Annotated in this window: 47 protein-coding genes and 2 pseudogenes; 24 read left to right on the top strand and 25 right to left on the bottom strand. The window is 73.7% G+C overall.

Annotated features, from left to right (window positions below):
- Positions 1-39 precede the first annotated feature (39 nt).
- Positions 40-870, top strand: a complete 831-nt coding sequence (locus ACZ6JS_RS07470) for an SAM-dependent methyltransferase (protein ID WP_469297151.1) — start codon at positions 40-42, stop codon at positions 868-870.
- A complete protein-coding gene (locus ACZ6JS_RS07465; protein WP_469296538.1) occupies positions 867-3,110 on the top strand; it encodes a putative bifunctional diguanylate cyclase/phosphodiesterase in 2,244 nt (747 codons plus the stop codon). The genes ACZ6JS_RS07470 and ACZ6JS_RS07465 overlap by 4 nt, the downstream gene beginning before the upstream one ends.
- A 74-nt stretch (positions 3,111-3,184) precedes the next feature.
- Here the strand turns inward: ACZ6JS_RS07465 and ACZ6JS_RS07460 are convergent, their stop codons facing one another.
- Positions 3,185-4,270: an FAD-dependent monooxygenase gene (locus ACZ6JS_RS07460; protein ID WP_469296536.1), complete on the bottom strand. Its 1,086-nt coding sequence runs from the start codon at positions 4,268-4,270 to the stop codon at positions 3,185-3,187.
- A gap of 105 nt (positions 4,271-4,375) precedes the next feature.
- Here ACZ6JS_RS07460 and ACZ6JS_RS07455 point away from each other — a divergent pair, with 105 nt between their 5' ends.
- Complete coding sequence (locus ACZ6JS_RS07455; protein WP_469296535.1) at positions 4,376-5,029, top strand: TetR/AcrR family transcriptional regulator; 654 nt, start codon at positions 4,376-4,378, stop codon at positions 5,027-5,029.
- Positions 5,030-5,227: 198 nt separating this feature from the next.
- On the opposite strand, the gene ACZ6JS_RS07450 is transcribed toward ACZ6JS_RS07455, so the two are convergent.
- Positions 5,228-6,106 carry a LysR family transcriptional regulator gene (locus ACZ6JS_RS07450; RefSeq protein WP_469296533.1) on the bottom strand — a complete coding sequence of 293 codons (879 nt, stop codon included), beginning with the start codon at positions 6,104-6,106 and terminating at the stop codon, positions 5,228-5,230.
- A gap of 72 nt (positions 6,107-6,178) precedes the next feature.
- On the opposite strand from ACZ6JS_RS07450, the gene ACZ6JS_RS07445 reads away from it, so the two are divergent.
- The 4 genes from ACZ6JS_RS07445 (at position 6,179) to ACZ6JS_RS07430 (ending at position 10,347) form a co-directional block, all read left to right on the top strand.
- Positions 6,179-6,874: a succinate dehydrogenase gene (locus tag ACZ6JS_RS07445; protein WP_469296531.1), complete on the top strand. Its 696-nt coding sequence runs from the start codon at positions 6,179-6,181 to the stop codon at positions 6,872-6,874.
- Positions 6,875-6,876: 2 nt separating this feature from the next.
- Entirely contained in the window at positions 6,877-8,826 is a 1,950-nt protein-coding gene (locus tag ACZ6JS_RS07440; RefSeq protein WP_469296529.1) for a fumarate reductase/succinate dehydrogenase flavoprotein subunit, read from the top strand.
- Complete coding sequence (locus ACZ6JS_RS07435; RefSeq protein WP_469296528.1) at positions 8,823-9,569, top strand: succinate dehydrogenase/fumarate reductase iron-sulfur subunit; 747 nt, start codon at positions 8,823-8,825, stop codon at positions 9,567-9,569. Before ACZ6JS_RS07440 ends, ACZ6JS_RS07435 begins: the two co-directional genes overlap by 4 nt.
- A 127-nt stretch (positions 9,570-9,696) precedes the next feature.
- The gene (locus tag ACZ6JS_RS07430) at positions 9,697-10,347 is read left to right on the top strand and encodes a hypothetical protein (protein ID WP_469296527.1); all 651 of its coding nucleotides are present in this window, start codon (positions 9,697-9,699) and stop codon (positions 10,345-10,347) included.
- 356 nt (positions 10,348-10,703) lie between these two features.
- On the opposite strand, the gene ACZ6JS_RS07425 is transcribed toward ACZ6JS_RS07430, so the two are convergent.
- Together ACZ6JS_RS07425 and ACZ6JS_RS07420 are read right to left on the bottom strand one after the other, a co-directional pair.
- Positions 10,704-13,121, bottom strand: a complete 2,418-nt coding sequence (locus ACZ6JS_RS07425; protein WP_469296525.1) for an excinuclease ABC subunit UvrA — start codon at positions 13,119-13,121, stop codon at positions 10,704-10,706.
- 32 nt (positions 13,122-13,153) lie between these two features.
- A complete protein-coding gene (locus tag ACZ6JS_RS07420) occupies positions 13,154-14,149 on the bottom strand; it encodes an MsnO8 family LLM class oxidoreductase (protein ID WP_469296523.1) in 996 nt (331 codons plus the stop codon).
- A 106-nt stretch (positions 14,150-14,255) separates the two neighbouring features.
- On the opposite strand from ACZ6JS_RS07420, the gene ACZ6JS_RS07415 reads away from it, so the two are divergent.
- Entirely contained in the window at positions 14,256-14,753 is a 498-nt protein-coding gene (locus ACZ6JS_RS07415; RefSeq protein WP_469296521.1) for a phosphatase domain-containing protein, read from the top strand.
- Between the two features lie 43 nt (positions 14,754-14,796).
- On the opposite strand, the gene ACZ6JS_RS07410 is transcribed toward ACZ6JS_RS07415, so the two are convergent.
- On the bottom strand, positions 14,797-15,012 hold the full coding sequence (locus ACZ6JS_RS07410) for a dodecin (RefSeq protein ID WP_469296519.1): 216 nt from the start codon (positions 15,010-15,012) through the stop codon (positions 14,797-14,799).
- A 164-nt stretch (positions 15,013-15,176) separates the two neighbouring features.
- Here ACZ6JS_RS07410 and ACZ6JS_RS07405 point away from each other — a divergent pair, with 164 nt between their 5' ends.
- The 3 genes and pseudogenes from ACZ6JS_RS07405 to ACZ6JS_RS07395 all read left to right on the top strand — a co-directional run.
- Positions 15,177-16,439 (top strand): extracellular solute-binding protein, encoded by a 1,263-nt coding sequence (locus tag ACZ6JS_RS07405; protein ID WP_469296517.1) that lies wholly within the window; start codon positions 15,177-15,179, stop codon positions 16,437-16,439.
- Positions 16,440-16,596: 157 nt separating this feature from the next.
- Positions 16,597-17,427: a GNAT family N-acetyltransferase gene (locus ACZ6JS_RS07400; protein ID WP_469296515.1), complete on the top strand. Its 831-nt coding sequence runs from the start codon at positions 16,597-16,599 to the stop codon at positions 17,425-17,427.
- Positions 17,424-17,999 (top strand): annotated as a pseudogene (locus tag ACZ6JS_RS07395) (lysophospholipid acyltransferase family protein); the annotation flags it as partial. The gene ACZ6JS_RS07400 and the pseudogene ACZ6JS_RS07395, both read left to right, overlap by 4 nt.
- Before the next feature lie 209 nt (positions 18,000-18,208).
- Here the strand turns inward: ACZ6JS_RS07395 and egtD are convergent.
- The 4 genes from egtD to egtA are packed head-to-tail and all read right to left on the bottom strand — an operon-like array spanning position 18,209 to position 22,558.
- A complete protein-coding gene (gene egtD / locus ACZ6JS_RS07390; RefSeq protein WP_469296514.1) occupies positions 18,209-19,189 on the bottom strand; it encodes an L-histidine N(alpha)-methyltransferase in 981 nt (326 codons plus the stop codon).
- The gene (egtC, locus tag ACZ6JS_RS07385; RefSeq protein WP_469296512.1) at positions 19,186-19,944 is read right to left on the bottom strand and encodes an ergothioneine biosynthesis protein EgtC; all 759 of its coding nucleotides are present in this window, start codon (positions 19,942-19,944) and stop codon (positions 19,186-19,188) included. Before egtC ends, egtD begins: the two co-directional genes overlap by 4 nt.
- A complete protein-coding gene (gene egtB / locus ACZ6JS_RS07380; RefSeq protein WP_469296510.1) occupies positions 19,944-21,248 on the bottom strand; it encodes an ergothioneine biosynthesis protein EgtB in 1,305 nt (434 codons plus the stop codon). The genes egtC and egtB overlap by 1 nt, the downstream gene beginning before the upstream one ends.
- Positions 21,245-22,558: an ergothioneine biosynthesis glutamate--cysteine ligase EgtA gene (egtA, locus tag ACZ6JS_RS07375; RefSeq protein WP_469296509.1), complete on the bottom strand. Its 1,314-nt coding sequence runs from the start codon at positions 22,556-22,558 to the stop codon at positions 21,245-21,247. The genes egtB and egtA overlap by 4 nt, the downstream gene beginning before the upstream one ends.
- A 107-nt stretch (positions 22,559-22,665) precedes the next feature.
- Between egtA and ACZ6JS_RS07370 the strand changes: the two genes are divergently transcribed.
- Positions 22,666-23,520, top strand: coding sequence for a TIGR02452 family protein (locus ACZ6JS_RS07370; protein WP_469296507.1), 855 nt, complete (start codon positions 22,666-22,668; stop codon positions 23,518-23,520).
- Between the two features lie 342 nt (positions 23,521-23,862).
- On the opposite strand, the gene ACZ6JS_RS07365 is transcribed toward ACZ6JS_RS07370, so the two are convergent.
- The 4 genes from ACZ6JS_RS07365 to ACZ6JS_RS07350 all read right to left on the bottom strand — a co-directional run bounded on the left by ACZ6JS_RS07365 (position 23,863) and on the right by ACZ6JS_RS07350 (position 27,110).
- Positions 23,863-24,327, bottom strand: coding sequence for a type II toxin-antitoxin system PemK/MazF family toxin (locus ACZ6JS_RS07365; RefSeq protein WP_469296505.1), 465 nt, complete (start codon positions 24,325-24,327; stop codon positions 23,863-23,865).
- Positions 24,328-24,407: 80 nt separating this feature from the next.
- Entirely contained in the window at positions 24,408-25,070 is a 663-nt protein-coding gene (locus ACZ6JS_RS07360) for an O-methyltransferase (protein WP_469296503.1), read from the bottom strand.
- A gap of 94 nt (positions 25,071-25,164) precedes the next feature.
- The gene (locus ACZ6JS_RS07355; RefSeq protein WP_469296501.1) at positions 25,165-25,605 is read right to left on the bottom strand and encodes a DUF7144 family membrane protein; all 441 of its coding nucleotides are present in this window, start codon (positions 25,603-25,605) and stop codon (positions 25,165-25,167) included.
- Between the two features lie 143 nt (positions 25,606-25,748).
- Positions 25,749-27,110 (bottom strand): amidase, encoded by a 1,362-nt coding sequence (locus ACZ6JS_RS07350; RefSeq protein ID WP_469296499.1) that lies wholly within the window; start codon positions 27,108-27,110, stop codon positions 25,749-25,751.
- A gap of 435 nt (positions 27,111-27,545) precedes the next feature.
- Here ACZ6JS_RS07350 and ACZ6JS_RS07345 point away from each other — a divergent pair, with 435 nt between their 5' ends.
- The 3 genes from ACZ6JS_RS07345 to ACZ6JS_RS07335 are packed head-to-tail and all read left to right on the top strand — an operon-like array spanning position 27,546 to position 30,104.
- Entirely contained in the window at positions 27,546-28,205 is a 660-nt protein-coding gene (locus ACZ6JS_RS07345; RefSeq protein WP_469296497.1) for a DUF998 domain-containing protein, read from the top strand.
- Between the two features lie 7 nt (positions 28,206-28,212).
- Entirely contained in the window at positions 28,213-29,400 is a 1,188-nt protein-coding gene (locus tag ACZ6JS_RS07340) for a sensor histidine kinase (RefSeq protein WP_469296495.1), read from the top strand.
- Complete coding sequence (locus tag ACZ6JS_RS07335; RefSeq protein ID WP_469296493.1) at positions 29,397-30,104, top strand: response regulator transcription factor; 708 nt, start codon at positions 29,397-29,399, stop codon at positions 30,102-30,104. Before ACZ6JS_RS07340 ends, ACZ6JS_RS07335 begins: the two co-directional genes overlap by 4 nt.
- A gap of 39 nt (positions 30,105-30,143) precedes the next feature.
- Here the strand turns inward: ACZ6JS_RS07335 and ACZ6JS_RS07330 are convergent, their stop codons facing one another.
- Positions 30,144-30,926 (bottom strand): DUF4190 domain-containing protein, encoded by a 783-nt coding sequence (locus tag ACZ6JS_RS07330; RefSeq protein WP_469296492.1) that lies wholly within the window; start codon positions 30,924-30,926, stop codon positions 30,144-30,146.
- Positions 30,927-31,560: 634 nt separating this feature from the next.
- Between ACZ6JS_RS07330 and ACZ6JS_RS07325 the strand changes: the two genes are divergently transcribed.
- From ACZ6JS_RS07325 to ACZ6JS_RS07305, 5 genes are all read left to right on the top strand, one after another.
- The gene (locus tag ACZ6JS_RS07325) at positions 31,561-32,595 is read left to right on the top strand and encodes a LacI family DNA-binding transcriptional regulator (protein WP_469296490.1); all 1,035 of its coding nucleotides are present in this window, start codon (positions 31,561-31,563) and stop codon (positions 32,593-32,595) included.
- Between the two features lie 173 nt (positions 32,596-32,768).
- The gene (locus ACZ6JS_RS07320; RefSeq protein ID WP_469296489.1) at positions 32,769-33,968 is read left to right on the top strand and encodes a thiolase family protein; all 1,200 of its coding nucleotides are present in this window, start codon (positions 32,769-32,771) and stop codon (positions 33,966-33,968) included.
- A gap of 158 nt (positions 33,969-34,126) precedes the next feature.
- Positions 34,127-35,566 (top strand): aldehyde dehydrogenase family protein, encoded by a 1,440-nt coding sequence (locus tag ACZ6JS_RS07315; protein WP_469296487.1) that lies wholly within the window; start codon positions 34,127-34,129, stop codon positions 35,564-35,566.
- Positions 35,567-35,774: 208 nt separating this feature from the next.
- Complete coding sequence (locus ACZ6JS_RS07310; protein ID WP_469296486.1) at positions 35,775-36,182, top strand: thioredoxin family protein; 408 nt, start codon at positions 35,775-35,777, stop codon at positions 36,180-36,182.
- A gap of 41 nt (positions 36,183-36,223) precedes the next feature.
- Entirely contained in the window at positions 36,224-37,651 is a 1,428-nt protein-coding gene (locus ACZ6JS_RS07305) for a dihydrolipoyl dehydrogenase family protein (RefSeq protein ID WP_469296484.1), read from the top strand.
- Positions 37,652-37,755: 104 nt separating this feature from the next.
- Here the strand turns inward: ACZ6JS_RS07305 and ACZ6JS_RS07300 are convergent, their stop codons facing one another.
- Entirely contained in the window at positions 37,756-37,956 is a 201-nt protein-coding gene (locus tag ACZ6JS_RS07300; protein ID WP_469296482.1) for a DUF5988 family protein, read from the bottom strand.
- Between the two features lie 204 nt (positions 37,957-38,160).
- Between ACZ6JS_RS07300 and ACZ6JS_RS07295 the strand changes: the two genes are divergently transcribed.
- The 3 genes from ACZ6JS_RS07295 (at position 38,161) to ACZ6JS_RS07285 (ending at position 41,380) form a co-directional block, all read left to right on the top strand.
- On the top strand, positions 38,161-38,709 hold the full coding sequence (locus ACZ6JS_RS07295) for a hypothetical protein (RefSeq protein ID WP_469296480.1): 549 nt from the start codon (positions 38,161-38,163) through the stop codon (positions 38,707-38,709).
- A 72-nt stretch (positions 38,710-38,781) separates the two neighbouring features.
- On the top strand, positions 38,782-40,521 hold the full coding sequence (locus tag ACZ6JS_RS07290; RefSeq protein WP_469296478.1) for a hypothetical protein: 1,740 nt from the start codon (positions 38,782-38,784) through the stop codon (positions 40,519-40,521).
- Positions 40,522-40,615: 94 nt separating this feature from the next.
- On the top strand, positions 40,616-41,380 hold the full coding sequence (locus tag ACZ6JS_RS07285) for a metallophosphoesterase (protein ID WP_469296476.1): 765 nt from the start codon (positions 40,616-40,618) through the stop codon (positions 41,378-41,380).
- Here ACZ6JS_RS07285 and ACZ6JS_RS07280 read toward each other — a convergent pair.
- The 7 genes from ACZ6JS_RS07280 to ACZ6JS_RS07250 form a co-directional block, all read right to left on the bottom strand.
- Positions 41,353-41,658, bottom strand: coding sequence for a DUF2087 domain-containing protein (locus ACZ6JS_RS07280; RefSeq protein WP_469296474.1), 306 nt, complete (start codon positions 41,656-41,658; stop codon positions 41,353-41,355). The genes ACZ6JS_RS07285 and ACZ6JS_RS07280 overlap by 28 nt on opposite strands.
- Positions 41,659-41,796: 138 nt before the next feature.
- On the bottom strand, positions 41,797-42,447 hold the full coding sequence (locus ACZ6JS_RS07275; RefSeq protein ID WP_469296472.1) for a hypothetical protein: 651 nt from the start codon (positions 42,445-42,447) through the stop codon (positions 41,797-41,799).
- Positions 42,444-42,995 (bottom strand): DUF6114 domain-containing protein, encoded by a 552-nt coding sequence (locus ACZ6JS_RS07270; protein WP_469296470.1) that lies wholly within the window; start codon positions 42,993-42,995, stop codon positions 42,444-42,446. Before ACZ6JS_RS07270 ends, ACZ6JS_RS07275 begins: the two co-directional genes overlap by 4 nt.
- Positions 42,986-43,615, bottom strand: a complete 630-nt coding sequence (locus ACZ6JS_RS07265; RefSeq protein WP_469296469.1) for a DUF6230 family protein — start codon at positions 43,613-43,615, stop codon at positions 42,986-42,988. The genes ACZ6JS_RS07270 and ACZ6JS_RS07265 overlap by 10 nt, the downstream gene beginning before the upstream one ends.
- A gap of 107 nt (positions 43,616-43,722) precedes the next feature.
- Entirely contained in the window at positions 43,723-44,496 is a 774-nt protein-coding gene (locus ACZ6JS_RS07260; RefSeq protein ID WP_469296467.1) for a MerR family transcriptional regulator, read from the bottom strand.
- A gap of 28 nt (positions 44,497-44,524) precedes the next feature.
- Positions 44,525-45,727: a methyltransferase gene (locus tag ACZ6JS_RS07255; protein ID WP_469296466.1), complete on the bottom strand. Its 1,203-nt coding sequence runs from the start codon at positions 45,725-45,727 to the stop codon at positions 44,525-44,527.
- A 71-nt stretch (positions 45,728-45,798) separates the two neighbouring features.
- The gene (locus tag ACZ6JS_RS07250) at positions 45,799-46,149 is read right to left on the bottom strand and encodes a tetratricopeptide repeat protein (protein ID WP_469296465.1); all 351 of its coding nucleotides are present in this window, start codon (positions 46,147-46,149) and stop codon (positions 45,799-45,801) included.
- 105 nt (positions 46,150-46,254) lie between these two features.
- Here ACZ6JS_RS07250 and ACZ6JS_RS07245 point away from each other — a divergent pair, with 105 nt between their 5' ends.
- A complete protein-coding gene (locus ACZ6JS_RS07245; RefSeq protein ID WP_469296464.1) occupies positions 46,255-47,220 on the top strand; it encodes a pirin family protein in 966 nt (321 codons plus the stop codon).
- Between the two features lie 766 nt (positions 47,221-47,986).
- On the opposite strand, the gene ACZ6JS_RS07240 is transcribed toward ACZ6JS_RS07245, so the two are convergent.
- From ACZ6JS_RS07240 to ACZ6JS_RS07230, 3 genes and pseudogenes are all read right to left on the bottom strand, one after another.
- Positions 47,987-49,453 (bottom strand): carbohydrate-binding protein, encoded by a 1,467-nt coding sequence (locus ACZ6JS_RS07240; protein ID WP_469296462.1) that lies wholly within the window; start codon positions 49,451-49,453, stop codon positions 47,987-47,989.
- 49 nt (positions 49,454-49,502) lie between these two features.
- A complete protein-coding gene (locus ACZ6JS_RS07235; RefSeq protein ID WP_469296461.1) occupies positions 49,503-52,343 on the bottom strand; it encodes a hypothetical protein in 2,841 nt (946 codons plus the stop codon).
- Positions 52,344-52,423: 80 nt separating this feature from the next.
- Positions 52,424-56,233, bottom strand: a pseudogene (locus ACZ6JS_RS07230) (hypothetical protein); the annotation flags it as partial.

Raw genomic sequence — 56,233 nt, 5'->3', positions numbered from 1 at the left:
CCGCACGGACCGCCGCAGGAACAACGCTTGGAGATCCCGATGGAGCGCCCCGCCTGGGCCCCGCCAGGCATCGACATATCGGTGCCGAGCGTGTCCCGCATCTACGATTACTACCTTGGCGGGTCCCACAATTTCGAGGTCGACCGCCAGGCCGCCCGACGCGCCATGGAATTCATGCCGGGACTGCCCAAGATCATGCAGGCGAACCGGGCGTTCATGCGCCGCGCCGTCCGGCACGCCGTCGCCGAGGGCGTCACGCAGTTCCTCGACATCGGCTCCGGCATCCCGACCTTCGGCAACGTCCACGAGATCGCCCAGGCCGCCAGCCCCCGGGCCCGCGTGGTCTACGTCGACCACGACCCGGTGGCCGTGGCGCACAGCCATGCCGTCCTCCTGGACGAGGAGCACACCGACGTCGTCGCCGCGGACCTGCGCAGGCCCAAGGAGATCCTGACGGCACCCGAGGTCGGGCGGCTCCTCGACTTCGACCGCCCGGTCGCCCTCCTGCTCGTCGCCGTCCTGCACTTCCTCGAGGACACCGACCGACCGTACGAGGCCGTGGCCGAACTGCGCGACGCGCTGGCCCCCGGCAGCCTGCTGATCCTCACGCACGCCTCGTACGAGGGCATCCCGCTCACGGAGGAGGTCGCGGGCGGCGCCGTCGGCGTCTACCGCGACATCCGCAACCCCCTCGTCATGCGCAGCGGGGAGCAGATCAGGGGCTTCTTCGAAGGGTTCGAGATGGTGGAGCCCGGGCTGGTCGCCATGCCCGACTGGCGCCCGGACCGCACCGAGGGCGGCGAGGACGGCGAGGCGCCGGAGGACCCCTACGCCTTCTCGGGCTATGCAGGCGTGGGACGCAAGGCGTGAGACTTCCGGCACAGACGGCGGGCGCGCCGAACACCGTCGCGGCGCCCGCAGCCGCGCCCGCACCCGCCGCGCAATCCGCGGCGGCGCCCGACGGCGGCATCGAGGACCGGATCTCCCGCTTCGCGACGATCTGGGGACGGGCCATCTTCCCCGTCACCGCGACCTCGCTGACCCGGCCCGAGTTCGAACGGCACCTCGTGCCGCTCACCCGGACCCTCACCGAGGCCCTGCACGCCAGGCCCTTCGACGCCGCCGTCGCCCAGCGGGTGGGGGCGGATCTCGTCGCCGTGCACTGCACCGACCCCGAGGCCCTGGCCGGCACCCTCGGGGTGATCGAGTCCTATCTGGTCCTCTACTGCGGCCCGGACGGGCTCGACGGATCCGGCGTGGAGGCCACCGCCGAATACCACTCGCGCTGCGCCCGGCTCCAGCACGCCATCGCGGCCGGATACGCCCGGGCGCTGCGCGAGCGCACCCTCAGCGAGCAGGAGGCCATCGCCCGCTCCGCGCTGACCGCCCGCACCGACGCCCAGCAGGCGCTGCACGCCAGCGAGGAACGCTTCCGGGCGGTCTTCGAGGGAGCGGCCGTCGGCATCGGGATCGCCGATCTCGACGGGAACGTCCTGGAGGTCAACGACACGCTGCTGCAGATGTTCGGCGGCCTGGAAGGGCACGTCCGCAGCCGCAACGTCAGCGAATGGGGCCACCCCGACGACACCCCGCACGTCTGGCGGATGTACGGAGAGCTGGTGCGGGGCGAGCGCGAGAGCTACCGCGTGGAGAAGCCGTACTACCGCCACGACGGGACCGTGCTCTGGACCAACCTCACGGTGTCGCTGCTGCGCGACGCCGAGGGAAAGCCGCAATACCAGCTGGCGCTGATGGAGGACACCACCGAACGCCGGCTGCTGAACCTGCGCCTGCGCTACGAGGCCACCCACGACGCCCTGACCGGACTGCCCAACCGGACGCTGTTCTTCGAGCGCCTGGAGAAGGCCCTCAGCGGGTCCGGCGGCGACCGCTACGGCCTGTGCTACCTGGACCTCGACGGCTTCAAGGCGGTCAACGACAGCCTCGGGCACTCGGCGGGCGACCGGCTGCTGGTCGAGGTCGCCGACCGGCTGCAGAGCTGCGCGACCGGTCCCGGTGAGGTCGTCGCCCGGCTCGGCGGCGACGAGTTCGTCGCGCTGACCACCGGCCCGGACACCGAGCAGCAGGTGACCGACCTCGCGGTCCGCATCCTGACGGCCCTTTCGACGCCGATCCGGCTGGAGGGCCGCGAGCTGACCGTCCGGGGCAGCATCGGCATCGTCGAGGGACGGGCCAAGGAGCGCACCCCGGCCGAGGTGCTGCGCAGCGCCGACATCACCATGTACCGGGCCAAGGCGGCCGGCGGCAACCGCTTCGAATTCGCCGACGCCGAGGCCGACGCCCGTGCGATCACCCGGCACGGCCTGACCAACGCCCTGCCCGCGGCTCTGGAGCGCGGTGAGTTCTTCATCGAGTACCAGCCGCTGGTCCACATGCGCGACGGCACCGTGCACGGCGCCGAGGCGCTGGTGCGCTGGTCCCACCCGCAGTACGGGGTGCTCGGCCCAGACCGCTTCATCCCGCTCGCCGAACGGACCGGGCTGATCGTCCCCCTCGGCCGGTGGGTCCTCGAGGAGGCCGTCCGCCAGGCCCGCGTCTGGCAGCGCGAGCACGGGGGATCCGCTCTGCGGATCAACGTCAACCTCTCGCCGACCCAGCTGCACCACCCCGGCCTGGTCGCCGACACCGTGGCGGTGCTGGAGAAGTCCGGTCTCGCCCCGGGCGCGCTGTGCCTGGAGGTCACCGAATCGGCCCTGATAGGCGCGGACGACGAACTGCTGGAGCCGCTGCGCCGCCTGGCCGAACTCGGCGTGGACATCGCCCTCGACGACTTCGGCACCGGCTACTCCAACCTGGCCAATCTGCGGCGTCTGCCCGTCAGCGTCCTCAAGCTCGACCGCTCCTTCACACGGGGGATGCAGCAGCAGCCCGCCGACCCGGTCGACGTCAAGATCGTGGAGGGGATCGTCGCCCTGGCCCACAGCCTCGAACTCGCCGTCACCGTCGAGGGTGTGGAGACCGGCGCCCAGGCCGCCCAGCTGCGCGCGCTCGGCTGCGACACCGCCCAGGGCTGGTACTACGCCCGTCCCGGGGCGCCCGATCGCATCCACACCCTGTCCCTCTCGGACGCGGTGCCCACGCCCTCCTGAACTCCGCCGCCCGGGCCCGTTCCGGCCCGGGCGGGGCGATCCCGCGGCGCCCGACTCCGGCGCGCGGCGCCACGTCAGTCCAGTCCGACCTCCGTCCCGCGGCCGGGGGTCCGGACGGCTTCCATGACCCGCTCGTACCGTTCGGCGGTGTCGGCCAGGACCCCCGCAGCCACCGACAGCCGCTCCGTCTCGTACGCCTCGAGCGCCGCGTCCGCGTCCGCGTCCGGCCCGGCAAGGGCGGCGGACAGCGCCCGGCCGAGAGCCGCCGCGTCCTCGATGCCGGTGTTCATACCGAGCCCGCCGGCTATCGGGTGGACGTGGGCGGCGTCCCCGGCGAGCAGGACCCGGCTCTCCCGGATGCGGGTGGCCATGCGGACGTTGACCCGCCAGGAGGAGAGCCAGGTGGCATCCTCCAGCCGGATGCCCGGCACCCGTGCGCACCGGTCGAAGATCCGCTGGAAGCTCTCGAGGGAGGGCGGCAGCGGTTCCCCGTGCTCGTCCCGCTCGGGTGAGGCCTGCAGCTGGAAGGAGTCCGTCCCCGGCATCGGACACAGCAGCATCCCGCCGCCCTCGGAGGTGAACCACTGGTGCCAGACGCCCCGGTCGAGCCCCGGCGCCCTGACGTCGCCGATGACCATCGCGGGCTCCGTCTCCCCGCTGCCCTCGAAGGGGATGCCGAGAAGCCTGCGGGTGGTACTGCGCCCGCCGTCGCACCCGGCGAGATAGCGGGCCGCGATGGTGCTCCCGTCCGCCAGTTCGGCGCGCACCCCCTCGTCGTCCTGGGTGATGCCGACGAGCTCCGCCCCGTACTCGACGCGCACACCCAATCCGGCGAGTCGCTCGCGCAGCGCCTCCTCGACCTGCCACTGCCCGATCAGTACCCCGGCGTCCGCGGGGGTGGGGGTGTCGTTGATGTGCTCGCCGTCGAAGTACTTGCGCAGGACCACCCCCGCCGTGCCGGCGGCGATCAGGGGCTCGGCCATGCCGAGCTTCCGGAAGATCGCGAGACTGCCGGCCCGCAGACCCTTGCCCCGGGATTCGCGGTGCGGTTCCGTGCGCCGCTCGATGACGCGGACGGAGACGCCGCGCAGGGCGAGGTCACAGGTGAGCGTCAGCCCGGTGGGGCCGGAGCCGGCGATCAGTACATCGGTGCGGTTCATCGGGAGTCCTCTCCTCGTCGATGTCTCCAGGAAAGCCGCTCCCCACCCAAAAAGCAACCCGGTTAAAAAATTTACTCGGTCTCTTGTTCCTGTTAGGCTGGCTGCATGGAGAACACGACGGGTCTGCGCGAGAGCAAGAAGCTCCGTACGCGCCGCCAGTTGGCGGCCACGGCGCTGGAACTCTTCCTGGAGCGGGGCTTCGACGCCGTGTCGGTGGCCGATGTCGCCGCGGCGGCCCAGGTGTCCAAGCCCACCCTGTTCCGGTACTTCCCGACCAAGGAGGACCTGCTCCTCGACCGGTTCGCCGACCACCAGGACGAGCTGGCGCGCATCGTCCGAGACCGCCCTGCGGGCCGGTCCCCGGTGGGAGCCGTGCACGCCCACTTCCTGACGGCCCTCGACGAGCGGGACCCGATCACCGGGCTCTGCGACCACCCGGGGGTCCTCGCCTTCCAGCGGCTGCTCTACTCCACCGCCAGCCTGGAGTCCCGCCTGTCCCACTACACCGACCGCGAGGTCGCGTTGCTCGCCGCCGCCCTGGAGGCGGAGTCGATACCGCCGCTCGCCGCCCGGCTGGGGGCCGTCCACCTCGTGGCGGTCCGCCACGAGCTGGGGCGGGGGAACTGGCAGCGGCTCGACGCCGGGCAGAGCGCCGACGAGGCCCATCCGGCCGCCGTGGCCGATGCCGACCTGGCCTTCGGCATGCTCGCCGACGGCCTCGACCGGGCTCTGCCCGCGTCCCCGCCCACCCCGGCCTGAGGGCGCCCGCCTGCACCACCGCCTGCGACCACCGCCTGGGACCACCGCCTGCGACCACCGCCTGCGACCACCGCCTGGGACCGCCGCCTGGGGCGACCGCCCGAGATCACCGGCCCGGGCCTCCCGGCCGGGCCACCCCCGCGCCTGGCCCCCGGGCTCGAGGGCCGGGCCGGGGCTGGCGCCCGGGTCCTGCCCGGGTCACGCCATCAGCATCCGTTTCAGCTCGCGCGCCGCGCGCGGGGGAGCCACATCGGTGCGGTGGGCCAGTGCGATCGTCCGCCGCAGCGGTGAGCCCGCCAGCGGCGTGGTCCGCAGGCCCGGCCCCGCGTTGGCCACCACCATCGCCGGGACCACCGCGAGGCCCAACCCCGCCCGCGCGAAGCCCAGCACGGCGTCCATCTCGCCGCCCTCCACGGTGAACACCGGCTCGAAGCCCTCCGCCCGGCAGGCCGCCACGGTCAGCTCCCGCAGGTCGTAGCCGTGCCGGAACATCACCATCGGCTCGTCGCGCAGCGCCGCGATGGTCAGTTCCCTGCCCCCGCCGGGCGCCGGGAGCCTCGTCGAGGACACCACCACCAGGTCCTCCGTCAGCAGCTCCACCGTCGTCAGGGCCGGCGCCGAGGGCGGCAGCGGCAGAGCGATCAGCGCCAGGTCCAGCGCCCCGCGCGCCAGCTCCCGTACGAGGTCGAGCGAACCGCTCTCCTCGATCAGCAGCTCGATCCCCGGATGTGCCGCGTGGAAGGCCCGCAGCACGCCGGGCAGCAGGCCCGTGCACACGCTCGGTGTGGCCCCCAGCCGGATCCGCCCGCGCCGCAGCTGCGCCAGCTCCTGCACCTCCAGCCGCGCCGTGTCCGCGTCCGCCAGGATCCGCCGGGCCAGGGGCAGCAGCGCCTCGCCCGCGTCCGTCAGCGCGATGTTGCCCCTGGCGCGGCTGAACAGTTCGGCCCCCAGCTCCCGCTCCAGCGCCTTGATCTGCTGGGACAGCGACGGCTGGGCCACGTGCACCCGCTCCGCGGCCCGGGTGAAGTGCCGGGTCTCGGCCACGGCCACGAAGTAGAGGAGCTGCTGGAATTGCATAGGTCATGTCTATCAAGATGACCGACATCATGTCTTGGACCTTTCGGGTCCTCCGTCCCTACCGTCGATGGCATGGCTCTGGCAACGCGCACCCGGACGAGCGCCCCCTCGTTCTGGGGCTCCACCATCGGTAAGAAGGCCGTCATGGCGGTCTCCGGGCTGATCATGCTCGGCTACCTCGTCGTGCACATGCTCGGCAACCTCAAGATCTTCTTCGGGGCGGACGAGTTCAACGGCTACGCCCACTGGCTGCGGACCCTCGGCTCACCCTTCCTCCACCACGAGTGGGCCCTGTGGATCGTCCGCGTGGTGCTCCTCGCCGCCGTCGTCGCGCACGCCGTCTCCGCCTACCGGCTCAGCCGGCTCGACATCAAGGCCCGCCCGGTCAAGTACGTCCACAAGCGCCGCCGCGCGAGCTACGCCACCCGCACCATGCGCTGGGGCGGCATCATCCTCGGCCTGTTCATCGTCTGGCACCTGCTCGACCTCACCACGCTCACCGTCAACGAGCGGGCCTGGGCCGGACATCCGTACGAGAACGTCCTCGCCACCTTCTCCACCTGGTACGGGAACACCATCTACATCGTGGCGATGGCTGCGCTCGGCCTGCACATCCGCCACGGCTTCTGGAGCGCGGCCCAGACCCTCGGCGCGGGCCGCGCCGGGCGTGACCGGACGCTGAAGGCCCTCGCCAACGGCCTGGCCGCCGTCCTCTTCGCGGGCTTCGTGTCCGTCCCCGTCGCCGTCATGACCGGAATGGTGAACTGACCGTGAGCAGCTACGCACACCACACCACCGGCGAGCCCATCGCCGACACCAAGGCCCCCGAAGGCCCCATCGCGGACCGCTGGGACCGGCGCCGCTTCGAGGCCAAGCTGGTCAACCCCGCCAACCGCCGCAAGCACACCGTCATCGTCGTGGGCACCGGCCTGGCGGGCGGATCGGCCGGTGCGACCCTCGCCGAACAGGGCTACCACGTCGTCCAGTTCTGCTTCTCCGACTCCCCGCGCCGGGCCCACTCCATCGCCGCGCAGGGCGGCATCAACGCCGCCAAGAACTACCGCAACGACGGCGACTCGGTGCACCGCCTCTTCTACGACACCGTCAAGGGCGGCGACTTCCGCGCCCGCGAATCGAACGTGCACCGCCTCGCCCAGATCTCCGTCGAGATCATCGACCAGTGCGTGGCCCAAGGCGTCCCCTTCGCCCGCGAATACGGCGGCCTCCTCGACACCCGCTCCTTCGGCGGAGTCCAGGTCTCCCGCACCTTCTACGCCCGCGGCCAGACGGGACAGCAGCTCCTCCTCGGCGCCTACCAGGCCCTCTCCCGGCAGATCGCCGCGGGCAACGTCGAGATGCACGCCCGCACCGAGATGCTCGATTTGATCGTCGTCGACGGCGTGGCCCGCGGCATCGTCGCCCGCGACCTGATCACCGGCGAGATCTCCACGCACTACGCGGACGCCGTGGTCCTGGCGAGCGGCGGCTACGGCAACGTCTTCTACCTCTCCACCAACGCCATGAACTCCAACGCGACCGCCGTCTGGCGGGCGCACCGGCGCGGCGCGTACTTCGCCAACCCCTGCTTCACCCAGATCCACCCCACCTGCATCCCGCGCACCGGCGACCACCAGTCCAAGCTCACCCTCATGAGCGAGTCCCTGCGCAACGACGGCCGCATCTGGGTACCCAAGGCCAAGGGCGACACCCGTCCCGCCGCCGACATCCCCGAGGCGGAGCGCGACTACTACCTGGAGCGGATCTATCCCTCCTTCGGCAACCTCGTGCCCCGGGACATCGCCTCCCGCGCCGCCAAGAACGTCTGCGACGAGGGCCGCGGCGTCGGCCCCGGCGGGCAGGGCGTCTACCTCGACTTCGCCGACGCCATCCGCCGCATGGGCCGCGACAAGGTCGCCGAGAAGTACGGCAACCTCTTCGAGATGTACGAGCGGATCACCGCGGAGAACCCGTACGAGGTCCCCATGCGGATCTACCCCGCCGTGCACTACACGATGGGCGGCCTGTGGGTCGACTACGACCTCCAGACCACCGTCCCCGGCCTGTTCGCTGTCGGCGAGGCCAACTTCTCCGACCACGGCGCCAACCGCCTCGGGGCATCCGCGCTGATGCAGGGCCTCGCCGACGGCTACTTCGTGCTCCCCTCCACCATCAACGACTACCTCGCCCGCCACCCGCGCCGCGACGCCGTCGACGACACCCACCCCGAGGCGGTGGCCGTCGTACGCGAGACGAGGGAGCGGCTGGAGAAGCTGCTCGCCGTGGACGGCGACCGCACCCCCGACTCCTTCCACCGCGAGATCGGCGAACTCATGTGGGAGTACTGCGGGATGGCCCGCAGCGAACAGGGCCTGCGCAAAGCCCTGGACCGCATCCCGCAGATCCGCGAGGAGTTCTGGCGCCGCATCAAGGTCCCGGGGACCGGCGAGGAGTTCAACCAGTCGCTGGAGAAGGCCAACCGCATCGTCGACTACCTCGAACTCGCCGAGCTGATGTGCCTCGACGCGCTCCACCGCGCCGAGTCCTGCGGCGGCCACTTCCGCGAGGAGTCCCAGACACCGGACGGCGAGGCGGCCCGCCGGGACGAGGCCTTCGCCTACGCCGCCGCCTGGGAGTTCACCGCCACCGGCACCGCCCCCGTCCTGCACAAGGAAGACCTCGTCTTCGAGTACGTCCACCCCACCCAGCGGAGCTACGCATGAAGCTCACCCTGCGCGTCTGGCGCCAGCGCGGCGCCGACGCCCCCGGCCACATGGCCTCGTACCAAGTCGACGGCATCTCCGAGGACATGTCCTTCCTGGAGATGCTCGACACCCTCAACGAGGACCTCATCCTGCGCGGTGAGGACCCGGTCGCCTTCGACCACGACTGCCGCGAGGGCATCTGCGGCGCCTGCAGCCTCGTCATCAACGGCGACGCCCACGGTCCCGAGCGCACCACCACCTGCCAGCTCCACATGCGTTCCTTCGCCGACGGCGACACCATCCACGTCGAGCCCTGGCGGGCCGCGGCCTTCCCCGTGGTCAAGGACCTGGTCGTCGACCGGGGCGCCTTCGACCGGATCATCCAGGCCGGCGGCTACATCACCGCTCCCACCGGCTCGGCCCCCGAGGCGCACGCCACCGCCGTACCCAAGGCCGACGCCGACTTCGCCTTCGAGCACGCCGAGTGCATCGGCTGCGGCGCGTGCGTGGCGGCCTGCCCCAACGGTTCGGCGATGCTGTTCACCTCCGCCAAGGTCAACCACCTGAACGTCCTCCCGCAGGGCTCGCCGGAACGGGAGACCCGTGTCCTGGACATGGTGGCCCGCATGGACGAGGAGGGCTTCGGCGGCTGCACCCTCACCGGCGAGTGCGCCACGGCCTGCCCGAAGGGCATCCCGCTCCCGTCGATCGCCGCGATGAACAAGGAATGGCTTCGGGCGGTCCGCAAGGGCCCCCGCTGACCCCGGCCGGACGCGGAGGCCGGCGCAGGACCCCGCCGTCCCGGGGCCCTGCGCCGATCGGCTGACCGGGCGGGCGGCCGTCGTGCCGTGCCCCGGCGGCGCGCGCGGCATGGGAGACAGTGGGCCCATGCCAGAAGCCCCCGCCGGGACCGGACCACGCCGCAGAGCCGTACTGGCCGCCGCCCTCGTGCCACTGGCCGCGGCCGGCTGCTCCGGCGAGGAAGCGCCCCGCACCCCGGCATCCGGGCAGCAGCCCGCCCCCAAGGACGCCCTGGTCATGGTGATCCGGCACGGCGAGAAACCGTACGCCGGGGACTCCGGCTGGGACGAGGACGGCGAGGACGACCCCGGCTCGCTGGCCGGGCGCGGCTGGCGCCGGGCCGAGGAGCTGCCGCGGCTCTTCCCGCCGGCCAAGGGGGCCACGCTGCCCCGCCCCGCCGCGGTCTTCGCCGCCGGAGGCAAGGGCCGCGCCCCCGCGCGGTGCCGGCAGACCGTGACCGCCCTGGCCACCGCACTGCGCACCCCGGTACGCAGTGAGTTCGCCGTCGGCGCCGAAGCCGCCCTGGCACACGCCGTGCTGGCCGGGCCCATGCCCGCACTCGTCTGCTGGGAGCACACCGGGATCCCCCGCCTGGTGCGGGCACTCGGTGCCCACCAGGTCCTCGGACTGCCCGCGTCCTGGCCCGACCGCTACGACCTGGTCTGGCAGTTCACCCGCCGCAGCGGGCAGTGGAGCTTCCGCGAACTGCCCCAACAGCTCCTGTCCGGCGACGCCTGAGCCTCACGGGTACGGGTACATCCCGTTCCCGGCGGCATCCAGGTCCAGGACCAGGTCACCGTACGGCCGGACCACGAGCATGTCCGCGAGGTACTGCGGCTCGAACGGCCCAGCGGGCACGCTCGTCCGCGTCCAGGGCCGGTCCGCGTCCGCCCGGCCCCAGCCACTCGCTCCAGCGGGCGCAGGCCCGCCGTTCCTGATCGGCAGCCGGGCGGCGGGCGCCGCCGGATCCCACGGCTCCGGCGGCCGGGTCCAGCGTCCTCCACCGGCACGGCGACCGGCGCGGCCTCCGCCGCCGCATCCGCCTCCGCATACGCCTCCGGTGTCCCCAGTCCTCTCCGGAACCCGCACGGACCCTATCCGACCGCTTCCCGGCCGCTCGCGAGAGCCCGGGCCAGGTACGGCGCCGTGCGGCTGCCCTGCGCCCGGGCCACCTCCTGCGGCGTGCCCGCCGCGACGACCCGGCCGCCCTCCGCGCCGCCGCCCGGTCCCAGGTCGATCACCCAGTCCGCGCCCGCCACCACGTCCATGTCGTGCTCCACGACCACGACGGAGTGCCCGGCGTCCACCAGCCCGTGCAACTGCCGCAGCAGCACCCGCACATCGGCCGGGTGCAGACCCGTCGTCGGCTCGTCCAGCAGGTACAGCGTGTGCTCGCGTCGCAGCCGCTGGAGCTCCGTCGCCAGCTTGATCCGCTGCGCCTCGCCGCCCGACAGCTCGGTGGCCGGCTGCCCCAGCCGCAGGTAGCCCAGCCCGATCTCCTCCAGCGCCCGCAGGCTGCGCGCTGCCGCCGGGACGTCCGCGAAGAACCGGGCCGCGGACTCCACCGTCAGCGCCAGCACTTCCGCGATGTCCAGGCCCTCGTACCGGACCTCCAGCGTCTCGGTGCCGTACCGCGCCCCGCCGCAGTCCGGGCACGGGGCGTACGTGCTGGGCAGGAACAGCAGCTCCACCGAGACGAAGCCCTCGCCCTGGCAGGTCTCGCACCGGCCGCCCGCCACGTTGAAGGAGAACCGCCCCGCCTTCCAGCCGCGCGCCCTCGCCTCCGGCGCCGCCGTGAACAGCCTGCGCACCACGTCGAACAGCCCCGTGTACGTGGCCAGGTTGGACCGCGGGGTCCGGCCGATCGGCTTCTGGTCCACCTCGACCAGCCGCCGAACGGCGAAGCCAGGCTCGCTGATCCGCCCGCCCACCTCCCGGGCCAGCACCTGGCCGACCAGCGTGGACTTCCCCGAGCCCGACACCCCCGTCACGGCGGTGAACACCCCGAGCGGGAACCGCGCGTCGAGATCCCGCAGGTTGTGCCGGTCCACACCGCGCAGGAGCACCTCGCCGGTCGGCCTGCGCGCCGCCCGGACCGGCCGCGCCGGCTCCCGAGCCGCGAACAGGTACCGGGCCGTCGCCGACTCCGCGACACCGGCCAGCTTTGCGGGCGGCCCGCTGTGCAGCACCTGCCCGCCCCGCTCCCCGGCGAGCGGCCCCACGTCCACCAGCCAGTCCGCGTGCCGCACCACGTCCAGATGGTGCTCGACGACGAAGACGGTGTTCCCGGCCTCCTTCAGCCGGTCCAGCACGCCGAGCAGCGCCTCGGTGTCGGCCGGGTGCAGCCCCGCCGACGGCTCGTCCAGCACGTACACCACCCCGAACAGCCCCGACCGCAGCTGCGTCGCCAGCCGCAGCCGCTGCAGCTCGCCCGCGGACAGGGTCGGCGCGGCCCGGTCCGGACTCAGGTAGCCGAGCCCCAGCTCCCTGACGGGCCCGATCCGCGCACGCAGGTCGTCGGCGAGGACCCGCGCCGCCTCCCCGTGCAGCGGCGCGGAGGCGAGTACGGCGTCCAGGTCCGCCAGTGCCAGCGCCGCGAGCTCCGCGATGGTCCGCCCGGCGAAAGTGACGGCGAGGGCCTCGGGCCGCAGCCGGCGCCCCTCGCACACCGGACACGGCGAATCGGCCAGGAACCTCTCGGCGCGCGCCCGCAGGGTGGCGCTCTTGCTGTCGGAGAAGGTCCGCATGACGTACCGGTGTGCGCTCATGTACGTGCCCTGGTAGGGCCGTTGGATCCGGTCCGCGTCGCGCACCGGGTGCACGGTCACCACGGGCTGCTCGTCGGTGAACAGGATCCACTCGCGGTCCTTCGCGGGCAGCTCCCGCCACGGCCGGTCCACGTCGTGGCCGAGCGTCTCCAGGATGTCCCGCAGGTTCTTGCCCTGCCAGGCGCCGGGCCAGGCGGCGACGGCACCCTCGCGGATCGACAGGCCGGGGTCGGGGACGAGGAGTTCCTCGCTGGTGCGGTGGATCCGGCCGAGCCCATGACAGGAAGGGCAGGCGCCGGCCGCGGTGTTGGGCGAGAACGCGTCCGAGTCCAGCCGCGGCGCGCCCGGCGGATACGTTCCCGCCCGCGAGAAGAGCATCCGCAGGGAGTTGGACAGCAGCGTCACCGTGCCGACCGAGGAGCGCGAGCCGGGGGAGGAGCGGCGCTGCTCCAGCGACACCGCGGGCGGCAGGCCGGTGACGGAGTCCACCTTCGGAGCGCCGATCTGGTGGATGAGGCGGCGGGCGTAGGGGGTCACCGACTCGAAGTACCGGCGCTGGGCCTCGGCGTACAGCGTGCCGAAGGCCAGCGAGCTCTTCCCGGAACCGGACACCCCGGTGAACACGGTCAGCGCGTCGCGTGGGATGTCCACGTCGACGTCGCGCAGGTTGTGCTCCCGGGCGCCCCGCACCCGTATGCAGGGGTCGTGGCCGCGGCCGGTGGGGACTTCGCTGGACTGGTGCATTCGTCCCAGTTTACGGTTCGATCCGGGGGCCCTCACGGCCGCAGGTCCGCGATCCGGGCCAGCCGTGCGTAGGAGTCCAGCAGGGCGGTGCGGTCGTACGTCGAGGTGGTGACCAGCAGTTCGTCCGCACCCGTCGCGTCCGCGACCTCGCACAGCTGCGCCGCGACCTGCTGCTCCGTCCCGTGGATGTGCCCGGTGAGGGCGCCCTCGTACAGCTCCCGTTCCTTCGGGGCCATCTCCAGGGCCTCGACCTCCTCGGCCGGGCGCAGCGGCGGGAAGCTGCCGCGGGTGCGGGAGTACGCGACGGACCAGGCCTCCGGGAGCAGGATGCGCCGGGCCTCCTCGGGCGTCGCCGCGACCGCCACCGTGCCCGAGACCACGACGTACGGCTCCGTACCCCGCGCGGAGGGACGGAACTGCTTGCGGTACCCCTCCACGATCTCGGCGACCCTGCCGCGGTGGCGCAGGTCCCCCACCACCAGCGGCAGTCCCGCCCGGGCGGCGATCCCGGCGCCCGCGCCGGTGGCCAGCACGTACGCCGGTATCCGCAGGCCTTCGGCCGGGAGGGCGTGCACCTCGGGGTGGGCCCGCTGGGTGCCGTCGATCCAGCCGAGGACCTCGGTGAGCTGTTCCTCGAAGCGGTCGGCGTCCCCGGCGCCGAGGCCCAGAGCGCGCCGGATGCCGTTCGTGAAACCGACCGAGCGGCCGAGTCCCATGTCGATCCGGCCGGGGAAGAGCGATTCCAGCACCCCGAACTGCTCCGCGACCACGAGGGGCCGGTGGTTGGGCAGCATGACCCCGCCCGTGCCGACCCGGATCCGGTCCGTCGCCCCGGCGACGGCCGCGGCCAGCACGGTCGGTGCCGAACCGGCGACGCCGGGCACGCTGTGGTGCTCCGACACCCAGAAGCGGTGGTAGCCGAGTTCCTCGGACGCCCGGGCCAGCGCCACGGTGTCGCGCAGGGCCTGCGGGGCGGGACGGCCGCGGCGGGTGCGCGACCGGTCCAGTATCGAGAGTTTTCGGATCACACAGGAGTCAACGCCCGCGCCCCGCGGGGATTCCCGCGGGGCGAGCCCGGATCCCGACCGCCCCGCGGGACGAGTCCGTGTCGGTGGGCGGCCATAGGCTGGCCGGATGAGTGACAAGAGCCCCTCGCGGCCGCCGCTGGCCGTCTTCGACATCGACAACACCCTGGCCGACACCGCCCACCGCCAGCACTTCCTGGAGCGGCGCCCCAGGGACTGGGCCGGCTTCTTCGGCGCGGCCCCGGCGGATCCGCCGCTGACGCGCGGGATCGCGCTGGCGGTGGAGAGCTCGGCCGACTGCGAGGTGGTGTACCTGACCGGGCGGCCCGAGCGGTGCCGGGCGGACACCGTGGAGTGGCTCACCCGGCACGGCCTGCCCGAGGGGCGGCTGTGGATGCGCGGAAACCAGGACCGGCGGCCGGCCCGGACGACCAAGCTGGAGGTGCTGGGCCGGATCGCGCGGGGCCGCCAGGTGCGCATGCTCGTCGACGACGACGAACTGGTCTGCCAGGCCGCGCGCGCGGCCGGTTTCCGGGTCGTCGTCGCCGACTGGGCGGCGGACGCCCCCGAGCTCAAGTCCGCCCAGGAGGTCGAGGGGCGGACCTGAGCGGTCCGGGGGCGGCCCGAGGGCGGCCCGAGGGCGCGACGCCTCAGTCGTCGCCCTCGAGCCGGAAGCCGACCTTCAGCCCCACCTGGTAGTGGGCGATCTCCCCGTTCTCGATGTGGCCGCGGATCTGGACCACCTCGAACCAGTCCAGGTTCCGCACGGTCTGGCCCGCCCGTGCGATCCCGTTGCGAATGGCCTGATCGATGCCCTCTTGAGAGGTGCCGACGATCTCGGTCACCCGGTACGTGTGGTTGGACATGGGGTCTCCCGACGGTGGGTCGCTTTTGCCTGGTTCTACGGTGCCCCAGTAAGTCCTCCTCCGCGAACTTTGCGCCAAGAATCCCGAGCGAAAGACCCTTGACCGGCCTATTGGTCTATGCCAATTTCGAGCCATCTGAGACCGAGCCCCAGAAGGTGACCCTCTTGAAGATGCGCTTCCTCGCCGTGTGCACGGCCCTCGCGGCAGCGACCGCCCTGACGGGCTGCGGCCAGTCGGCCGATCAGGCCGCAGGGCGGCAGAAGGTGACGCTCTGGCTGATGAAGGGCAGCGCCTCGGAGGACTTCGTCGACCGGTTCACCGCGTCCTTCGAGCAGGAGCACCCCGACCTCGACCTGGACGTCAGGATCCAGGAGTGGACGGGCATCGGAGACAAGGTCAATGCGGTCCTGGACGGTACGAGCAAGGACCCCGCCGACGTCATCGAGGTCGGTAACACCCAGGTCGCGCAGTACATCGAGACCGGAGGACTCTCCGAACTCACCCTCGAAGGCCTGCGCGAGTGGGGCAGCAAGGACTGGCTCAAGGGCCTCGCCGAGCCGGGAAGCATCAACGGCGCCCAGTACGGCATCCCCTGGTACGCCGCCAACCGCGTGGTCGTCTACAACAAGGACCTCTTCGCGAACGCCGGCATAAAGACCCTGCCCAAGAACCGCCAGGACTGGATCCAGGCCACCCAGAAACTCGACAAGGGCGACCAGCAGGGCATCTACCTCGCGGGCCAGAACTGGTACGTCCTCGCCGGCTTCATATGGGACGAAGGCGGGGAGCTCGCCGTCGAGACGGGCGGCAAGTGGGTCGGCACCCTCGACGACGACAAGGCCCTGGCCGGCATGGAGTTCTACAAGCAGCTCCAGGCCCTCGGCGACGGCCCCAAGGCCGCGGACGAGGAGACGCCCCCGCAGTCGCAGGTCTTCGCCCGCGGCCAGGTCGCCCAGATCATCGCCACGCCCGGCCAGGCCGCCGAGATCGAAGCGGCCAACCCCGCGCTGAAGGGCAAACTCGGCTTCTTCCCGATCCCCGGCAAGACGTCCGACAGGGCGGGCTCCGTCTTCACCGGCGGCTCCGACCTGATCATCCCTGAGCGGACCGGGCACCGGAAGGGCGCCGTCGACGTGATCACGGCCCTCGTCAGCGAGAAGTGGCAGACCGAGCTCGCCCGCACGATGAGCTACGTACCGAACAAGACCACCCTCGCGCACGTCGTCGAGGGCAACGAGGGCGCCGCCAACATGGCCCCCGGCGCCGCCCAGGGCCGGGCCACCCCGACCTCCGCCCGCTGGGCCGAGGTCGAGGCGAAGAACCCGATCAAGCCCTTCATGACAGCCGTGCTCACCGGACAGGACCCCAAGCAGGCCGCCCGGACGGCCTCCGCGGAGATCGGCCGGGTCCTCAGCTCCGACCGCTGACCCCGGCTTCCGCCGCGCCGCGGCACCGGCGAGTTCGCCGTCCGCACACCCGCGGGCCGCAGAGCGGTCATGTCGAATCCAGCCGGTCACGGAAGAAGTAAAGGAGCCAGGCCACCACCCTGCCGCCTGGCCATCCGTGTCCGGTTCAGGAGCCGCCATGACCATCGCACCCCTGTCCCCGTCCCTCTCCACTGCCTCCGCCCCCACCTCCCCCCTCCTCACCCCCGCGCCCGCCCCGGCCGACACCGCCCCCACCGCCGGCCCCCGCTACACCGTGCGCCTGGCCCGCGACGAGCACGAGGTAAGGGCCGCCCAACGCCTGCGCCACCAGGTCTTCGCCGGCGAGCTCGGCGCCCGCCTCGACGGCCCCGAGCCGGGCCTCGACGCCGACGCCTTCGACGCGTACTGCGACCACCTCCTCGTCGTCGACGACGAGGCCGAGCAGGTCGTCGGCACCTACCGGCTGCTGCCCCCGGAGCGCGCCGCCGTGGCGGGCCGCCTCTACTCCGAGGGCGAGTTCGACCTCTCCGCACTCGCGCCCATCCGGCCCGACCTCGTCGAGGTCGGCCGCTCCTGCGTCCACCCCGACCACCGCAACGGCGCCGTCATCGCCCTGATCTGGGCTGGCCTGGCCCACTACATGGACCGCACCGGCCACAACTGGCTCGCCGGCTGCTGCTCGATACCGCTCGCCGACGGAGGCGTCCTCGCCGCGGCCACCCGCGAGCGCGCCCTGACCCGCAGCCCCGCACCCCAGGAGTACCGGGTCACCCCCCACATCCCCTGGAACCCGGAGGGCATCGCCTTCCCCGACCGCATGGAACTGCCGCCGCTGCTGCGCGGCTACCTGCGCCTGGGCGCCTGGGTCTGCGGCGAACCCGCCCTCGACGCCGAGTTCGGCTGCGCCGACCTGTACGTGCTGCTCTCCCTGCGCCGGACCAACCCGCGCTACCTCAAGCACTTCCGCTCGCTCATCCCGGGCGCATGAGCGTCTGGCTGCCCACCTCGCCCTGCACCCCCGAGGCCTGCGCCGGCCACGAGGGGCCCACCGCGAGCATCCCGCACGCGGTGCTGCGGCTCGCCGGCGCCACGGCGCTGATCCTGCTGGGCATCCTCGGCGCCCCACCGGTCCGGCTGCTGCCGGCCGGCCCCCGGCACGCGGTGGTGCGGGCCTGGTCGGCGGCACTGGTGCGGGCCTTCGGCATACGGATCACCGTGCACGGCAGCCCCGGCCCACGCGGCGGCCGCCTGCTCGTCGCCAACCACATCTCCTGGCTCGACATACCGCTCGTCGCCGCCGTCCTGCCCAGCCGGATGCTGGCCAAGAGCGACATCCGGGCCTGGCCCCTCCTCGGCCGCCTCGCCGGGCAGGCCGGGACCCTGTTCATCGAGCGCGACCGGATCCGGGCGCTGCCCGCCACCGTGACCACGATGACCCGCGCGCTGCTCGCCGGGGACCGCGTCGCCGTCTTCCCCGAGGGCTCCACCTGGTGCGGGCGCGCCCGGGGCGCCTTCCGCAGGGCCGCCTTCCAGTCCGCCGTGGACGCCGGGGTCCCCGTACAGCCCGTGCACCTCGCGTACCTGACGGCCGACGGGAGCCCGGCCGGGGCGCCCGCCTTCGTCGGGAACGACCCGCTCACCGCCTCGCTGTGGCGGATCGCCCGGGCCCGCGGGATCCGGGCCGAGATCACGCTGCTGCCCCGGATCCCGCCGGGCCGGTACACCGGCCGGCGGGACCTCGCGGCCGCGGCCCAGCGGGCCGTGGCCCGTCAGGACCGGCCCACCGGGCCGTCCGCGACCGACAGGGACAGCGCGAAGCGGCCCGCCGCGTCCGTCCACCACCGGGTCAGCTCAAGCCCGGCCGCGGCCAGCTCCTTGCGCACACCCTCCTGACGGAACTTCGCGGACACCTCCGTCAGGATCTCCTCACCCTCCGCGAACGGCACCACCAAATCCAGCGCGCGGACCTTCACCGTCACCTCGGACCGGGCTCGCAGCCGCATCTCGATCCACTCCTGCTCCCTGTTCCACACCGCCACGTGCTCGAAGTCGGCGGTGTGGAAGTCGGCGTCCAGCTCCCGGCTGATGACGGCCAGCACGTTCTTGTTGAACTCGGCCGTCACCCCGCGCGCGTCGTCGTACGCGGTCACCAGCACGGCCTCGTCCTTCACCAGATCCGTGCCCATCAGCAGCGCGTCCCCGGGCGACAGCATCGCCCGGACGGACGCCAGGAACACCGCCCGCTCCGGCGGCAGCAGGTTTCCGATGGTGCCGCCCAGGAACACCACCAGCCGTGGGCCGGGGGAGTCCGGCAGGTGCAGCGCACTGGTGAAGTCGGCCAGCAGGGCGTGCACCCGCAGCCCCGGATGGTCGGCGAGCAGCGCGGTGGCCGCCCCCCGCAGGGCGCTCTCGCTCACGTCCACCGGTACGTAGGTGTCCAGCGCGGGCATCGCCTCGATCAGGTGCCGGGTCTTCTCCGAAGAACCCGAACCCAGTTCCACCAGGGTTCGGGCGCCGCTCTCCGCGGCGATCTCCCCCGCCCGCTCCAGCAGGATCTCCCGCTCCGCGCGGGTCGGGTAGTACTCGGGCAGCCGGGTGATCTCCTCGAAGAGCTCACTGCCCCGAGCGTCGTAGAACCACTTGGGCGGCAGCACCTTGGGGGTGTGCGTCAGCCCGTGCAGCACGTCCGCGCGCAGTGCGGTCTCCGCCGCGTCCTCGTCGAGGGTCCGGGTCAACTGAAAGCTGTTCACGTGCGGTTCTCCTTGAGCGGGGTCAGACGGACCCGCGAACGGGTGGCGGTCAGCAGGGTCCGGTCGGGCACTTCGCACCACCGGGTGTCGTCGTCGTACGGCTCGGACGCCACCACGGTGCGCCCTGCCCCCGGATCGGCCAGGTACCAGAGCGAGTCGCCCCAGGCCGTCGCGGCGATCGCCGCGCCGTCCGTGAGCAGCAGGTTCAGCCGGGAGCCGGGCGCGGCCGAGGACAGCTCCCGCACGGGCTCGGCGAGCGCAGTGCCCAGGTCGTCCCCCGCCCGCAGTCGGCGCCGCACCAGGGCCCAGACCAGTGCCGAATCCGTGCTGGCCGCCAACTGCAGCAGTTCCTCGGGCGGCAGGGCCGCCGCGAGGGGGGCCGCAGCCGCGGGCCAGTCGCGCACCGCGCCGTTGTGGCTGAACAGCCACGGCCCGTCCGTGAACGGCGCCGTCGCGGCCTCCGCGTCGGCCCCGGCCAGTGTGGCGTCCCGCACGGCGGCCAGTACGGCTCCGCTGTGCACCACCCGGGCGAGGTCCGTGAAGGTCAGGTCGCCCCAGATCGGCCCGGCGCGGCGGTAGCGGGCGGGGACGGGGTCGCCCTCCGCGTACCAGCCGACGCCGAAGCCGTCGGCGTTGACCGTGCCGTGTCGCTGGCGGCGCGGCTCCCAGGACTGGCGCACCAGCGAGTGCTCGGGCTCGTTCAGCAGCCTCCCGAGCGCCACCGGCGGCCCCACGTAGGCGATGTGGCGGCACATCAGGCGTCCCTCGCCGTGCGGAAGCCGGAGAAGATCTGCCGCCGCACCGGGAGGTCCCAGTTGCGGAAGGTGCCCCGGCAGGCCACCGGGTCCACGGCGAAGGAGCCGCCCCGCAGCACCTTGTGCTCCGGGCCGAAGAACACCTCCGAGTACTCCCGGTAGGGGAAGGCGCGGAAGCCCGGGTAGGGCAGGAAGTCGGACGCCGTCCACTCCCATACGTCGCCGATCAGCTGGCGTACCCCCAGGGGGGACGCCCCGGCCGGGTAACTGCCCGCTCGGGACGGGCGCAGATGCCGCTGCCCCAGATTGGCGTGCGCGGGGGTCGGGTCCGCGTCGCCCCACGGGTAGCGGGCCGAGCGGCCGGTCGCGGGATCGAAACGGGCCGCCTTCTCCCACTCGGTTTCCGTGGGCAGCCGCCGCCCCGCCCAGCGGGCGTAGGCGTCCGCCTCGTACCAGCTGACGTGCAGAACCGGTTCTTCATCGGGGACGGGCTCGGTCACCCCGAAACGCCGGCGCAGCCATTCGCCGCCCTCCCGGTGCCAGAACAGCGGCGCCTCGATGGAGTGCCGGCGGATCTGGTCCCACCCGGCCGCGGCCCACCAGCGGGGTTCGCGGTATCCGCCGTCCGCGATGAAGGCGCGGTACGCGGCGTTCGTCACCGGCAGCGTGTCCATCCAGAACGCCGCTGTCTCCCGCTCGTGCGCCGGCCGTTCGTTGTCCAGCGACCACGGTTCGGCGGAGGTGCCCATCGTGAACGGGCCGGCGGGTATGAGGACCTCGCAGGCGCCGGGAGGATCGTAGGGGGCGTCCGGGTCCGGTGCGGTCAGCACGGGCGTGCCCCGCCGGAGCTGATGGGTGATCAGCATGGTCTCGTCGTGCTGCTGCTCGTGCTGGGCGATCATCCCGAAGGCGAAGCCGTCGTCGAGGAGCGGGCTGCCCTCCAGCGGGGTGCTCTCCAGCAGGTCGAAGACCCGGCCGCGGACCTCGGCGGCGTACCGGCGGGCCTGGGCGGGTCCCAGCAGCGGAAGCTTCGGACGCTCTGCGCGCGGATGCTCGAAGGCGTCGTAGAGGGGGTCGATCTCCGGGTGCATCGACTCGCGGCCGGCGACCCGGCGCAGCAGCCACAGCTCCTCCTGGTTCCCGATGTGCGCCAGGTCCCAGACCAGCGGCGACATCAGGGGCGAGTGCTGGGCGGTGAGGTCGGCGTCGGTGACCGCGTCGGTGAGCGCCGCCGTCCGGGCCCGCGCGGCCGTCAGCGAGGCGACCGCCCGTTCCCTCGGCCCGGGGTGGGATTCGGTGGTCATCGCAGGGCCTCCTTCCCTTCGGGCCGCAGCTGCGGCGGTTCGTCACCCGGACATCGGCCGCGCAGCACGAAGCGCTCGTTGAACGCCCCGACGGTGTCGCGGACGCGGGTGTTCGCGCCGAGCCGGGGCAACGCCTCCGCGGCCGCGCGGAAACAGGTCTTGGCGGCCGCCCGCAGCTCGGGATCGGCCAGACCGTGGCGGGCGGCCGACCGCCAGAGCGGATTGCGCGGAGCGGGCTGCGAGCCGTAGGAGTCGGCCAGCGCCTTCGTCACCCGGTAGGCGGTCTCGGCGGCCTCCGGGTCGTCGAACAGAGCGTGCACGACGGCCACCGGCACCAGCCAGCCGTCGTCGCCGGGCTGCGCGTCGATCATGCGCAGCTCCATGTGGCCGCGCGGCCGCACGGGCGGGAACAGCGTGGTGAGGTGGTAGTCCAGGTCCTCGGCGGTGGGCGCCCGCAGGGCCCGGCCGGCGTCGCCCGCACGCAGCCAGTCGCGGAAGGTCGTGCCGCGCGGGACGTCCCACGCCTCGCCCTCGTAGGACCGTACGCACATCACCTCGGTGTCCAGCGCCTGGCGCACCCAGCCGTCCCGCGGTCGCGCCTCCAGCGGCGGGGCGAGGGTGCGCCGGGAGTCCAGGTCGTTCCAGATTCCCTGGCGGGAGCAGCGCCATCCGGCGTACGGCCCTTCGTGCGCGGGGGAGTTGGCGAAGGCGGCCACCAGGACCGCGCCCAGCAGGTGCGCGAGGCGCCAGCGCCGGCCGTGGCCGAGCACGCCCGGCTCCTCGTACCCGGCGTCCACACAGACCTGCACGGAGGCCGAGGCGCACATCATGGCGCGGCCGGCGGGGCCGGTGCGGTCGAAGTAGGCCTCCATCGCGTCGTAGCGCGGGCTGTTGAGCAGGCGGTGGTACGGGAGGCGGGGATCGCGGCCGAGGCCGTGCAGGGCGAGTCCCTGCCCCCGCAGGGCGGCGCGGACGGCGGTCAGGTCGTCCTGGAGCCGGTCCACGCAGCCGGTGAGGGAGGTGGCGGGGGCCGAGCTGAGCTCGAGCTGGCCGCCCGGTTCGACCGTCACCCGGGAGTTCAGGGGCAGTGCGCGGGCCGCGGCATGGGCCGTTCGGAGCCGCTCGGGGGTCACGCGCAGTCCGGGCCGCTCGGCGTCCACGACCAGCCATTCGAGTTCGGCACCGATCAGGCGGGGCGGGCCCGTCTTGAAACAGATCCCGTGGATCAGGTGCTCCGCCTGCGTCTCGCTGATCGCGGGGGGCGGGGGAGCGTCCGGCGTGGGTGGGGGAACGGGTGGGTCGAAGGGCATGACCGGGTCCTCTTCTCCTGTCGTCGGCCGTGACATCACCCGTGCCTACCCCTCCCTCGGGAACAAAATCCTTTGCCGCCGGGAAAGGAGGAGCACAGGATGGCGGCGTGAGCAGCAGACTGCGCGAGATCGCGCGCGAGAACGCGGAGATCCTTGCGGCCGGTGGGTACCGGACGCGGTCGGGGCGGCACGTACCGCTCGCCGCCGCCCTGGCGGATGCCAAGGCGGGAACCAGAATATATGGACCGAACCAGGTCATTCCAGGCGACAAGCCTGTCGGTGGGGGTCGGGAGACGGCCGTCGAGGTGACGGGGGAGAGCAGCACGGTCGCCGCCCGCAGGCTCGCCGAGGGTGCTCCGGCAGGTGCGGGGGCCGGTCCGGCGGGGGCCTCGGTGGCGGTCCTGAACTTCGCCTCGGCCCGAAATCCCGGGGGCGGCTACGTCCGAGGGGCCAAGGCGCAGGAGGAGGCCCTGTGCCGCGCCTCCGCGCTGTACGAGACGCTGCTGGAGGCCCCGGACTACTACGCGGTGCACCGCGCGGAAGTCAGCACCTTCTACACCGACCGGGTGATTCACTCGCCCGGGGTGCCGGTCTTCCGGGACGACCGGGGCGAACTGATGGAGTCGCCGTTCCTGGCCGGCTTCCTGACCTCGCCAGCTCCGAACGCGGGCACGATCCTGCGGCAGGAGCCGGAGCGGGCCGCCGAGATCCCCGCGGCGCTGGTCCGGCGGGCGCGGCTCGTCCTGGAGGTGGCGGCGTCGCACGGTTACCGGCGGCTGGTCCTGGGGGCCTGGGGCTGCGGGGTGTTCCGCAATGACCCGGTGGACGTGGCCGAGGCCTTCCGCGGGCTGCTGGCGGGGCGGTTCGCGGGGACCTTCGAGCGGGTGGTGTTCGCGGTGCTGGACCGCAAACCGGACACCCGGCAGGCCTTCGAGCGGGCGTTCGCGGACTTCGCGACCTGACGCCGGTGCGGCGGGCAGCACCGGCAGCCGCGTCGCCTGCGGCGCCCCGCCGGACGCGCCGCGGGTGTGACGCGCCGACGTGGCGCCGTGCTGGGACTCGCGGCCGGGAGCACCTCCGCTCCGGACGTGGCGTCGGCGGCGAGTGCCGAGCATCCGGGAACGCCCGGCTCCGCAGGGAGTGCCGCGCCGCGGGCCCGCCGGGCGGGGCCGGGTGTGCCGCTCGGGCGGACGTGCCGCAGACGGCGAGTGCCGCGCAGCCGTCGGCGCTGCGGGGCGGGATTGGCGCACCGGGAGCCAGCAGGGCCGGGACGGCCCGCCGTCCCGGCTTCGCTCGGCCCGCCGCTACCGCCAGCCGTAGCGCTCGCGCAGCCGGTCGACCACCAGCCCGAAGCGTCCCCGGTCCAGTGCGCAGGCCTCCCGCCGCATCCCCGACTCGTGCACCCGCAGCACCCGGTCGACGTCCACCCACGACTCCCGCCCCGCGCCGTCCCACGGGCCCGTCCCGATCGGCACCCACTCGTGGTCGTGGTCGTGCCGCTTGCTGGACAGCTGTACGGCGAGCAGCGTCGGGCTGCCCGGCTCGCGGGCCACGACCAGCACGGGCCGGTCCTTGCCCCGGCCGTCGTTCTCCTCGAAGGGGACCCAGGTCCACACGATCTCGCCGGGGTCGGGGTCGCCGTCGGGGTCCGGGGCGTACTCGGTCCGCACCGGCCCGATGGCGTGCGGATCTGCCTCGACAGTGGCCGTGGCGCCGTCGCGGCCCGGTTGGTCGGCGCGGCCGTTGCCGTGGTGTGAAAGTGCCGTCATCCGGGCGAGGGTACCGCCTGCCCGCCCTGCGGCGGTCGTACTCCGCCGCGGGGCGGGCGGTGCACGGCGCCGCGACGGCCTCAGTCCGTGACCAGGGCCATCACGAAGCCGTCGTACCCCTTGCAGCCGACGGTCTGCAGGGCGGTGGCGCTGAGCCGGGGGTGCTCGGCGATGAGCTCGGCGAAGCGGCGCACGCCCTGCACCCGGGGGTCGGTGCCGGCCGGGTCGACCACGGCGCCGTCGCGGACGACGTTGTCGCCGATGATGACGCTGCCGGGCCGGGTGAGCCGGAGGGCCCACTCCAGGTACGCGGGGTTGGACGGCTTGTCCGCGTCGATGAACACCAGGTCGAAGGGGGCCAGGGCGGTCAGCCCCGGCAGGAGGTCGACGGCCCTGCCGCGTCGGATCTCGACCCGGTCCTCCAGTCCGGCGCGGGCGATGTTGGCGGCGGCGGTGTCGGCGCACCGCTCGTCCACCTCCAGCGTGACCAGCCGTCCGCCCTCGGGGAGCGCCCTGGCGAGCCAGATGGTGCTGTAGCCGCCCAGAGTGCCGATCTCCAGGATGGTGCGGGCGCCCCGGATGCGGGCCAGGAGGTTCAGGAACTTGCCCTGGTTCGGCGCGACCTGATGGGCGGGCAGACCCGCGGCTTCGCTGTCCGCGGCGGCGGCCGTCAGCGCCTCGTCCTCTGCGACCAGCAGTCGGTCGAAGTACGCGTCGACCGCCGTCCAGGTCTCCTGCGTCATGGGATCCCCTCTCGTCATGTGCGTTCCCAAAAGAAACGTACATGAGGGGACCTCCAGCGGGCGTGTGTGGGACAACCGCCGTTCCGCGGCCGGGTCAGGCCGCGTGCGCCTCATGGTGCGCACCCGTGCACAGAGCCCAGACGACCAGGATGTTGACGGCGATGAGCACCAGAGCCCACAACGGGTAGTACGGCAGCCACAGGAAGTTGGCGAACGCCCCCAGGCCGGCGACCGCGATGCCGAAGTAGCGCGCCCACAGGGCGCCGCTGAAGAGGACGGCGCAGCCTGCCGCGACGAGGGCGAGGCCCAGGATGAGGTGGACCCAGCCCCAGCCGGTCAGGCTGAACTCGAACAGGTAGTGGCGCGTCACGACGAACAGGTCGTCACTGGCGACGGCGGCGATCCCCTCGAAGAACGCCATCGCCCCACCGAAGATCATCAGGACCGCCGCCATGACGGTTCTGCCCGACGTGGCCGCGTTCCACGGATCCGGCTGCGTGCGGGCCGCCTGCGGCCCGCCGGCGTCAGTGGCCATTTTCGAACTCCTCGGGTGGCAGGGCCGGCCGGGCGGGGCCGGGACCGGCGGGATCCCCCCTTCAGCGTGTCATGGGGGCTCACCCTCGGCATTCCGGCCTGCCCCGCCCCGCGTCCGCGGCCTCTGCGGCCTCCACGGTCCCCTCAGCCCGGTCGCCGGGCCGCCCAGTCCTCCGCCGCCTCCACCTGCGCCGCCAGCGCCAGCAGCAGGGGCTCCGAGTCCGCCGGACCCAGCAACTGGGCGCCCATCGGCAGCCCGTCGTCCGTCAGACCGGCCGGGATGTTCACCCCGGGCCAGCCCAGGACGTTCCACGTCCAGGCGTACGGGCAGGCGGCGATCATCGCCCGGTCCGTGGCCATGGCACCCATCTCGGCCAGCGCCCCGATCCGCAGCGGCCCGGTGGCCGTCGTCGGGGTCAGGACGACGTCGAATCGCCCGAATATCTCGCCGACCCGCCTGCGCAGCAGGGCCTCCGCCCGGCGGGAGACCCGCAGCGGCAGACCGCCCAGCAGCCGGCCCGTCCGTACGGCCTCGCGGGTACGCGGGTCCAGCAGGGCCGGATCCGGCATCCGCGCCGCCCAGTCCCGTACGCCGCTGGTCGCGCGGGGCACGAAGGTCAGGCCGATAGGGCCGTAGCGCGGGTCCTCCGGGATCACCTCGTGGCCCAGTGACTCCAGCCGCCCGGCCAGCCGCTCCACCGCGGAACGCACCTCCGGATCCAGCGACTTGGGCGTCGCCGTGAAGGCCATTCCGAAGGACAGGGCGATCCGCAGCCGGCGCGGGGTGCGCCGGGCCGCCTCGACCGCGCAGATGCGTGCCGGGCGGTGCAGGTCCTCGGGATGCGGTCCGCTCGCCGCGTCCAGCAGCAGTGCCGCGTCCGCCACCGTACGGGCCAGCACCCCGTTCACCGTGAGCCCGTTGAAGGACTCCGGCTCCGGCCAGGTGGAGATGCGCCCGCGCTGCGGTTTCACGCCGACCAGATGGGTCCAGGCGGCGGGGATCCGCACCGACCCGGCCCCGTCCGAGCCGAGCGCGGCCGGGACCAGGCCCGCCGCCACGGCGGCCGCCGAGCCGCCCGAGGAACCGCCCGGCGTGTAGGACCGGTTCCACGGATTGCGCGTCGCCCCGAAGGCCCCGCCCTCGGTGAAGGGCCACTGGCCCAGCTCCGGCGTCTGCGTCTTGCCGACGATCACCGCACCGGCCGCCCGCAGCCTGCGGACAGCCTCGCTGTCGACGCTCTTCCTGGCGAAGGATCCGGCGCAGCCGAAGGCCGTCGGCTCGCCGGCCACGTCCATGTCGTCCTTCACGGCGAGCGGCACGCCCAGCAGCGGCAGCCGCTCGCCCGCGGCGAGCCTGCGGTCCGCGGCGTCCGCCTCGGCGAGCGCGGCTTCGGCGCGCACGGTCCGGAAGGCGTTCAGCTCGGGCTGCGCGGCCGCGATCCGGCGCAGCGACTGCTCGGTCAACTGCCGTGCCGAAACGCTGCCTTCGGCGAGCGCGGCGGCCATTGCGACCAGCCCACAGGCCGATGCGGGCTCCGCTGCGGACCGGGCCGCGGACCGGGTCGAGGCCGCTGCCGTGGCAGGACCCGAGGACTCCGACATCGTGAACCACTCCCCCCATTACCGATCGGTAGGAAGAAGGTAGCGGGGAGGCACAGCCACGTCACCCGTCGAAGCAGGTGCGCTACCTCCTCGCCCCAGGACGACAGCGTGTCGACGGAGGACCCGGCCGACGAGCGTTCGCGTGGCGGGAGGGCCGCACTGCCCCTCCCCGCGCCCGGACAGCGCCCGACCGCCCCGCCATGTACACCCGATGGTGCAGCCGGCCCGGACGACGACACCATCGGGTGCAGAGGCGGATGCCCGCATCGGGAGGTCGTGGGCGCCCCCGTTCCCCTCGTAGGTTGCGGATCACCGGAAACGACAACCGAGGAGGACCGCATGGCAACGACGGACACGCCAACCGCAGCCGCAGCACGGGCTCCGCTCACCCTGATCGGCACCGGAGCCCTCGCAATGGCCGCGGTGGAACTGCTCAACCCCGAGTACCACCTGGTCAGCGAGACCCTCAGCCGGTACGTGCACGGCACGGCCGGCTGGCTGCTCCCGGCCGCGCTGCTGGCCGTCGGAGCCGCCTCCGCCGTCCTGGCGGTGCGGCTGGGTGCCGGGACCCGGCGGGCGGGCGTGGCCGCGCTGGCGGTGTGGACGGCCGGCGTCCTGGTCGCGGCACTCTTCCCGGCCGATCCGCCCGGCCACTGGAGCCGCCCGTCGCCTTCCGAACTCGTCCACGGCAACGCCGCTTTCCTCGCCTTCGCGGCTCTGCCGACGGCCGCCGTGCTGCTCCGGGGAACGCTCGCCACCCGGCGGCCCGGCCTGCGTACGGCCCTGAACGCCCTCACAGCGGCCTCGGTCACGGCCACGGCGGCGCTCGCGGTCTTCCTGGTCGACGTCATGCAGGGCGGCCCGTCGCTGGGACTGGGTGGCGCCCCGACACTCGTCGGGCTCGCCGAACGGCTCGTCCTCGCGGCCGACTTCGCATGGATCGCGCTCGCCCTCACGGCGGCGGACCGCGACGGACAGGGGCGGCGCCGTCGTGCATGATCGGCCCATGGACCGACTCGCCGTGCCTGCACCCGCCGACCACCGCCCGGTCCGTCCCGTCGACCGGCTCCTGGCAGCCGCCACCGCCGTCGCCGTCCTGGCGGGCACCGCTCGGCTCGGTGCCCGGCTGGACGCTGCGGGAGCCCTGCCGCTCGCCCTGTGGCTGGGATGCCTCCTCCTGGCGCGCCCGCGGTGGCCGCTCGCCGTGCTGCTGTTGAGCGTGCAGGCCGTCGTCGTCTTCCGCACCTGCGGACTCACCGACGCCGGCTGGGTGTGGCCGGTCTCCGCCGCGTACGCCGCCCTGGCCGCCGACGACCGGCCCGGCCGCCCCGGCCTGCCGTGGGCGGTCGGGGTGGGCCTGGCAGAACTGGGCTTCGCCGCGGCCTGGGAGAGCACGGCCGGCGGCGCCACCCCGCGCGAGGCCCTCGGCTCCCTGGGGGCCGAAGCCCTGTGGCTGGCGGTGCTCCTCGCCGCCGCGACCGCCTACCGCAACCGGCTGCGCTGGCGCGCCGAACTCGACCGCCGCCTGCTGCGAGCCGCGCACGAACGCGACCTCGAGGCCGGCCGGCGGATCGCGGAGGCCCGCCTGGACATCGCCCGCGAGCTGCACGACGTCGTCGGACACACCCTCACAGTCGTCGGACTCCACCTCCGGGTCGCGGCCGAGGCCATCGACGACTCACCGCAGGAGGCGCGGGCCGCGCTCGACACCGCCCAGCAGGTCCGCACCGAGGCCGTCCGGGACCTGCGTGCGCTGATGCACGTGCTGCGCGCACCGGGGGAGGCCCCGGAAGGCCCCGCCGCCGGAGTCCACGAGGTCGCCGCGCTCGTCGACCGGATGCGATCGGCGGAGCTGGACATCCGGCTGGACGCCTCCGGCGACTTGGCCGCCGTTCCCGCACCGGTCTCCCTCGCCGTGCACCGGATCGTTCAGGAAGCGCTGACCAACACCGTCCGCCACGCGGGCGCGTCACGGGCCGACGTGATCGTCCGGTGCGGCGGCGGGCTGGTGGAGGTGAGCCTCACCGACGACGGCCGAAGCCCGGCGGAGGCATCCGGGACGAGCGGGCACGGGGTGCGCGGGATGGGTGAGCGGGTCCGGGCGCTGGGCGGCGAGTTCTTTGCCGGACCGCGCGGTGCGGGCGAGGGGTGGGTGGTGCGGGCAGCCATCCCCGTGCCAGGCTTCCCACCATGACGATCAAGGTGCTCCTCGCGGACGACCAGGCCCTGGTGCGGGCCGGATTCGGCAGCCTCCTCGTCCGCGCCGACGACGTCGAGGTCGTCGGTGAGGCGGGCACGGGCGACGAGGCGGTCCGCGCGGCCCGTTCCGTCCGCCCCGACGTCGTCCTCATGGACATCCGGATGCCCGGCACGGACGGGCTCACCGCCACCCGGACGATCACCGAGGACCCCGAACTGGCGGACTGCCGGGTCATCGTCCTCACCACGTTCGAAACCGACGAGTACATCTTCGAGGCCCTGCGTGCCGGAGCGAGCGGCTTCCTCACCAAGGAGATCGAACCGGCCGACCTGCGTCAGGCCGTCCGGTCGGTGGCCGCCGGCGACGCGCTGCTCTCACCCGGCGCGACCCGGCGGGTGATCGAGCAGTTCGCGCACCGCCCGGCGGCTCCCACGGACACCGCCGAACGGCTCAGCGTCCTCACCGCCCGGGAGCTCGAGGTGACGCGTCTGATCGCCACCGGCCTGTCCAACGACCAGATCGCGGCTCGGCTCTTCATCAGCCCGCACACCGCCAAGACCCACGTCACCCGCGCGATCGCCAAGCTGGGCGTCCGCGACCGTGCCCAACTGGTCATCCTCGCCTACGAGACGGGCCTCGTCCGAGCCGGCGGCCAGGCAGTGTCCGCGACGGCGCGGGGCCGCCACCGGAATCGGTGACGGCCCCGCGGACGTACGGTGCTGCGAGGCGACGGCGGCTCAGGAGCCGGCGGCGCGTGCCGAGCCGGTGCTCGCTCCGCTGGTGTCGCCCAGGAAGCACGTGACCTCTCGGTCGCCGAGGGCCCAGGTGGCGGCCTGCGGGAAGTAGTAGTAGACCTCCAGCTTCTCCGCGAGCTTGGGGTCCTTGCCCACGTAGTCGGTCAGCAGCGTGCCGGCGCACTTCTCCTCGGCCGTCGCGGTGACCTTCTCCGTACCCGGGTACGTCCCGTTGTCCAGGTTGAAGACGGCGTACGCCTCGCCTTCGTGCGGCTGGTCGCAGGGCACCACGCGCACAGAGAAGGAGGCCTCGCCGCCGTCCTCGTCCTGGTATTCCGCCAGATCGCCGTTCGTGTTGAAGCAGTCCCCCTTGCGGATGTCGCTCACCTTGACGGAGCCCGAGCCGGTGACCTGGCCACCGGTGTCCCGCTTCGGCGAGGCGCCGTCGTCCAGCGCTCCGGAGAGGCCGAGGACCAGCAGGATCCCGTAGAAGGCGATGGTCGCGCCGTGGATGACGATCGCCGCCACGGCGAAGCCCTTGCCCTTCTCACCGCGCTTGCGGATCTGGGACAGGGCCACGATGCCGAGAATCAGGGGGACCAGCGGGATGGCGCACACGAGCGACATGACGAACGCGACGATGGCCAGCGCGTTGTTCTTCTGAGGTGCCTGCGGCGCATACCAGCCCTGAGGGCCGCCGTACGGCGCGGGCTGTCCCGGCTGTCCGTACGGTCCCTGCTGCGGGTACGGCTCGTGCGACGGCGGGGGACCCGGAGGTATGGACATGCGCGTGGAGCTCCTTGCTCTGAGGGTGGGGCCGACGGTGCGGCGGCGGGGCAGCCGCTCCGTGAAGGCAGGCTCGATGGTCGCATGCGGCGCGGACATCACCGCTCCCGGTACCCCCGGCGTCCGACGGGCCCGGCGCTGCGGCGCCTCCCAGGGGGTGTTCTGTCGTCCGGCCGGGCCCGGGAGGTCTGACCGCCGAGCACCCCTGGACCCGCCGGGGTGCGTCGGTGTTGCGGCCGGTGGCGGCGTCGGAGCCGGGGACGGAGCGGGGGACAGAGCCTCGGTGCCCTCTCGGGCAGGGCCCAACGGATCGGGGGAGGAAGGGGGATGAGGTTGCGAGGGATGAACCGGGGGAGGGAGGGGTGCAGCGGCGCCCGAGCGCGGCGGCGGTCAGCGGTGCAGGCGGGGTGCAGGGTGCGTGCCGCCCTGTCGCGACGGCGGGGGTGGCGGCGGAGCACGGCAGGGACGGCGGCGCGACGGGGCGCGCGCCACGTGCGGTGACACCTGGTCGAGTGGTGCGGCGAGGACGCGAGGCGATCGCACGTGTCGATGACTCGCGCAACCGCTGTGCGGCGTTCCTTTCCGGCCATCCATCGGACGTCGGGCCGGGCCGTTCTGGAAAGATGCCACGGCAATGTCTCAGTCATCGAAGCCGCCGGAGCCGCCGGAGCCGCCGGAGCCGTCGGCCGCCGCTCCCACCAGCGCCGACGTGGCCCGACGCGCGGGCGTGTCGCGCGCGACGGTCTCGTACGTGCTGAACAACGCCGAGGCCGTCCGGATCAGCGAGCCCACCCGCCGCAGGGTCCGCGAGGCGGCCGAGGAGCTCGGGTACGTCCCGCACGCCGCCGCCCGCAGCCTGCGCGCCGGACGCACCCGGATCGTGCTGCTGCCCACCCCGCACGTGCCCATCGGCCCGCTCTACAGCACGTTCCTCAACGAACTCCAGCGGGCACTCCGCCGGCTCGACTACACCGTCGTGCAGTACGGCAGCCTCGGCCTCAGCGGCGACGAGGCCGTCCGGGCGTGGGCGGAACTGCGACCCGTGGCGGTCATATCCCTCGGCGAGATCACCCTCTCCGCGCACAACGTCGCCACCCTCAAACGGGCCGGTGCCCGCGCCGTGATCACGATGGGCCCGACCGATGTGCCGGGGGCGCACGCGCTGGTCATGGACCAGCGGGAGGTCGGCGCCCGGGCCGCCGCGCACCTGGTCGAGCGGGGCCGCCGCCGGATCGGCGTGGTGGTCCCGCGGGAGACGGGGCTGGAGCTGTTCTCCGCGCCCCGCCTGGCGGGAGCCCGCGGCGTGGCGGGCGCAGAGGTCGAGGCCCTGCCGATGGCGTACTCCGAGGAGTCCGCCGCGGAGCTCGCCGCCCGGTGGCGCGGGCTGCGGCTGGACGCGGCGTTCGCGTACAACGACGAGTACGCGATGCTGCTGATGCGGGCCCTGGTGGACGAGGGGCTGCGCGTCCCCGAGGAGGTGGCCGTGATCGGCGCCGACGACCTGCTCGTCGGACGGCTGCTGCGGCCCCGGCTGAGCACGGTGCGGATCGAGATGCCGACCGGCGACCACCTGGCGTCGCTCGTGGACCATGCGGTGCGCGAGCCGTCGGAGGTCACGCAGCGGCACGACCTCATGGCGGCCGAGGCCGTCCGCCGGGAGTCGACCTGACCGCGCCGGGCAGGCGGGGTTGAGCGGTCACGACCGGGGTGGCCGTTGACAGGCGGTGACCTGCGGACGGAGACTGCGGGCGCGCCCCACCGGGCGTGCCCGGCGGCGTGCCCCGGTGCCGACAGCGGCACCGATGCGCCGGCGCCCGTACGGATCCGCCCAGGAGAGACCCCATGAGCATCCGCACCGTCCGCGACGTCTACGTCGTCGACGCCGTCCGCACCCCGATCGGCAAGTTCGGCGGCGCCCTCGCCGGGATCCGCCCGGACGACCTGGCCGCGCACGTGGTGCGCGCGCTGGTGGACCGTACGCCCGACCTCGATCCGGCCCGGATCGACGACGTCGTCTTCGGTGACGCCAACGGCGCGGGCGAGGACAACCGTGACGTGGCCCGCATGGCAGTGCTGCTGGCCGGCCTGCCCGTCACCGTTCCCGGTGTGACCGTCAACCGGCTCTGCGGGTCCGGTCTGGAGGCCGTGATCCAGGCCGCCCGCGCCATCGCGTTGGGCGACGCCTCCGTGGCCATCGCGGGCGGCGTCGAGTCGATGAGCCGCGCCCCCTGGGTGGTCCAGAAGCCCGAACGGGCCTTCCCCGCCGGGCACCAGCAGATGTGGTCCACGACGCTGGGCTGGCGGATGACGAACCCGCGGATGCCCGCCGAGTGGACCTCCTCCCTCGGCGAGGGCGCCGAACTGATCGCCGACAAGTACGCCGTCACCCGCGAGGCGCAGGACGCCTTCGCGTTGGAGAGCCACCGCAAGGCCGCGGCCGCCTGGGCCGCCGGTCTGTACGACCGCGAGGTCGTCCCCTACGAGGGCGTGGACCTGGCGCGGGACGAGTGCATCCGCGAGGGCTCCACTCCCGAGGCGCTGGCCAAGCTCAGGCCCGCCTTCCGGACGGACGGCCGGGGCACGGTCACGGCCGGCAACGCCTCCCCGCTCAACGACGGTGCGGCCGCCCTGCTGCTGACCGATGAGGCAGGCCTGGCCGCCACCGGCCGGGAGCCGCTCGCCCGGATCAGCGCCTCCGCCGTCACCGGAATCGAGCCCCAGCTCTTCGGCCTGGGCCCGGTGGACGCCGTGCAGCGCGCGCTCGGCAAGGCCGGCCGCGATTTCGCCGACCTCTCCGTGCTCGAACTCAACGAGGCCTTCGCGGCGCAGGCGCTGGGCTGCCTGGCCGCCTGGCCGGAGCTGGACCCGACCGTGGTCAACCCGCGCGGCGGCGCCATCGCGATCGGCCACCCACTGGGTGCCTCGGGCGCCCGACTGGCCGGCTCGGTCGCCCACCAGCTGGCCGCGGCGGGCTCCGGCACCGGCATGGCGGCCCTGTGCATCGGCGTCGGCCAGGGCATCGCCCTCGTCCTGGAGCGCTGACCCCCGCCCCCACCAGGGCGTCGATCGTTTCCGGTCAGCCCTCGCCGTCAACTGCCCAATAACTGAACAGAAGTGGCGCCTCCGGTCTGGCACGATGGCGCGTGCTGCCGCCCCCCTCGCCCGGCATCCCGCCCATCCCCACCCGGAGGCACCGCGCCATGCCGCTCCTCGACCCGACGCTCTGGCAGGACGGACCCACACTCACCGGCGGCGCCGCCCCGGTCGTCGAACCCGCGACAGGCCACACCCTCGCGACCCTCCACCTCGCGGCACCCGCCGACGTGGCGGAGGCCGCCGTGCGCGCCAGGGCGGCGCAGCGCGAGTGGGCGCGCACCGCCCACCCCCAGCGGGCGGCCGTGCTGCGCCGCGCCGGGGACCTCTTCACCGCCCACGCCGACGAGCTGCGGCGGTGGCTGGTGCGCGAGTCAGGCTCGATACCCGGCAAGGCCGACTTCGAGCTGCACGTCGCCGCGCAGGAGTGCTACGAGGCCGCGGCACTGGCCTCGCGCCCGACCGGGCAGGTGCTGCCCAGCGAAGCCCCGCGGCTGTCCTTCACCCGCCGGGTCCCGGCCGGCGTGGTCGGGGTCGTGGCCCCCTTCAACGCCCCGCTGATCCTGGCGATCCGCTCGGTCGCTCCGGCGCTGGCGCTCGGCAACGCGGTGCTGCTCAAGCCGGACCCGCGCACGGCCGTCTGCGGCGGACTCGCGCTCGCCGCGGTCCTCGCCGCCGCGGGCCTCCCCGACGGGCTGCTGCACGTCCTGCCCGGCGGCGCCGGGACGGGCGCCGCGGTGGTCGCCGACCCGCGGGTGCGGGTGGTGTCCTTCACCGGATCCACCGCTTCCGGTCGCACCGTCGGTGAGCTGGCCGGACGCCACCTCAAGCGCGCGCACCTGGAACTGGGCGGCAACTCCGCTCTCGTCGTGCTCCGCGACGCCGACGTCGAGGCCGCCGTCGCCCAGGCCTCCTGGGGGTCCTTCTTCCACCAGGGCCAGATCTGCATGACGGCCGGCCGCCACCTCGTGCACGCCTCGCTCTACGACGAGTACGTCGAGCGGCTCGCGGCGCGCGCCGAGGAGCTCGCCGTGGGGGACCCGTACCGCGAGGAGGTCCACCTGGGCCCGCTGATCGACCGCACCCAGCTGGACCGTGTGCACGCCCTGGTGGAGGCCAGCACCGCGGCAGGAGCGAAGCTCGTCGCCGGCGGCACGCACCGGGACCTCTTCTACCGGCCGACCGTGCTGGCGGGCGCCGCCGACGACACCCCCGCCTACGCCGAGGAGGTCTTCGGCCCGGTCGCCCCCGTACGGTCCTTCGCGACGGAGGACGAGGCGGTGGAACTGGCCTCGGCGGGACCGTACGGCCTGTCCCTCGGGATCGTGACCCGCGACGCGGGGCGCGGGCTCGACCTGGCCGAGCGGATTCCGACCGGGATCGCGCACGTCAACGACCAGACGGTGGGCGACGAAGCCGTCGCGCCGTTCGGCGGCGTCGGCGCCTCCGGCACCGGCGCCCGCTTCGGAGGCGAGGCGAACCTGGACGCCTTCACGGAGCTGCGCTGGACGACGGCCCGCACCACTCCCGCAGGGCACCCGTTCTAGGGCGTTCCCTGCGATCACCTCGGGGACGGCCCGGCGCGCCGCCGCAGGCCGCGCCGGGGTCGACCGGGATCGAGCCTTATGGCCACCGTCCTCACGGACCCTGGGATCGCGCGGGGGAACGGGAGGGCTCGGCCTCGAGCGGCGAGGAATGCCGGAGGCAGGTCGATCGTTCAACGTGCAGACGGCTCTATCAGGAGGTCTGGACACCGTGGCTACAGTCGAGCTCACCAAGGAAAACTTCGACCAGACGGTCAGCGAGAACCCGTTCGTGCTGATCGACTTCTGGGCGGGCTGGTGCCGGCCGTGCCTGCAGTTCGCGCCGGTCTACGAGAGGGCCTCCGAGGCCCACCCCGACCTGGTCTTCGCCAAGGTGGACACCGAGGCCCAGCAGGAGCTGGCCGGTGCCTTCCAGATCACCTCGATCCCGACCCTGATGATCGTCCGGGACCAGGTGGCGATCTTCGCCCAGCCCGGGGCGCTGCCCGAGGCAGCGCTGACCGACCTCATCGGGCAGGCGCGGGCCCTCGACATGGACGAGGTACGCGCCAAGATCGCGGCGTCCCGGCCGGGCGCAGAGGACTCCGGCGGCCAGGGGTCCGGCACGCCGGAGTCCTGAGTGCGTGACGCGGCCGACGGGCAGCGGTGAGACTGGGCCGCATGACTGAAGCCGTGGAGTACGACGTCGTGGTGCTCGGCGCGGGTCCGGTCGGCGAGAACATCGCCGACCGGACCCGCGCCGCCGGGCTGACCACGGCTGTCGTGGAGAGCGAACTGGTCGGCGGGGAGTGCTCGTACTGGGCCTGCGTCCCGAGCAAGGCGCTGCTGCGCCCGGTGCTGGCACGGGCCGACGCCCGCCGGGTACCGGGTCTGGCGGGAGCCGTCGGGGGGCCCCTGGACACCGCCGCTGTCTACGCGCACCGCGACCACTGGACCGGCGACTGGAAGGACCAGGGGCAGATCGACTGGCTCGACTCCATCGGCGCCGACCTCCACCGGGGCCACGGCCGCCTCGACGGCGTCCGCAAGGTGGCCGTCACCGGCCCGGAGGGCGATCGGCGCGTGCTGTCGGCCCGGCACGCGGTGGTCGTCGCGACCGGGACCCGGGCGTTGGTCCCCGACCTGCCGGGGATCGCCGGCGTCCGCCCCTGGACCAGCCGGGAGGCGACCTCCGCACGGCAGGCCCCCGGCAGGCTGGTCGTCGTGGGCGGCTCCGTGGTGGCGTCCGAGATGGCCACGGCCTGGCAGGGGCTCGGTTCGCAGGTGACGGTCCTCGTACGCGGCGCCCGGCTGCTGCCGCGCATGGAGCCCTTCGCGGGGGAGCTCGTCGCCGACGCCCTGCGCGAGGCCGGGGCGGTGGTCCGTACGGGAGTGGCCGTCGAGGCGGTCGAACGCGACGGCGCGACCGGGCCCGTCCGGGTGGTACTGGAGGGCGGGGAGGTCGTCGAGGCCGACGAACTGCTGATGGCGACGGGACGCGCGCCGCGGACGGAGGACATCGGGCTGGACACCGTCGGACTGGCTCCCGGCGGCTGGATCGGCGTCGACGAGACCTGTCAGGTGCCCGGTTTCGACTGGCTGTACGCCGTCGGTGACGTCAACCACCGGGCCCTCCTCACCCACCAGGGCAAGTACCAGGCCCGCATCGCGGGCGCCGCCATCGTCGCCCGCGCGGCGGGAACCCCGCTGGACACCGCCCCCTGGGGCGCCCACACGGCCACCGCCGACACCCGTGCCCTCCCGCAGGCCGTCTTCACCGACCCGGAGGCCGCCGCCGTCGGCCTGACCCTGGCCGAGGCCGAACGCGCGGGCCACAGGGTGCGCGCCGTCGACCACGACCTGGGCAGGGTCTCCGGCGCCGGGCTGTACGCCGACGGCTACCGCGGCCGGGCCCGGATGGTCGTCGACCTCGACCGGGAGGTCCTGCTGGGAGCCACCTTCGTCGGCCCCGGCGCCGCCGAGCTGGTGCACGCGGCCACCATCGCCGTGGCCGGGGAGGTCCCGATCGCACGCCTGTGGCACGCGGTGCCGGCCTTCCCGACCGTCAGCGAGATCTGGCTGCGACTGCTGGAGGCCTATCGCGGCTGAGGGTCCTCCTGCCGCTCAGGCGGTTGAGGACTGTCGTGGCGATCAGGCCGGGCCCGGCCTGATCGGCACCCCGCCCCACGGGTGTCCGTGGCGCGGTTTCGGCCTCATTCGGCGATCTCGGTGCGTTCCCACCACTCGTAGACACGGAGCGGCCCGTCGGGGCCTTCCCGGGTTCGCGACGTGCTCCTGAAGTGCTCGTAGCCACCGCGGTGCGCGATTTTCAGATCTTCTCCGGGAGGGGCGGCCTCGACGATCCGTTCCTGCAGATCGTCCGGGCCGCCCTCCAGGGCTGCCTTGTTCGCCATGCCCCCAGTGTTGCCGCCGTCGCGCCCCGCCCGCATCAGGAAGGCCGCCATCGGGAAGGCCGCCGTCGCGAGGGCCGTCCGGACCGGCCCGCGACGGTTCCGCCGGGTCGGCACGTGGCGTGAATCAGCCCTACACCCTTGATCGAAGTTAGGTTAGCCTTACCTCATTCCACTGAATTCCCGCACTCGAAAGGTGTTCTCGTGATGCGTGCCGCCTCCGCCGCCTCCCTGCCCCGAACCGCTGCCCGCGCGGCCGTCGCCGCCTCCGCCGCCGTCGCGCTCGCCGTCGGCGCGGCCGGTTCCGCCTCGGCCGCCACCTCGACCCGTACGGTCACCGACGGCTCTGCCACCTACAACCTCAGCGTGACGGCGCCCTCTTCCGCCGCGGCGGCGGGGCAGAACGTCACCGTCACCGGCCGCGGCTTCAACACCGGCAAAGGCATATACGTGGGACTCTGCGCGGTGAACGGCGCGCAGGGCGCGAGCAAGCCCACCCCCTGCCTCGGCGGTTCGGACCAGTCCGGCATCACGGGCGCCTCGCACTGGATCAACAACATCTTCGGCGGCACCCTCGCCAACACCTCCACGTACGGTCCGGGCGGCACCTTCAGCGTCACCATCCACGTCAAGGCCGACCTGGGCGGCGGCCAGATCTGCGGGGAGACGGTCGAGTGCGCCGTCGTCACGCGCGCCGACCACTTCCACTCCTCCAACCGCACGTACGACGTCCACGTCCCGGTGGCCTTCAACTGAGCGCATCCCGCGCCCCGTTCCGCTGCGCGCACCGGCGCGCCGCACCCCGGTCCGCCCGTCGACGAGGAAGCCATGACACCCCGACGCCCCCTCACCCCCGGCCGCTCCGGCACCGCCTGCGCGGTGCTTGCGCTCGTGCTCGTCTCGGCCGCCGCCGGCAGCCCCGTCTCGGCGGCCGGGGACGAGAAGGGCGACGTGCCGCCGGGCACCGTCGTGTACCGGACGACCGCCCAGTTCACGACCGCGGGCAGGGCCCGCGACCTGCTCCTGCACCCCGACTCGAAGAAGCTGTACGTCGGTTCGGACGATCTGCCCGGGACCACGGAGGCCGAGAGCGGTCTGCACATCCTGGAACCCGCCGACGGCGCGGTCCGCAGCACCGTCAGCCAGGCCCCGGGGCCCACGGGCACGCTCGGCCGGCGGGCCGTGCGGCAGCTCGTCGCGCCCCTGCCCGGCGACGGGGCGGTCTTCGTCTACCCGCTGCGCGGCATCGGCACCGCCAAGGAGGGGGACGCCGCCGCGGCGGGAGCATGGGTGCCGGGCGGGCCCGTCACCGACGCAGCCCCGGGGCCCATCCCCTCGACGGTGCTGGTGGCGCAGGGCTCCCTGCTGTCGGAAGTGGACATCGCCACCGCGGCCGTCAAGCGCTCCCTCACCCTGGAGGGAGGCGAGCGGTTCGCCTACGACCGGGCGCGCGGCACGGTGTGGTTCACCGACTTCGGCCACCGCCGGATGTACCGGGTCGACCTCGGTTCCTTCCAGGTCGCCGCGACCGTCGAACTCCCGGCGGGAGACGGCTTCGGGGGCTTCACCGAGGTCGATCCCGAGACCGGCGCAGTGTGGGTCGGCCTGGACACCTCCGTCGTCGTCCACGACGCGACGGGCAGGCCCGTCGGCAGCATCAGGGGCGGGGGCGGGGCCGACATGCCCCGCGCGGCCGGGTTCGACGCCGCCACGCACGAGGCCTTCGTGGTGTGGCAGGACACGGGGGACACATCGCAGCCGGACAGCGACGGCGACGGCGCGCTCACCGTCCACTGCACCCGCGACCTCGAGGAGGCCGCGGGGCCCGTCGTACTCCCCGGGAACCACGCACAGTTGGGCAGTGCGGCCGTCGCGGTCCAGCCCGGCGGCGGCGCCGTCTTCGTGTCCGACCCGGCCGCCGGCCGGATCACCCGCCTGGAGCGCACCACGTCCCCGAGGATCACCCGCAGCCCCGAGGACCGGAGCGTCGCCGCCGGAGCCGAGGCCTCCCTGACCGCGCAGGCCGAGGGGATCCCGGCACCCACCGTCGTCTGGCAGGTCAGCGCGGACGCCGGCCGGACCTGGCAGACCGTGCCGGGCGCGACCTCCACCACGTACTCCTTCAAGGCCGCGGCAGCCGACAACGGCCGCCGATACCGGGCGGAGTTCACCAACGAGGCCGGTGTCAGCCGTACGGCCCCGGCCACACTCACCGTCCCCGCGCCCACGACCGGCGGCACGACCGGGGGAACAGCGGCCGGCACGACCGGGGGAACAGCGGGCGGCTCCGCCGACTCGGCGACATCCGCAGGCACGGACGACTCCGCGGCCACCGTCGGCGGGGCCGGCTCGCCAAGCAGTGCGGCCGACCGTGCGGCAGGCGGTTCGGGCGGTGGTTCGGCCGCAGGCTCCTCCGGCACCAAGGTCGGCGGTACGGCCACCGCCCCCACCGGCGGTGCGCTCGCCTCCACCGGGACGGCCACGTCCTCCCTCGCCGTCGGCGCGCTCGCGCTCACGGCGGCCGGCTGGGCACTGGTGCGCCGAACCCGGCGCCGCCCCACCGGCTGAGAGAAGCGGGCCGGACGGGGAACGTCGCCGCCCGCCCCGTCCGTTGAACGTGTCGACCGCATCTTCCGCTCCGGGATCCAGGAAGACACCGCACGTGATCGTGATCGCCCACCTCAGCGACGTCCACCTCGACGGCGACCGGCGCGCGGCCGACCGCACCCGCGCCGTCATGGAATACCTCGACGGCCTGCCCCACGATCTGGACGCCGTCCTGGTGAGCGGGGACATCGCCGACCACGGCGAGGACGCGGAGTACGAAGAAGCCGCCAAGCTGCTGCGCTCGCGCCACCCGGTGATCGTCTGCCCCGGCAACCACGACGAGCGCGCCGCATTCCGCCGGGGACTGCTGGGGGAGACGGCGGGATCCGCGCTGCCCGTCGACCAGGTGCTGCGCGGCGACGGCTTCGTGCTGGCCGTGTGCGATTCGTCCGTCCCGGGAGCGGACCACGGCCTCCTCGAGGAGTCGACGCTGGCCCGGCTGGACGGCGTACTGGCCGACACCCCGCGGGACACTCCGGTCCTGGTCGCCTTCCACCACCCGCCCACCGAGCTGCACACCCCGTACGTCGACGGGATCCGGCAGTTCGGCGAGGAGCGGCTCGCCGCCCTCGTCGAGCGGCACCCCCACCTGAGAGCCTTCCTCTGCGGGCACGCCCACACCGCCGCCGCCACCACTTTCGCCGGCCGGCCGCTCCTCGTGGCGCCCGGCGTCGTGTCCACCCTCCGGCTGCCGTGGGAGGGGCGCACCGGCTCCTCCGAGCACGTGCACCTCGACGAGCCGCCGGCCGTCGCCTTCCACGTGCTGGGCGAAGACGGCCGGCTGACGACCCACTACAGGGTGGTCGTGGACCGCCGGTAGCTGCGGCCGTCGCGGGTCCGCGTGAGCAGGCCCGCGGTGATCAGATAGCGCCGCAGCGCCGAGCAGTCCTCGTGCACGGTGCGCAGCGCGTCGTTCACCTCGGGCTCCGTGTACGAGCGTTCCACCGAGAAGAGGGTCTCGGCCAGGTGGACGAGCAACTGCTCCCGGCGGGCGGCCTTGCGCGGGATCGCGGTGAGGCGGCCGCCCGAGAAGAGGTCGCTGACGTCCCGGCGGACCGGGCGGGCGGTGGGCTGCTGTGGGGGGTCGGTCCGTGACATGCCGCCGACCCTCTCGCGGCCCGCACGGTCCGGCAACGCATTTTCCCCGCCGGGGCCGCCCGCCCGGCGGCAGCCGGGCCCGTCCGGCCCCGGAGTCCTCCGGCGCCGGACGGGCCCGGCTTTCGCTCGGTGGCCGGATCAGGGGCCGACGGTGATGTCCTGCGCCGGGTCGGTGGCGTCGGAGACCTTGTAGACCGCGTTGAACACGGACGCGGTCGCGCTCGTGGGGCAGCCGAACCCGCCGGTGACCTTGACCGGTACGGAGGCGTTGGTGAACGTCAGGCTCGAGGGGCTGCCGTTGACCCAGGTGCCGGCGACGCTCGCCGGGGCCGTGGGCGCGGCCGTGACCGTACACGAGGCGAGCCCGGTCGTCTTGACGACCAGCCCCCCGGTCGGAACGGCCATGGTCGCGGTGATCGGCGATCCGTCCTGCATGGACACCGCCCACGCACCGCTGGTGGTGACCGTCGGGGTCACCCCCGGCATGCTGGAGGTGCAGGAGCTGTACGTCGGCGGCGAGATGGGCGAGGACACGGGCCCGGCCGGGTTGCTGTTGCCGGGGGCGGCCGGCACCGTTCCGGTGGAGACGGAGACCGTGCAGGTCACCGTCACCGAGCCGGCCTTGAGCGTGGCCTTCCCGCTGAGGACGGCCTTGAAGTCGTGGCCGGCGGGGGTGACGGTGGTCGACCCGGCCACGGGCGCGGGGGCGGCGGATGCGGTGACCGAGGCGAGAGCTATGGCTCCGGCGGCGGCCGTCCCGAGGGCGAGCGCGGTGCGCGTGCGGCTCATGGCTGTGCTCCTTGGGGATCGGAGTGCGGGGTGGGGGGAGGGGGCGCGTTCCGCGGCGGAGCCGCGACCGGGGCCGTGACCGGAGCCGGCCCCGCGGTGGGTTCCGGGACCGAGGTCGCGTCCGCGGTCCCGTCCGCGGTCTGGTCCGCGGTCCGGTCCGGATCCGCGGCCGGTGCCGCGCTTGCGGCGCGCTGGGCGGCGTACGGCTGCCAGGCGAACATCAGGCCGCCGCCGAGGATGCCGAGGAGGGTGCCGATCAGGAACCCGCCCAGGTTCGACAGGACCAGCGCGGCGGTGGCGATCAGGGTGGTGAGGACTCCCGAGAGGGCCCGCTGGGACGGTGAGAACCAGGCGGTGAGGCCGAGCACGACCATCACGATGCCCATCAGGACGGACGGGATCCCCGCCACACCCTGCTGAAGCATGACCTTCAACGGCGCCAGCGGGAGGACGCATATCCACGTCCCGGCCATGATCGCGAACAGCCCGCCCCAGAAGGGCCTGCTGCGCCGCCACCGCCGCCAACGCTGACGGCGGCTCAGAAGCATTCCTTCTTGCCCTTGCTGACGTTCATGCCGAGACCGGAGAGCTTGAAGGTGCCGGCGTTCGTCGCCCACGCCGTCTGCTGCAGATCGGTGATGCGGACCGTGTCGGCCTGCTGGGCGAAGAGGTCCTGCATGCCCTGCGCGTCGGCCGGACCCTTGTCGAGCGTGGAGGCGTCCCGCCCGATCTCGATGTTGCTGAACACGGCGTCGCCGGCGAGCTGGGTCGCGTCGACGAAGAGGTTGCTCGCCTCCACCGGGGTCTTCTTGCCCGCGGTGAGGTTGAGCGAGATGTCCCCGATCACCGGGAGCGTGGTGACCACGGACTGGCAGAGGTTGTTGAGCCTGGCCTCCCGGATGGCGGTGACGGCCACCGGGATGAGCTCGTCGCGGGCATTGACGTCGACGCCGCCGTACTGGGCGAATCCCTCGCCCTCCAGGCTGCTCGCCGACACCTTGAACTGCTGTCCCGACACGGCGAACGAGGCGGCCAGCACGCCCTGGGCGAGGGCGATGCCCAGGCCCGCGGTCACCGCGACGGCGGGGACGGTCAGGACGGCGAACCGGCGCCAGCGGACGCGGCCGGAGTCGCTGTGATCGTCGGATAGATGGGGGGAACCGGTCATGGGATCGTCCCTAATTTCGGCTGTGCACCGTTGTTACCGACGAGTTGAATGTAAGAGTGCCAATGGTGGTTGGCAAGGTTGTGCGAGCGCACCCTTTGAGCCGACTCCTACTGCTCCGTACGCAGCAGTTCCGCGACCTCCGCGTCCACCCTCCGGGCCATCGCCCGGGCGAACTCGGTGGCCACGACCTCGCCGGCCACCGGCCGCAGGGCCGCCACCGCCGCCGTGATGTGCTGGAGCTGCGTGGCCGAAAGCAGCTCCAGCCCCTCCGTACCGATCACATGCCGCCGGAACAGTCCGACGAAGCGGTCCGCGAGCGCGGCCGCCTGCGCCTGTAGGAACTCCCCGGCATCCAGGATCTCCGCCAGCGGCACCCCCTGCCGCACCAACGCCAGCGTCGCGTCCAGCAACCGCCGGCTCGGATAGGTGACGAGGTCCCCGTCGACCGTGACGTAGCCGAGTCCCGCAGCCCGCCGGGTGTCCTCGGCGGTGGCCGTCGGGCCGAACAGCTCGCGCAGCTCGGCCCGGGTCATCGTCACCGGCTCCTCCTGAACCCAGTCTCGGGTCATCTCCCGCTCCAGACCCAGCAGTTGGGACAGGCCGCCGCCCTCCTCCCACGCGTTCAGCAGCTCCGCGATGCCGTTGACCGTGTAGCCGCGCCCCAGCAGGTCGCTGATCAGGCGCAGCCGGGTCAGGTGGTCGTCCGAGTACCAGGCGATCCGGCCCTCCCTGCGCGGCGGCGGTAGCAGCCCGCGCTCCTGGTAGTAGCGCAGGTTGCGCACCTTGACGCCGGCCGCCCGCGCCACGTCCTCCCGGCGGTAGCGCCCGCCGCCGCTTCCGTCCCCCACTTGACCGCTTCCGTCCCCCACCTGGCTGCTCACGCGCCAGAGTGTAGGACGTACCGGCAGGTCACATAGGGCGAGTGCCGCCCGGACGATCCTGCTTGACCGCCCGCAGGACCACGAACTTGGGCTCGCTCGCGACGACTTCGCTGTTGCCGAAGAGCCGGCGCAGGTGGGTGTGGTAGCCCATGTGCCGGTTGGCGACGACCCACAGCTCGCCGCGCGGCCGCAGCGCCTTGCGGGACTGGGCGAACATACGCAGCGCCGTCGCGTCGGTCGTGGCCTGGTGGGAATGGAAGGGCGGGTTGCACAGGATCAGGTCGACCGAGCCCGGGTCCAGCATGGCGACCCCGTCGCCCACGAGGAAGTCGGCCCGCTCGCGCTCACGGTGCACGTTGGCGCGGAACGTGGCCTTCGCCGAGGCGACCGCCTGGTACGACTCGTCGGTGAACACGATCTCCGCGCGCGGGTCCGCGACGGCGACGGCGGTGCCGACGATGCCGTTGCCGCAGCCCAGGTCCACGACCCGGGCGCCGTTCGTGTTGGTCGGGATGCTCTGCAGGAAGAAGCGCGTGCCCACGTCGAGCCGGTCCGCGCAGAAGATCCCGGCGTGGTTGACGGCCGTCAGCCCGGCGCCCGAGCCCGCGTCCTGGTCCAGCTGGTACGTGACCGGCCACGGGTCGTCGCCCCGCGTCGCGGTCGCGCTGGGCGTGCAGAAGATCAACCGGGCCTTCTTCTCGGCGAGCGAGGTCCTGGTCGGGCCGAGGATCTTCTCGAAGAGGTTCAGGGTGGAGGTGTGGATCTCCTTGACCATGCCCGTGCCCACGACGACGGTGCCCGCGTGCACGTGCGGCGCCAGCCGGTACAGCTGGTCCTCCAGCAGGGCCAGGCTCTTGGGCACCCGTACGAGGAGTACGTCGATCCGGTCGGGCGGCGGGTCCTGCGTGGTCAGGAGCCGCACCGTGGACTTGGCGGTGCCGATCCCGGCCCGGTCCAGATTCGCCGCGGTGCCCGCCCGGGAGAGGTAGGAATCGGTGATCTGCGTCGGGCGGAACGCGGCCAGTGCCGTCGTCAGTGCTCCCCAGCGGTCACCCAGGATGGTGATCTGCCCGGCGCCGGCCAGGTCCACCGGGCCGCGTTCCCCCGTACCGGAGTCGAGGTGGCGCAGCAGGTACTCGTCGGCGGCGTCCCAGGCCCGGAGCCGGTCGCGCGGGTCCTCGGGGAAGCGGGTGAGCTCGTAGGAGCCGAAAGGCGTGGTCAGACGGTTCATCGTGCCCCCAGGCTAACCGAGGCCGCCGCCCGGCCCCGCACACCCGGGGCCGGGACCGCCCGCGTGCCCCGCTACTCGGGGAACTCGCCGGCCATCGCGGCCGCCATCCGCAGGTGCGGACGGGCCTCGTCGGACCGGCCCATACGCTCCAGGGTGCGCCCGAGCATGAGCTGCGCGTAGTCCTCCACGGGCCAGCGCTCCAGCACGGCGCGCAGCTCGCGCTCGGCGCGCGAAAGCTGCGCGGAGTGGTAGTAGGCACGGGCCAGCAGCAGCCGCGGAGCCAGCTGCTCCGGGGCCTCGCCGGCCAGCGGCTCCAGGATGCGGGCGGCCGTCACGTACTCCCGCGCGTCGAAGAAGAGCCGGGCGCGCGCCCAGCGCTCGGCCGCCGTTCCGTGCTCGTAGTACTCCGTCGGCGCGTTCATCGCGTCCCTTCCGGCGTTCAGGTGGTTCGTCCGCTGCCTCCAACACGCCTGGCCGCCCGAACATTCCACTCAACACGGCCGCCCCCTCGGGGCTAGGTTGTGCCCATGAGCAATCTCGATCGCCAGCCCGCTCTTTCCGCCTGCGGCGGCCGCGGCTTCGTCGTGGCCGAACCGGTGCGCGAGCTCCTCAGCCCGCGCACGGTCAAGCTCGGGGAGTCCACCGAGGTCCGCCGACTCCTGCCGAATCTGGGCCGCCGCATGGTGGGCGCCTGGTGCTTCGTGGACCACTACGGCCCGGACGACATCGCCGACGAGCCCGGCATGCAGGTGGCGCCGCATCCGCACTCCGGGCTGCAGACGGTCAGCTGGCTCCACGAGGGCGAGGTGCTGCACCGCGACAGCGTCGGCAGCCTGGAGACGATCCGCCCGCGCGAGCTCGGCCTGATGACGTCGGGCCGCGGCATCAGCCACTCCGAGGAGAGCCCGCGCCCCCACGCCCGCTTCCTGCACGGCGCCCAGCTGTGGGTGGCCCTGCCGGACGCCCACCGGAACGTGGAACCGCACTTCCAGCACCACGCGGACCTGCCCCGGGTGACCGCTCCGGGCCTGACGGCGACGGTCATCCTCGGCACCCTGGACACGGCGACCTCGCCCGGTACGGCGTACACCCCGATCGTGGGAGCGGACCTGGCCCTGGCGGCCGGCACCGAGACCCGGCTCCCGCTCGACCCGGACTTCGAGTACGCGGTCCTGTCGATGTCCGGTGAAGCCCACGTCGACGGCGTCCCGGTCCTCCCGGGCTCGATGCTCTACCTCGGCTGCGGCCGGACGGAACTCCCCCTGCGCGCGGCCTCGGACGCGGGCTTGATGCTCCTGGGCGGCGAACCGTTCGAGGAGGAGATCGTGATGTTCTGGAACTGGATCGGGCGGAGCAACGAGGAGATCGTACAAGCCCGCAAGGACTGGATGGAAGGCTCCCGGTACGGCGAAGTCAAGGGCTACGACGGCCCCCCGATCCCTGCGCCGCAACTCCCGCCGGGGCCGCTGAAGGCGCGCGGACGGGTGCGCTGACCTGCACGTTCGTGAAGCAGGCCGACCAGTCGAGGTCAGGTGGGAGAGACCGTATCCGGCGCGGAGATCATCCCGGCGATGCGAGCGACGCAAGGCTCCGCGCCAGCCTCTCCGAGCCCTCGACGTTACCCAGGTAGGACCAGCTGGGGTCAGCTTTGCCAGGACCAATGCCGACCCCATGCCGACTTTGGTGACGGTTCGTCAGCTCTGTTGGCGTCCTGTTGTTGGGTCGCGGTGGCGATCGAGACCTGACGCTGCTCGGTGTAACGCTCTGTAGTGAGGGGTAGGGCTCGCCTCGCCGCGGAAATCGGGCAGCGTCGCTTACAACAGACGGGCGCCTTCGCGATCAGAATGCCGAATCGAAGGCACGGCAGTGGCGTCGTAGGCATGAGGACGGCGGCTCGAATCCGCGAGCGAGTACTGGCCATCATGTGTACGGGGCGCGGACGTCGAGGTTGTAAGCAGGTTCTTGGAGTGCTGGTGGTACAGTGCCATACCACTCCTGATCAGGCAAAATGGAGGGATCCGTCGTCGATCGTGCGGTGTTGGTCCGCAACTGGCCCGGATCTTGTTCCACTCAGGGGAAACACCACGACTGTTGAAGCCGGAGGGAGTCGCGCGTCATCCACGCCCGACGCATCTCCCGATGGATCGCCAGCACGAAAGGGCCGTCTCCCGCACCAGGGCTGTAGCCCGGGTATGGGAGACGGCCTTCTCTGTTGTCGGCGGTCGAGGGGACCCCTGCACTGCCGCCCATCCCGGCTTCTCAGGACGCGGTGCAGTTGACCCGCACCGGGGCCGCTGCGGCGTGGCGGTTGTCGGCGCCGTTGCCGCGGTTGTCAAGGACGACAGAGATCTTGTTGTCCGTGATCGAGAAGGTCCCGGCCGATATCCACTGGCCCAGCGAGGCGGGCTGGTTGATCGTGAAGGAGCCGATCTCGTCGCCCGACTTCTGGTTGAACGAGCGGTAGACGGTGTAGTGGGCCGGGCTGCCGCCGACATACGAGAGGTCGCGCACGTTCGGAATGAACACCTGGACCGAGCAGCGGCCCTTCTGCACCTTGTCCGTCGTGAACTTCCACTGCGCCCAGATGCCGTCCGAGCGTGAACTGCCGGACATCGGCAGGCTGTAGTAGAAGCCGCTGCAGCCGTAGGACGTGGTGCTGCCCCGGCTGCCGCGCCAGCCCTCGTTGCCGTCGCTGTAGAAGTCCCCGGTGGCGAAGCCGGGGGTCTCGCAGCCGGGGCCGATCAGGCGCGCGTAGGTGACGGCCGAGGGCCGGTTCTCCGGGACGGTCGCGGGCGGGTTGGCGCCGGGCGAGCCCTTCGAGGGGGCCTGTCCGGGGTCCTGGGATACCGGGGTGTCCGTACGGCTCTCCCCGGCGGGCGCCGCGTGGTTCGTGCCTCCCGGGGAGCTGCCCTCGCCCCCGCCGGGGCCCTGGGGGAGACTGCCCGCAGGCTCGCCGGCCGTGGTTCCGGGGGCCTCGCCGGGCTGCTCGCCGCCGACCGTAGGGGTGCTCGGGACGGAGACCCGCTGCTCACCGGGTACGAGGCCGGGGCCGGAGCCGTCAGGGTTCAGCGGGCTGCCGGCCGGAGCCTCGGAGGAAGCGGCACGGGGCTTCTCATCGGGGCCGGATATGAGGAACGGCAATCCGATGAGGACCAGCCCGCCGAGGACGGCTGCGGCGATCATCGGCTTGTTGGGCCGCCCGGGCGGCAGCAGGGCGGTGCGGGTGCCGGAGGTGCCCGAGCGGGTGTTCGCGGCGAGAGCGGTCTCCGCCGCCGACTCGGTCGCGGTGTGGGCTTCGGTGGCGGTGACGGTGGCGGTGGTGGCGCTCGCGGTTTCGGTTGCGGTCGCGGTTTCCGCGGTGGAGGCTGCCGACTCGGTGGCGGTCGGGACGGCGGCGGTCGAGGGGGGCTGCGCAGCGGCGGGCCGGGTCTGCGGCTCCGCCTCTGCCTCCGGCTCCGACTTCGGCTCCGTGGCCGTCTGCGGGGCACGTTCGGCGGTCGCGGTCGCGGTCGCCGTCGCGGTGGCCGCGCCGCCCGCCTCGGTGGTGCGCGTCCCGGTCTCGGCGGCCGGCCGCGGGGTGGCGCCGCCGGACCCGGCGGCAGGGGAGGCGGCGGCGGGGAACAGGCCGGTCGTCGGCTCCTCGGAGAGGACGGCGAGCGCCGCCGCACGACGCACCGGGGACCCCGCGGCGTTCTCGCCTACCGGGCTGGACTCGCTGTTTGCCATGACTGTGGGCCTTTCGGGGGCGGGAGGAGGAGTGCGGGAACGACGATGCTCAGGGAGTCGGCGGGACTCGGTGGAACGGGCCGGTGCACCGGTCCGGCCAGGGCACCGCCCCGGCCGGCCCCGTACGGCGGGCGATGGCGTCCAGCCGTTCCACGGCGTCGGACGAGGGGGCCCGGAACCGGCTGGTCCCGGTGGGCAGTTCGGCCAGCAGGATGCGGGCGGGCAGGTCTCCGGTCGCCTCGTGGCGGGCCAGAACGGTGAACGCGGCGCCGGTACCGAAGAGGGCCTGCGCCCTGTTCCCGTCACGGGACAGTACCGAGGTGCGCCGGGCCGTCAGGGGCCGGATGGCGTAGCGGACGTGGGACGGCGGCGGCTGGGGCGCGTGCTGCGCGTCCACGTGGACGACGTCCAGCGGCGCATCGCACTCCACCAGCGCGCCCGGCACCACATCGTCCGGGACGGCCGCCGGCGCCACGGCGCGTACGAGGGTGCCCCGCAGAGCGGGAAGGCGCCGCAGACCCGAGGCCAGGCACGCCGCGTACGGGCGCAGCGCGCCGTCGGCCTCCTCGGCCAGCGCCTGGGCCCCGAACGGGTCGTCGGGGGAGGAGGAGAGGTAGAGATGGACGGCGATCAGATCGGCCAGGGCCGCCTCCTCGCCGCTTCCGCGCAGGGCGGGCAGCCGGATGAGGGCCTGGCTGACGGGCCCGCTGTGCTTCTCCCAGACCCCCGAGGCCAGCTCCCGGAACGCGCGGCGGTCCGGCTCGGCCGCGCCCTCGTGCGGGCGGCTGCGGGGGGTGGCGAGGGTGGCGGGCACCCGGTTCACGGCCGGTGCCGGTGCCGGTGCCGGTGACGCGGGCGTGCTGCCGGTCGCCCCGGGGCGGGCGGTCGCGGGGACTGCCGGGGTCCCGGCCCCGAGGGCCGGGACGGTACCGACGGCCGAGGGCGCGGTGGCCTGGGTGGCCGACGTGCGGCCGGTGCCGGTGGCTGCCGCGACGGGGAGGTGGCCCGCGGCGCGCGGTGCGGCCGCTCCCGGCGCGGAGGCCGTTTCCGGAGCAGCCTGGGCGGATGCCGTTACCGGGCGGGATGGGGCGGACGTGGTCCTCGGCGCTGCCACCGGGGCCGCGAGTGCCGTTGCGGCCGTGCCCCCTTCGGTGCGCGGGGCGCCGGGGCTGCTCGGGGTCGAGGGCTCGGCCGCAGGGCCGGCTGAGGGGTCGGCCTCGGCCGCGGCTTCGGGGCGGGTGGCCGGCCCTGCCGCCGTGGCCGGGCCGCTCCCGGCCGTCGGTCCGCATTCCGTCGGGGGAGGGGCCGTCGCGGGAAGGGCCGCCGGGGACGGCGTCGACGCGGGTTCGGCGGGTGAGCCGTGCGGGGCGAGGGCCTCCGAAGCCTCTGGAGCCGTCGGAGTCTGCGGGGACCGTGCCGGGCTGCCTTCGCGGCGGGGCGGCGTCGCCAGCGTGAGCCCGGTACGGACCGCGAACCGCCGCAGTCCGGCGACCGCTTCGGGCTCCGCGCCGTCGGGGACCGCGAGCTCGGCGTGGGCGCGGGCCGCCGCGTCCAGACCGGCCAGGAGCGCGGTCAGGTCCTTCAGGCACGCCTCGCGCGCGGACTTCTCCGCCAGGCAGTCCGGTGCCAACTCCACCCGCAGGGCCCGGGCCTGCGCGGGCAGCTCCCGTACCTCGGGCGGTGCCTCGGGGGCGGCGCCGAGCCAGAGCCCGGAGCGCACCGCCACCGCCCAGACGCCGGACGGCAGCCGCAGGGTCGCCGGTTCCGCCCCCGGGGTGCCCGCGTTCGGGGGGAACGCCCAGGCGGAGGGGCGGGGCGCGGGGCGGGAGCCGTCCTCCCCGGTGGGGGAGCAGACCAGAGAGGTCAGCAGCGCGGGCCAGGTGAACTCCCCCTCGGGAGAGAGCAGTCGCACGCACTCGGCGTCGGCGTCGGCTTCGGCCTCGCCGTCGCTCCCGGCGACCGTGACGGGGAGGCCCAGGCAGACTTCGAGCTCCGTGCCGAGCAGGTCACAGACCTCCTCGGCCAGGGCGACCGCCTCGCGGCCGTCGGCCGGGACGAGCCGCAGGGCGCGGCGCGGCTCGGCGGGCAGACCGGCGAGGAGGGTGGCCACGTCCTCCGCGGTGACGGGCTCCGCCCGCGGGGCGCCGAGCAGCACGCTCAGCCGGTCGGGGTGCACCGCGACCGCGTAGGCGGGCTCGTCGGGGCGCGGCGCGGCGGCGTCCGCCGGGGACAGGGCGAGCCCGGCGGGCACGGCGCGGACCACGCCCTCCCCGACCGGCCCCAGCGGGACGCGGGCCAGAGCGCGTTGCCAGCGCGGGGCGGGCAGCCGGGTGCCCAATGCCTCGGGCGTCGCTCCCGGGGCGAACCGCCACCAGCCACCGCCGGGGGTGGCGGGTTCGGTGACGTAGAGCAGGCCGCCGGGGGTGAGCACGGCCCGGGCGTCGGGCGCCTCCAGGGTCACCTCCCAGGCGTCGGCGAGGCGTTGGGCCAGCGGCCCGGTCTCACCGGCCGGGGCGGCGGCCCCGGACAGCACCAGCCGGACGGCGAGGGGGTCCTCCTCGCGCAGGAGGGCCAGCAGGCCGCCCAGTTCTTGGCCGAGGTTGCCGGCGGCCGCCGGCGGTACGTCCACCACGACGGCGGGCCGGCGGGCGTCGGCGGGCAGTTCCCGTACGAGGGCGCGGATCGGGGAGTCCCCTATGGCCGAGGAACGCAGCAGGTAGCGGTGGCGGAACTCGTCCCGGACCGTGCACGGCGGTTCCGCCGACAGCCCGGTGCCGGTGCCGGTGGCGGAGTCGGAGTCGGTGCCGGATTCGGTACCGCTCACCACCGCCGCGCCGGGCTCCGGGGTGCTGCCGCGGCGTCCGAACCGGCGCAGCAGCCGCCCGGACATGCCGCCGCCCGGAGACCGTTCCGCCGGTCCGTCGCCACCCTGTCGCACTGCTCCGCCCCTCTTCGCCGACCCTGATGTGATCATGATGCGTCCCTGGGGCGGCCGCTCGGACCACCCGGACCCCGGTTCCGGCCGGAGAGCCGGTCGAATGCGAACCGGGAGAGGTCGGATCCACCGCGGTCGGGGCGGCCGCCCGGGTTCCCGGAGCCGGAGGGGCTCGGGGTGTCGTCGCCGAGGGTGAGTTCCTCCATGAGCGACAGGCCCCGCTGCACCTTGGGCTGCCGGCCGCCGCTCCCCTCCGGGCCCCCGAACCGCGCATGCCGCTCGTCGTCGTCGCGGTCGGTCCGGGTGCGCTTGCCGGGTGCCCCGGACCGCTCGGGTGCCGCCTCGGGCTGGTGCGCGACCCATCCGCGCTCGCCGGCGTCCCAGCGGATGTCCAGCGGTGCCGCGCCGCCACCGCCGCGGGTGCTCGAGGACGACGGGGCGAAGGTGCGCGGGCTGCCGGCCGGGGGCGTCACGTGGATGGTCCGGCCGAGGCCGTCGGCGTAGAGGCCGAGCAGGAACTCCGCGGTGGCGTCGAGTCCGTTGGGCGTGGCGGCGCCGTGCTCCCCGTAGGTGGCCAGGGTGTGGTCGAAGGAGTGCACGCGACCGGTGGTCAGGCGGACGAAGAAGTCGTTGACCGAGGTGCCCTGGGTGTCCAGGTCATTGGTCAGGTTCTTCGCCGCCGCGATCGTCCCGTTCCGCACGTAGATGCGCCGGAACATGGGACGCAGGACCTCGTCCCAGGTCAGCGGCGCCTGGTGCAGGGCCTGGGGCGGAGTCGAGGTGCTGCCGGCCGGCCCGGCCGCGGGCTGTCGCCGCTCCGGCGACGGTTGCAGTGCCTCGCTGAGCGCGGCGAGGAAGGAGCCCTGCGGCTTGTGGAACCGGGCGGCGGCGAGCAGGTCCCGCTCGGCCAGCCGGCCCCCGATGTCGTCGGCGGCCGGCGTCGGCGGCCGGACGAGATAGGTCCGGGCGAAGTGACGCATGTGCCGCAGGTAGGCCGACGTGTCGTCGCTGAGGGCCAGTTGGTAGGCGTGCAGGCGCATCTGCGTCGGGTCGAGACCCGCCCAGAGGTGCGGGTGCCCCGGAACGGTGTGGGACAGGGCACGGCTGATCCGCTGCTTCTGGGGGTCGCCCAGCCCGGGGTCGCGCGGCGCCTCGGTCTGGGCCCGGGGCAGGCTGGGGCCCGGCTCGCCGGCGGGCGGGACGCTGCTCTCCGTCCGTGCCTTCCAGGCGATTCTGCCGGGGCGGAACAGGGGGCGCAGCGGGTCCGCCTCCTGAGCCGGGAGCTCCTGCGCCTTCCTGGACTTCGGCCGGCCGGAGCCGTTGCCCAGCCCCGCGCGGACGGCCGCGAGCCGAAGGCCTCCGCGTGATTTCCTGACCTCCTCGCCGCGGGCGGGGTACGTGTCCCCCTCGGCGCGGTTGAACAGCCGGGCCATGGGGTTGGGGAGCCCCTCGTGGTCCTGCGGCAAGCCGCCCACGAGATGGCCCGCGAGCAGTCGGGACAGGTCGGTCTGGGTGGCGTTGTGGCGGAAACCGGTGTGGAAGGCGAGACCGCGGGTGGGCGGCACCAGGTTCTCGGCGGCGCTCCGCAGCGGGGCGATGGCCTGCTCGTAGCCGTCCGCACGGGGCTCGGTCCCCGGGGTGTGGGTGATGCCCGTCCCGAGTTCCTGGGCGAGGTCCCAGGCGGCCAGTTCCATCAGGCTTTCGCTGAGCTCGTGGAACTCGCCGCCGCCGGTGCCGAAGCGGACCGGTCCGACGGCGTCGCTCTCCAGCAGGACGGCGGCGCCGTCGACGAAGAGGTTCGGCTCGGGGGAGTAGGGGAGCTGGGGGGCGATGGCCGCCTGGCGGTCACGGGCGTTCATGTCGCGCCGGACGGCGCGGTCGAACGCCAGGACGTCCGGATGGTTGACGTCGTTCGGGGAGGTCCGCGGTGTCTCCCGGACGGGCGCCGTGGCGGGCTTGGACGGCTGCCCCGCCTCGTTGTCCTGCTGGGCGGTCCGGTTCTTCTCGAAGGCGGCGAGCTGCTTCTGGTACGTCGCCTCCGTCTCGGCGTTCTCCTCCTGCACCCGCGTCGCGGTGTCCCGCAGGAGCCGCTCCCTCCCCTGCCGGGTGAAGGGGGTGAAGTAGCCGCCCGACATCAGGTACGGGCGCAGGGGCGGCAGGACCTCCGGCGGCTGGGCCGCGATCTCCTGCGGTGACAGGGGCCTGAAGTCCCGTTCGGTCGGCTCGTCGACGAGGGGCGCCGCGAACACCGCGGCGTCGTCCACGTCGTCCACGTCGTCCACGTCGCCGGCGTGGTCGGCCGGGAGCGTCCCGTCCTCGTCGAAGCGCAGTTGCCGGTCCAGCTGCGCGAAGATGTGGCTGCCGTCCGGGGCACGGTGGGGGTAGTCGTCGAAGTCCATGAAGGACACGTACGGATGGCTGCCCTGGTCCATGAAGGCGCGCAGGGCCTGGCGGTTGGCATCGCTGACCAGGAGCGCGTTGCGGGCGGCTCCGTAGGGGAACTTGTCCGGCCACGGGTTCAGCGGGGTGGGGACCAGGGCCAGGGGCAGGGAGAACGAGGTCTGCTGCGCGGCGTTCGCGATCGCGGTGTGGATGCGCTCTTCCGCCTGCGCCCGCATCGTGGCCTTCTTCGTTTCCACCTTCGTCGAGGACTTCTCGCCGCCGTTGACGGCGACGACCACCGCGACGCGGCCCCGGTACCGCTCGGGCAGGCCGTCCTGCACGTGGTGCAGGAACCGTTCGAGCAGTCCGGGGGAGTCGGTGATGGTCCGGTGGCTGACCATGGCGTTGACGACGTAGGAGATCTCGCGGCCCTGCCGGACGCTCTCGCCCACCCAGTGCTGGTACTCCCCGGCGGCCATCGGGCTGCGGGTGGCGTGGCGGGCCAGGTCGTCGAAGGCCGGGTTGACGTACGCGTACGGCCGGGCACCCGGACCCTCGGGGTTCACGCCGGGGGCGTACCACGGGCGGGTGGGCGCGTCGTCCAGCTCCATCGCCGTGGAGTCGGAGCCGGGGGCCTTGCTGGAGGCCAACAGCGGTGTGTCGTCGGGGGCGAGGCGCTGCTGCGCGGCGGCCTCGCCGGCCGGGCTCGACGCCGGGGCATCGGGGGTCGCGGGGGTTGCGGGGGCGGTCGTCACGGAGGCGGCGGTCGCCGGGACCGCCGTCTCGGGGGTGCTGGCCGTCAGGTCGGACGAGGTCGGGTTCGGGAGCAGGTGGGCGACCGACTGGGCGTAGATGTTGCGGGCCCGCAGGGCGTCGATGCGCTCGGGACCGGAGAGCCCGGCCAGCAGTTCCGCGAACTCCCGGCTCATCTGCTCCCGCTGGGCGTCATCGGACGAGTCGATGGTCGCGGCCCGCACCGCCAGGGCCTCGACGGCCTGCTTGACGGTGTCGTTCAGTCCGTTGCCGGGGTCGCCGTGGCGGAAGTAGGCGTCGATGTTGGCGAGGTCTTCGTCGGTGAAGCCCTTGGGTCGGGAGCGTGTGGCTTCGTTGCCGGTTTCGTTGCCGGTTTCGGTGGGGGCGAGGTGTTTGGCGAGTTTGGTGGTGTGGTGCCAGGCGGCGTGCTTTTCGGCGTCCTTGCGGAGGTCGAGGGGGAGGTCCTTCTGGTGCTGTCCGGAACGGGTGGGGGAGTGGGTGACGATGAGGCGCTCGTACCCGGGAGCGAGGGCGTTCTCACTGGTGCGCTTCGTGCCGTCGCCAGTGGTGGCGGTGACCGTCGGATCCGTGTGCCAGGCGGTCATGCGGAACCCGCCCATTTCGCTGTTGGGTTCTTCGAGGTAGCGGACGTTGAAGCCCATGAGGGCCATGGCTTCGAGGTTTCCGCTGCGGAAGCCGAGGTGGCGGGT

The sequence above is a fragment of the Streptomyces sp. NPDC046349 genome, from assembly GCF_055587885.1.
This window is presented reverse-complemented; position numbering and strand designations above follow the sequence as displayed.

Excerpts from the sequence above, each read along its gene's own strand:
- ACZ6JS_RS07435 (WP_469296528.1), top strand. The coding sequence starts at position 8,823 with ATGAAGCTCACCCTGCGCGTCTGGCGCCAGCGCGGCGCCGACGCCCCC.
- ACZ6JS_RS07245 (WP_469296464.1), top strand. The coding sequence starts at position 46,255 with ATGAGCAATCTCGATCGCCAGCCCGCTCTTTCCGCCTGCGGCGGCCGC.
- ACZ6JS_RS07360 (WP_469296503.1), bottom strand. The coding sequence starts at position 25,070 with ATGACGCAGGAGACCTGGACGGCGGTCGACGCGTACTTCGACCGACTG.
- ACZ6JS_RS07250 (WP_469296465.1), bottom strand. The coding sequence starts at position 46,149 with ATGAACGCGCCGACGGAGTACTACGAGCACGGAACGGCGGCCGAGCGC.
- ACZ6JS_RS07305 (WP_469296484.1), top strand. The coding sequence starts at position 36,224 with ATGACTGAAGCCGTGGAGTACGACGTCGTGGTGCTCGGCGCGGGTCCG.
- egtC (WP_469296512.1), bottom strand. The coding sequence starts at position 19,944 with ATGTGCCGCCACATCGCCTACGTGGGGCCGCCGGTGGCGCTCGGGAGG.
- ACZ6JS_RS07410 (WP_469296519.1), bottom strand. The coding sequence starts at position 15,012 with ATGTCCAACCACACGTACCGGGTGACCGAGATCGTCGGCACCTCTCAA.
- ACZ6JS_RS07340 (WP_469296495.1), top strand. The coding sequence starts at position 28,213 with ATGGACCGACTCGCCGTGCCTGCACCCGCCGACCACCGCCCGGTCCGT.
- ACZ6JS_RS07295 (WP_469296480.1), top strand. The coding sequence starts at position 38,161 with ATGCGTGCCGCCTCCGCCGCCTCCCTGCCCCGAACCGCTGCCCGCGCG.
- ACZ6JS_RS07355 (WP_469296501.1), bottom strand. The coding sequence starts at position 25,605 with ATGGCCACTGACGCCGGCGGGCCGCAGGCGGCCCGCACGCAGCCGGAT.
- ACZ6JS_RS07460 (WP_469296536.1), bottom strand. The coding sequence starts at position 4,270 with ATGAACCGCACCGATGTACTGATCGCCGGCTCCGGCCCCACCGGGCTG.
- egtA (WP_469296509.1), bottom strand. The coding sequence starts at position 22,558 with ATGCCCTTCGACCCACCCGTTCCCCCACCCACGCCGGACGCTCCCCCG.
- ACZ6JS_RS07345 (WP_469296497.1), top strand. The coding sequence starts at position 27,546 with ATGGCAACGACGGACACGCCAACCGCAGCCGCAGCACGGGCTCCGCTC.
- ACZ6JS_RS07270 (WP_469296470.1), bottom strand. The coding sequence starts at position 42,995 with ATGCTTCTGAGCCGCCGTCAGCGTTGGCGGCGGTGGCGGCGCAGCAGG.
- egtB (WP_469296510.1), bottom strand. The coding sequence starts at position 21,248 with ATGACCACCGAATCCCACCCCGGGCCGAGGGAACGGGCGGTCGCCTCG.
- ACZ6JS_RS07455 (WP_469296535.1), top strand. The coding sequence starts at position 4,376 with ATGGAGAACACGACGGGTCTGCGCGAGAGCAAGAAGCTCCGTACGCGC.
- ACZ6JS_RS07240 (WP_469296462.1), bottom strand. The coding sequence starts at position 49,453 with ATGGCAAACAGCGAGTCCAGCCCGGTAGGCGAGAACGCCGCGGGGTCC.
- ACZ6JS_RS07290 (WP_469296478.1), top strand. The coding sequence starts at position 38,782 with ATGACACCCCGACGCCCCCTCACCCCCGGCCGCTCCGGCACCGCCTGC.
- ACZ6JS_RS07415 (WP_469296521.1), top strand. The coding sequence starts at position 14,256 with ATGAGTGACAAGAGCCCCTCGCGGCCGCCGCTGGCCGTCTTCGACATC.
- ACZ6JS_RS07320 (WP_469296489.1), top strand. The coding sequence starts at position 32,769 with ATGAGCATCCGCACCGTCCGCGACGTCTACGTCGTCGACGCCGTCCGC.
- ACZ6JS_RS07265 (WP_469296469.1), bottom strand. The coding sequence starts at position 43,615 with ATGACCGGTTCCCCCCATCTATCCGACGATCACAGCGACTCCGGCCGC.
- ACZ6JS_RS07300 (WP_469296482.1), bottom strand. The coding sequence starts at position 37,956 with ATGGCGAACAAGGCAGCCCTGGAGGGCGGCCCGGACGATCTGCAGGAA.
- ACZ6JS_RS07425 (WP_469296525.1), bottom strand. The coding sequence starts at position 13,121 with ATGCACCAGTCCAGCGAAGTCCCCACCGGCCGCGGCCACGACCCCTGC.
- ACZ6JS_RS07335 (WP_469296493.1), top strand. The coding sequence starts at position 29,397 with ATGACGATCAAGGTGCTCCTCGCGGACGACCAGGCCCTGGTGCGGGCC.
- ACZ6JS_RS07430 (WP_469296527.1), top strand. The coding sequence starts at position 9,697 with ATGCCAGAAGCCCCCGCCGGGACCGGACCACGCCGCAGAGCCGTACTG.
- ACZ6JS_RS07365 (WP_469296505.1), bottom strand. The coding sequence starts at position 24,327 with ATGACGGCACTTTCACACCACGGCAACGGCCGCGCCGACCAACCGGGC.
- ACZ6JS_RS07400 (WP_469296515.1), top strand. The coding sequence starts at position 16,597 with ATGACCATCGCACCCCTGTCCCCGTCCCTCTCCACTGCCTCCGCCCCC.
- ACZ6JS_RS07450 (WP_469296533.1), bottom strand. The coding sequence starts at position 6,106 with ATGCAATTCCAGCAGCTCCTCTACTTCGTGGCCGTGGCCGAGACCCGG.
- ACZ6JS_RS07350 (WP_469296499.1), bottom strand. The coding sequence starts at position 27,110 with ATGGCCGCCGCGCTCGCCGAAGGCAGCGTTTCGGCACGGCAGTTGACC.
- ACZ6JS_RS07325 (WP_469296490.1), top strand. The coding sequence starts at position 31,561 with ATGTCTCAGTCATCGAAGCCGCCGGAGCCGCCGGAGCCGCCGGAGCCG.
- ACZ6JS_RS07275 (WP_469296472.1), bottom strand. The coding sequence starts at position 42,447 with ATGAGCCGCACGCGCACCGCGCTCGCCCTCGGGACGGCCGCCGCCGGA.
- ACZ6JS_RS07235 (WP_469296461.1), bottom strand. The coding sequence starts at position 52,343 with ATGTCCGGGCGGCTGCTGCGCCGGTTCGGACGCCGCGGCAGCACCCCG.
- ACZ6JS_RS07255 (WP_469296466.1), bottom strand. The coding sequence starts at position 45,727 with ATGAACCGTCTGACCACGCCTTTCGGCTCCTACGAGCTCACCCGCTTC.
- ACZ6JS_RS07315 (WP_469296487.1), top strand. The coding sequence starts at position 34,127 with ATGCCGCTCCTCGACCCGACGCTCTGGCAGGACGGACCCACACTCACC.
- ACZ6JS_RS07470 (WP_469297151.1), top strand. The coding sequence starts at position 40 with ATGGAGCGCCCCGCCTGGGCCCCGCCAGGCATCGACATATCGGTGCCG.
- ACZ6JS_RS07445 (WP_469296531.1), top strand. The coding sequence starts at position 6,179 with ATGGCTCTGGCAACGCGCACCCGGACGAGCGCCCCCTCGTTCTGGGGC.
- ACZ6JS_RS07280 (WP_469296474.1), bottom strand. The coding sequence starts at position 41,658 with ATGTCACGGACCGACCCCCCACAGCAGCCCACCGCCCGCCCGGTCCGC.
- ACZ6JS_RS07330 (WP_469296492.1), bottom strand. The coding sequence starts at position 30,926 with ATGTCCATACCTCCGGGTCCCCCGCCGTCGCACGAGCCGTACCCGCAG.